This is a genomic window from Reinekea sp. (assembly GCF_046710285.1).
Classification (GTDB): Bacteria; Pseudomonadota; Gammaproteobacteria; order Pseudomonadales; family Natronospirillaceae; genus Reinekea.
Genome location: NZ_JBKEGY010000007.1, coordinates 113,715 through 161,862, shown reverse-complemented (window position 1 = coordinate 161,862; position 48,148 = coordinate 113,715). Strand labels below are relative to the sequence as shown.

The 48,148-nt window shown below is 43.1% G+C and carries 40 protein-coding genes, 2 tRNA genes and 1 pseudogene; 31 read left to right on the top strand and 12 right to left on the bottom strand.

Annotated elements, in window-relative coordinates:
• Positions 1 to 881, bottom strand: an 881-nt coding sequence (locus tag ACI882_RS07440; RefSeq protein WP_411748458.1) for a LysR family transcriptional regulator, incomplete at its 3' end; no start/stop codon positions are given.
• Between the two features lie 122 nt (positions 882 to 1,003).
• Between ACI882_RS07440 and leuC the strand changes: the two genes are divergently transcribed.
• From leuC to ACI882_RS07360, 16 genes are all read left to right on the top strand, one after another.
• Positions 1,004 to 2,422, top strand: a complete 1,419-nt coding sequence (leuC, locus tag ACI882_RS07435; protein ID WP_411745124.1) for a 3-isopropylmalate dehydratase large subunit — start codon at positions 1,004 to 1,006, stop codon at positions 2,420 to 2,422.
• A gap of 11 nt (positions 2,423 to 2,433) precedes the next feature.
• Positions 2,434 to 3,081: a 3-isopropylmalate dehydratase small subunit gene (gene leuD / locus ACI882_RS07430; RefSeq protein WP_411745116.1), complete on the top strand. Its 648-nt coding sequence runs from the start codon at positions 2,434 to 2,436 to the stop codon at positions 3,079 to 3,081.
• A gap of 9 nt (positions 3,082 to 3,090) precedes the next feature.
• Entirely contained in the window at positions 3,091 to 4,164 is a 1,074-nt protein-coding gene (gene leuB / locus ACI882_RS07425; RefSeq protein ID WP_411745115.1) for a 3-isopropylmalate dehydrogenase, read from the top strand.
• A gap of 26 nt (positions 4,165 to 4,190) precedes the next feature.
• Positions 4,191 to 5,306 carry an aspartate-semialdehyde dehydrogenase gene (asd, locus tag ACI882_RS07420; RefSeq protein WP_411745114.1) on the top strand — a complete coding sequence of 372 codons (1,116 nt, stop codon included), beginning with the start codon at positions 4,191 to 4,193 and terminating at the stop codon, positions 5,304 to 5,306.
• A 380-nt stretch (positions 5,307 to 5,686) separates the two neighbouring features.
• On the top strand, positions 5,687 to 8,386 hold the full coding sequence (locus tag ACI882_RS07415) for a FimV/HubP family polar landmark protein (protein WP_411746937.1): 2,700 nt from the start codon (positions 5,687 to 5,689) through the stop codon (positions 8,384 to 8,386).
• A 62-nt stretch (positions 8,387 to 8,448) separates the two neighbouring features.
• Positions 8,449 to 9,309 carry a tRNA pseudouridine(38-40) synthase TruA gene (gene truA / locus ACI882_RS07410; RefSeq protein WP_411744128.1) on the top strand — a complete coding sequence of 287 codons (861 nt, stop codon included), beginning with the start codon at positions 8,449 to 8,451 and terminating at the stop codon, positions 9,307 to 9,309.
• 15 nt (positions 9,310 to 9,324) lie between these two features.
• Positions 9,325 to 9,948, top strand: coding sequence for a phosphoribosylanthranilate isomerase (locus ACI882_RS07405; protein WP_411744127.1), 624 nt, complete (start codon positions 9,325 to 9,327; stop codon positions 9,946 to 9,948).
• Between the two features lie 87 nt (positions 9,949 to 10,035).
• Positions 10,036 to 10,899, top strand: a complete 864-nt coding sequence (gene accD / locus ACI882_RS07400; protein ID WP_411744126.1) for an acetyl-CoA carboxylase, carboxyltransferase subunit beta — start codon at positions 10,036 to 10,038, stop codon at positions 10,897 to 10,899.
• Positions 10,883 to 12,103 (top strand): bifunctional folylpolyglutamate synthase/dihydrofolate synthase, encoded by a 1,221-nt coding sequence (locus ACI882_RS07395; protein WP_411744125.1) that lies wholly within the window; start codon positions 10,883 to 10,885, stop codon positions 12,101 to 12,103. Before accD ends, ACI882_RS07395 begins: the two co-directional genes overlap by 17 nt.
• 1 nt (position 12,104) lies before the next feature.
• Positions 12,105 to 12,623: an SPOR domain-containing protein gene (locus ACI882_RS07390; protein ID WP_411744124.1), complete on the top strand. Its 519-nt coding sequence runs from the start codon at positions 12,105 to 12,107 to the stop codon at positions 12,621 to 12,623.
• Positions 12,624 to 12,718: 95 nt separating this feature from the next.
• Positions 12,719 to 13,213: a CvpA family protein gene (locus ACI882_RS07385; protein ID WP_411744123.1), complete on the top strand. Its 495-nt coding sequence runs from the start codon at positions 12,719 to 12,721 to the stop codon at positions 13,211 to 13,213.
• The gene (purF, locus tag ACI882_RS07380) at positions 13,214 to 14,749 is read left to right on the top strand and encodes an amidophosphoribosyltransferase (protein WP_411744122.1); all 1,536 of its coding nucleotides are present in this window, start codon (positions 13,214 to 13,216) and stop codon (positions 14,747 to 14,749) included.
• A 97-nt stretch (positions 14,750 to 14,846) separates the two neighbouring features.
• Positions 14,847 to 15,773, top strand: coding sequence for an AAA family ATPase (locus ACI882_RS07375; protein WP_411744121.1), 927 nt, complete (start codon positions 14,847 to 14,849; stop codon positions 15,771 to 15,773).
• Positions 15,774 to 15,776: 3 nt separating this feature from the next.
• Positions 15,777 to 16,745 (top strand): DUF58 domain-containing protein, encoded by a 969-nt coding sequence (locus ACI882_RS07370; RefSeq protein ID WP_411744120.1) that lies wholly within the window; start codon positions 15,777 to 15,779, stop codon positions 16,743 to 16,745.
• Positions 16,738 to 18,738, top strand: a complete 2,001-nt coding sequence (locus ACI882_RS07365) for a transglutaminaseTgpA domain-containing protein (RefSeq protein ID WP_411744119.1) — start codon at positions 16,738 to 16,740, stop codon at positions 18,736 to 18,738. Before ACI882_RS07370 ends, ACI882_RS07365 begins: the two co-directional genes overlap by 8 nt.
• Before the next feature lie 79 nt (positions 18,739 to 18,817).
• Positions 18,818 to 20,419 carry a diguanylate cyclase gene (locus tag ACI882_RS07360; protein WP_411744118.1) on the top strand — a complete coding sequence of 534 codons (1,602 nt, stop codon included), beginning with the start codon at positions 18,818 to 18,820 and terminating at the stop codon, positions 20,417 to 20,419.
• Here the strand turns inward: ACI882_RS07360 and ACI882_RS07355 are convergent.
• A complete protein-coding gene (locus ACI882_RS07355) occupies positions 20,416 to 21,333 on the bottom strand; it encodes a DegV family protein (RefSeq protein ID WP_411744117.1) in 918 nt (305 codons plus the stop codon). The genes ACI882_RS07360 and ACI882_RS07355 overlap by 4 nt on opposite strands.
• Positions 21,334 to 21,765: 432 nt before the next feature.
• On the opposite strand from ACI882_RS07355, the gene ACI882_RS07350 reads away from it, so the two are divergent.
• The 4 genes from ACI882_RS07350 to ACI882_RS07335 all read left to right on the top strand — a co-directional run bounded on the left by ACI882_RS07350 (position 21,766) and on the right by ACI882_RS07335 (position 25,872).
• Positions 21,766 to 23,220 (top strand): glyceraldehyde-3-phosphate dehydrogenase, encoded by a 1,455-nt coding sequence (locus ACI882_RS07350; RefSeq protein ID WP_411744116.1) that lies wholly within the window; start codon positions 21,766 to 21,768, stop codon positions 23,218 to 23,220.
• 94 nt (positions 23,221 to 23,314) lie between these two features.
• On the top strand, positions 23,315 to 24,811 hold the full coding sequence (gene gltX, locus ACI882_RS07345; RefSeq protein WP_411744115.1) for a glutamate--tRNA ligase: 1,497 nt from the start codon (positions 23,315 to 23,317) through the stop codon (positions 24,809 to 24,811).
• An 85-nt stretch (positions 24,812 to 24,896) separates the two neighbouring features.
• Positions 24,897 to 24,972, top strand: a tRNA-Ala gene (locus ACI882_RS07340).
• A 408-nt stretch (positions 24,973 to 25,380) separates the two neighbouring features.
• Entirely contained in the window at positions 25,381 to 25,872 is a 492-nt protein-coding gene (locus ACI882_RS07335; protein WP_411744114.1) for a hypothetical protein, read from the top strand.
• 71 nt (positions 25,873 to 25,943) lie between these two features.
• Here ACI882_RS07335 and ACI882_RS07330 read toward each other — a convergent pair.
• Positions 25,944 to 26,558: pseudogene (locus ACI882_RS07330) on the bottom strand (EAL domain-containing protein); the annotation flags it as partial.
• 12 nt (positions 26,559 to 26,570) lie between these two features.
• A complete protein-coding gene (locus tag ACI882_RS07325; protein ID WP_411746759.1) occupies positions 26,571 to 28,364 on the bottom strand; it encodes a diguanylate cyclase in 1,794 nt (597 codons plus the stop codon).
• Positions 28,365 to 28,667: 303 nt separating this feature from the next.
• Here ACI882_RS07325 and yqfB point away from each other — a divergent pair, with 303 nt between their 5' ends.
• The 11 genes from yqfB (at position 28,668) to ACI882_RS07270 (ending at position 40,179) form a co-directional block, all read left to right on the top strand.
• A complete protein-coding gene (gene yqfB / locus ACI882_RS07320) occupies positions 28,668 to 28,991 on the top strand; it encodes a N(4)-acetylcytidine aminohydrolase (RefSeq protein WP_411745313.1) in 324 nt (107 codons plus the stop codon).
• Positions 28,992 to 29,228: 237 nt separating this feature from the next.
• Positions 29,229 to 30,167 carry an aspartate carbamoyltransferase gene (pyrB, locus tag ACI882_RS07315; protein ID WP_411745314.1) on the top strand — a complete coding sequence of 313 codons (939 nt, stop codon included), beginning with the start codon at positions 29,229 to 29,231 and terminating at the stop codon, positions 30,165 to 30,167.
• Positions 30,160 to 30,612 (top strand): aspartate carbamoyltransferase regulatory subunit, encoded by a 453-nt coding sequence (gene pyrI, locus ACI882_RS07310; RefSeq protein WP_411745315.1) that lies wholly within the window; start codon positions 30,160 to 30,162, stop codon positions 30,610 to 30,612. Before pyrB ends, pyrI begins: the two co-directional genes overlap by 8 nt.
• Positions 30,613 to 30,721: 109 nt before the next feature.
• Positions 30,722 to 31,738, top strand: a complete 1,017-nt coding sequence (gene pheS / locus ACI882_RS07305) for a phenylalanine--tRNA ligase subunit alpha (RefSeq protein WP_411745316.1) — start codon at positions 30,722 to 30,724, stop codon at positions 31,736 to 31,738.
• 21 nt (positions 31,739 to 31,759) lie between these two features.
• A complete protein-coding gene (pheT, locus tag ACI882_RS07300) occupies positions 31,760 to 34,135 on the top strand; it encodes a phenylalanine--tRNA ligase subunit beta (protein ID WP_411745317.1) in 2,376 nt (791 codons plus the stop codon).
• Positions 34,136 to 34,166: 31 nt separating this feature from the next.
• Positions 34,167 to 34,469 (top strand): integration host factor subunit alpha, encoded by a 303-nt coding sequence (gene ihfA, locus ACI882_RS07295; RefSeq protein WP_215999099.1) that lies wholly within the window; start codon positions 34,167 to 34,169, stop codon positions 34,467 to 34,469.
• On the top strand, positions 34,447 to 34,809 hold the full coding sequence (locus tag ACI882_RS07290; protein WP_411745318.1) for a MerR family transcriptional regulator: 363 nt from the start codon (positions 34,447 to 34,449) through the stop codon (positions 34,807 to 34,809). Before ihfA ends, ACI882_RS07290 begins: the two co-directional genes overlap by 23 nt.
• 51 nt (positions 34,810 to 34,860) lie before the next feature.
• Positions 34,861 to 34,937: transfer RNA gene (locus ACI882_RS07285), tRNA-Pro, on the top strand.
• Positions 34,938 to 35,327: 390 nt separating this feature from the next.
• Complete coding sequence (locus ACI882_RS07280) at positions 35,328 to 35,783, top strand: GbsR/MarR family transcriptional regulator (RefSeq protein WP_411746847.1); 456 nt, start codon at positions 35,328 to 35,330, stop codon at positions 35,781 to 35,783.
• Between the two features lie 47 nt (positions 35,784 to 35,830).
• The gene (locus ACI882_RS07275; RefSeq protein WP_411746848.1) at positions 35,831 to 37,045 is read left to right on the top strand and encodes an efflux RND transporter periplasmic adaptor subunit; all 1,215 of its coding nucleotides are present in this window, start codon (positions 35,831 to 35,833) and stop codon (positions 37,043 to 37,045) included.
• 2 nt (positions 37,046 to 37,047) lie between these two features.
• Positions 37,048 to 40,179 carry an efflux RND transporter permease subunit gene (locus ACI882_RS07270; protein WP_411745212.1) on the top strand — a complete coding sequence of 1,044 codons (3,132 nt, stop codon included), beginning with the start codon at positions 37,048 to 37,050 and terminating at the stop codon, positions 40,177 to 40,179.
• A gap of 48 nt (positions 40,180 to 40,227) precedes the next feature.
• Here the strand turns inward: ACI882_RS07270 and ACI882_RS07265 are convergent, their stop codons facing one another.
• The 8 genes from ACI882_RS07265 to ACI882_RS07230 form a co-directional block, all read right to left on the bottom strand.
• Positions 40,228 to 41,295: a TRAP transporter substrate-binding protein gene (locus tag ACI882_RS07265; protein ID WP_411745211.1), complete on the bottom strand. Its 1,068-nt coding sequence runs from the start codon at positions 41,293 to 41,295 to the stop codon at positions 40,228 to 40,230.
• A gap of 10 nt (positions 41,296 to 41,305) precedes the next feature.
• Positions 41,306 to 42,367, bottom strand: coding sequence for a TRAP transporter substrate-binding protein (locus tag ACI882_RS07260; RefSeq protein WP_411745210.1), 1,062 nt, complete (start codon positions 42,365 to 42,367; stop codon positions 41,306 to 41,308).
• A 214-nt stretch (positions 42,368 to 42,581) separates the two neighbouring features.
• Complete coding sequence (locus tag ACI882_RS07255) at positions 42,582 to 43,031, bottom strand: YHS domain-containing (seleno)protein (RefSeq protein ID WP_411745209.1); 450 nt, start codon at positions 43,029 to 43,031, stop codon at positions 42,582 to 42,584.
• Complete coding sequence (locus tag ACI882_RS07250; protein ID WP_411745208.1) at positions 43,012 to 43,542, bottom strand: hypothetical protein; 531 nt, start codon at positions 43,540 to 43,542, stop codon at positions 43,012 to 43,014. The genes ACI882_RS07255 and ACI882_RS07250 overlap by 20 nt, the downstream gene beginning before the upstream one ends.
• A complete protein-coding gene (locus ACI882_RS07245; RefSeq protein ID WP_411745207.1) occupies positions 43,526 to 45,280 on the bottom strand; it encodes a lysophospholipid acyltransferase family protein in 1,755 nt (584 codons plus the stop codon). Before ACI882_RS07245 ends, ACI882_RS07250 begins: the two co-directional genes overlap by 17 nt.
• A gap of 1 nt (position 45,281) precedes the next feature.
• A complete protein-coding gene (locus ACI882_RS07240; RefSeq protein WP_411746849.1) occupies positions 45,282 to 46,397 on the bottom strand; it encodes a D-alanine--D-alanine ligase in 1,116 nt (371 codons plus the stop codon).
• 67 nt (positions 46,398 to 46,464) lie between these two features.
• Positions 46,465 to 46,695, bottom strand: a complete 231-nt coding sequence (locus tag ACI882_RS07235) for a TIGR02647 family protein (protein WP_411743670.1) — start codon at positions 46,693 to 46,695, stop codon at positions 46,465 to 46,467.
• Positions 46,696 to 46,895: 200 nt separating this feature from the next.
• Complete coding sequence (locus ACI882_RS07230) at positions 46,896 to 48,008, bottom strand: phosphoserine transaminase (RefSeq protein WP_411743671.1); 1,113 nt, start codon at positions 48,006 to 48,008, stop codon at positions 46,896 to 46,898.
• Positions 48,009 to 48,148 lie beyond the last annotated feature (140 nt).

Here is a 48,148-nt window from a genome sequence, read left to right as displayed (position 1 = left end):
TTATTTTGCTTACTGGCTGATTCAGCGATTTCCATTAAATGGCGAACCCCGCGACTAGGCGTGCGCTTACGGTGTGAAATAATCCCTAAGTTGCGAGTTAACTGCACTCTATCAACCTCCAAGGTATATAGATCATCATCAATTAAGCTCGTCGGCAGCAGGCTCCAGCCTAAGCTGTGCTTTACGAGCTCTTTAATGGTTTCTAAATAGTTAACCGTTAACACCCGGTTTAAGGGGATATGGTGGTTTTGAAACGTTTGCTCAATAATTTGAAAAGTGGTGGTGAATTTATCGGGTAAGATCGCTCTGACCGAGGCTAACTGGTTAAGTCGCAGCTTACCTTGCTTTTGAGCCAGAGGGTGGTCTTTAGCAACCACGAAATGCAGCTTATCACTCCACAGCGTTCTCCCAATTAATGCTCTATTTAGCGGGCTGGGGATGGTAGTAAGCGCTAGCTCAATCTCTCTTTTAAGCAGTGCATCAATAGCTTGTTCTGACTCCATAAAACGTACATCAAGTAATGCATCGGGGTTTGCTGTTGAAAAAGTCTTCAAAATAGGCCCTAAATAATGCAAACCGATGTGGTGGCTGCAGGCCATGCAAAGCTCCTTAACTTTGTCTTCGTTTAGCTGAACAACGGTTTGTTGAGCATCTCGAATGTCGTTGACGATGCGAGTAGCGCGTATCTTTAGCAGTTCACCCGCTTCGGTCAAATAGACATCACGACCGATCCTATCGAAAAGGGCGGTGGCCAATTGTTGTTCCAAATTGCTAACGCGCTTTGAAATGGCTGGCTGGGTCAAAAAGAGCTTCTCACCTGCGCGACTAAAAGACCCTGTTTCGGCGACCGCTAAAAACGCTTCTAAACTGTGTAAATCCAATGTGTATTCCTTTTTGGAATGGAATTCATAAAAATAATAAATTTGTATTATTCATTGGGTTGAATACAATCGCAAGTCTAGAATTTCAGTTTCAAATTTGAATCACGACACAGGATAAACCGATCATGGCGAAGACGCTTTACGACAAATTGTGGGATGCCCACATCGTTACCGAAAGAGAAGACGGCACAGCGCTTATTTATATTGATCGCCAGCTGTTACACGAAGTCACCTCGCCGCAGGCATTTGAAGGTTTACGTCTAGCAGGCCGTCAACCTTGGCGCTTAGACACCAATTTAGCCACGCCAGACCATAACGTGCCAACAACCAGCAATGAACGTTTGTCGGGAATTGAAGGCATTGCAGACGAAATTTCGCGTATTCAGGTGAAAACCTTAGGTGAAAACTGCGACAGCTTCGGTATTCGTGAATTTGATATGAACGATATAAATCAGGGTATCGTGCACGTTGTAGGACCAGAGCAGGGCGCTACACTGCCAGGTATGACCATTGTGTGTGGAGATTCACATACCTCTACTCACGGTGCAATGGGCGCATTAGCCTTTGGTATCGGAACCTCTGAGGTAGAACATGTTTTAGCAACTCAGTGTCTGATTCAACGTAAAATGAAAAACATGCGCGTGCGCGTTGAAGGCAAGGTCAAGCCGGGCGTCACTGCAAAAGATATTGTTTTATACATTATTGGTAAAATTGGGACCGCCGGTGGCAACGGCTCGGCTATAGAGTTTGCTGGTAGTGCCATTGCTGAGCTTTCCATGGAAGGCCGCATGACGGTTTGCAATATGGCCATTGAAGCGGGTGCTCGTGCGGGTATGGTTGCTGTCGACCAAACCACGATCGACTATTTTAAAGGTCGTCCTTTTGCGCCAACCGGTGACACTTGGGATCAAGCCGTAGCTGCATGGCGCGATTTAGTCACTGATGAAGGCGCAGTGTTTGATCAAGATGTTGAGCTTCGAGCAGAAGACATTGAGCCACAAGTCACTTGGGGCACTTCGCCAGAAATGGTTTTAGGCGTTAATGATGCCGTACCAGATCCAGCAAAAGCAAAAAATGAGCAAGATAAAACCTCTATTGAACGTGCGTTGCATTATATGGGCCTAAAGCCTTCGCAAAAAATCGCTGATATTCAGTTAGACCGAGTCTTTATTGGTTCGTGCACTAACTCACGCATCGAAGACTTGCGGGCCGCTGCTGAAGTGGCCAAAGGCAAAAAAGTTGCATCAAGTTTAATTCAAGCGTTAGTCGTGCCGGGCAGTGGCCTAGTTAAGCAACAAGCCGAAGCAGAAGGTCTAGATGTTATTTTCACCGAAGCCGGTTTTGAATGGCGTGAGCCAGGTTGTTCAATGTGCTTAGCCATGAATGCCGATAAACTAGGACAAGGTGAGCATTGCGCTTCTACTTCAAACCGAAACTTCGAAGGCCGTCAGGGCTTTGGTGGCCGTACTCACTTGGTGAGTCCAGCGATGGCCGCTGCAGCCGCCATTGCAGGTCATTTCGTTGACGTTAGTAGCCTATAAGGAGCAAGAATATGAAAGCATTAACCGTAGTAACGGGTGTTGTTGCCCCGATGGATAGAGCGAACGTCGATACTGACATGATCATTCCAAAGCAGTTTCTAAAATCTATTAAACGCAGTGGTTTTGGCCCTAATTTATTTGATGAACTTCGTTATTTAGATGAAGGGCAGCCGGGTAGAGACAACAGTAAACGTCCGCTAAACCCTGACTTTCCGTTAAACCACGCACGTTATCAAGGGGCTAATATTTTATTAAGCCGCGCTAACTTTGGCTGTGGCTCTAGCCGTGAACATGCACCTTGGGCGCTTGAAGATTATGGCTTTCGAGTGGTTATCGCCAGCAGTTTTGCAGATATTTTCTACAATAACTGCTTTAAAAACGGTGTGTTACCCATTGTAATAGACGAAGCTCAAATTGATAGTTGGTTTAAAGAAATGGCCGATAACGAAGGCTTTTCGCTCACGGTCGATTTAGAAAAACAGACGGTGACAGATGCTCAGGGCAATTTAGTTGAGTTTGAAGTTAATGAGTTCCGCAAATTCTGTTTAATGAATGGTTTGGATGATATTGGCTTAACCTTAAAAGACGCCGATGCGATAAAAGCATTCGAAGCAAAACGACTACAGCAAGCACCGTGGGTGTTTGGTCACATAATTTAAGAGAATTTTATGTCTAAAAATGTATTGATATTGCCAGGTGATGGCATTGGTCCAGAAATTGTAGCGCAAGCCGAGCGTGTACTTGCTGCCGTAAATGAAAAATTTAATTTAGGTATTGAAACGACTAAGGGTTTGATTGGTGGCAGTGCTATCGACGCAACGGGCGGTCCTTTCCCTGATGAAACGATGGTAAAAGCAAAGGCGGCAGACGCGATATTGCTGGGTGCTGTGGGTGGCCCGAAGTGGGATTCACTCGACATGGCTATTCGCCCTGAAAAAGGTTTATTGGCGATTCGTTCTCAGCTGAACTTGTTTGCAAACTTGCGCCCTGCAATTTTGTATCCACAGTTGGCTGATGCGAGTTCGTTAAAGCCTGAATTGGTTTCTGGCCTAGATTTACTGATTGTTCGCGAGCTGACAGGCGGTATCTATTTTGGTCAGCCTCGGGGTATTCGTGTCAATGACGCTGGTGAGCGCGAAGGCTTTAATACCTATATTTACAGTGAGACTGAAATTCGTCGTATAGCGCATCAAGCATTTCAAGCCGCGCAGAAACGTGGCAAAAAATTATGTTCTGTTGATAAAGCCAACGTTCTCGAAGCAACGGTATTGTGGCGTGAAATTATGACGGAAGTGGGTAAAGAATACCCAGAAGTTGAATTGAGCCACATGTACGTTGATAACGCCGCCATGCAGCTAGTTCGTGCACCCAAACAGTTTGATGTCATGGTGACCGGCAATATGTTTGGCGATATTTTATCGGACTGTGCCGCTATGTTAACGGGCTCAATTGGTATGTTGCCTTCTGCCTCGCTCGATCAAAATGGCAAAGGTATGTATGAGCCAATACACGGTTCAGCGCCTGATATTACGGGTAAAGGCATCGCTAACCCGCTAGCGACTATATTGTCGGTTTCTATGATGTTGCGTTATTCGCTTAATAGCGCCGAAGCAGCCGATTGTATAGAAAAAGCGGTAGGAAAAGTGCTAGATCAAGGTCTAAGAACGGCAGATATTGTTTCCGATGGTTGCCAGCAAATATCGACTCAGGCAATGGGTGATGCGGTTCTAGCGGCACTGTAATTTAATAAAGCTATAGGTAAAGAATTATGAGTTTAACAGTAGGGTTTGTAGGTTGGCGTGGCATGGTTGGGTCTGTTCTCATGCAACGCATGCAAGAAGAAAATGATTTTAATGGCATCGAGCCGATTTTTTTCACCACCAGTCAAGTTGGCCAAGCAGCGCCAAACTTTGGTCAAGGATCCTCGTTATTGCATGACGCGATGGATTTAGGTGCATTATCTGACTGTGATGTTGTCATTACATGTCAGGGCGGAGACTATACTGGCGCGGTATATCAGCCATTACGTGATAAAGGCTGGCAGGGCTATTGGATCGATGCAGCCTCGACTCTGCGTATGACAGAAGAAGCCACTATTGTGTTAGATCCTGTTAATCGAGCCAATATTGATCAGGCGCTTAGCCAAGGAGGTAAAACTTTTGTTGGTGGTAACTGTACAGTCAGTTTAATGCTCTTAGGGCTTCATGGCTTGTTTGCAGAAGACTTAGTTGAATGGGTATCGCCTATGACGTATCAAGCAGCGTCAGGCTCTGGTGCACGCCACATGCGTGAACTTATTGCTCAGATGGGTGTGATACACAATGTTGCAACGCCATATCTTGATGATCCAGCAAGCGCTATTTTAGAACTCGACAAGACCGTTGCCGACTTTATTCGCTCTGAAAATTATCCGAGTGATCAGTTTGGAGTGCCTTTAGCTGGCAGTTTAATTCCTTGGATCGATAAAGCCGTAGCAAATGGACAAAGCAAAGAAGAGTGGAAAGCACAGGTTGAGGCGAACAAAATACTGGGTAATTCAACCGCAATACCTATTGATGGTTTATGCGTGCGAGTCGGTGCAATGCGTTGTCATTCGCAGGCGATGACAATTAAATTGAAAAAAGATGTCTCATTAAGCAGTGTTGAATCAATTATAGATAACGCTAATGAATGGGTAAGCTTAGTTCCAAACGAGCGTGAAGTGACTATGACAGATCTCTCTCCGGCAGCCGTAACAGGCACCATGAATATTCCTGTTGGGCGTGTTCGTAAGTTATCGATGGGCGATCAATACCTCGGAGCTTTTACCGTAGGGGATCAATTGTTATGGGGTGCTGCAGAGCCTTTACGACGAATGTTGGCTATTTTAAAGAAAGATTTGTAAAAAAATCTGAAAAAATTTTAGCCGTGACAGTTTAAAGTGAAATCGAAGTCAAAAATGCTGATTTTTCTTTGTATTTCATAAACTTGACTAGAGAGACGACCGCATTTGGTCGTCTTTTTGTATGGGTCGACACAAAAAAAGCTCAGAAATAAGACTTGTGTTCCAACCCTTGTATTGCTAAAAGTCCTTTTATACATAATACTTAGGCGTAGTTTTGAATGTTCTTTCTACGTTCTATTTGCATACATTTGAACAACGGATCGATTAGTGAGAACCAGTTCTCATTTATCAATATATTGTTCTACAAAAGAGAGATTCCTCTTCAATAATTGCTTTTCAGGCTTCCGTTTGGGAAGGGTTGAAGAAAGGGAAAAAGGATTATGGTGAAAAAACAGGCGCTGGCAGTACTCATATTAATAATGTCTTTTGCAGGATCAAGCTTCGGCTTAGGACTGGGTGACATTAAAGTTAATTCGAACCTGAATGATCCACTCGAGGCTGAAATAAAAATTATTCAGCTTCAAGGTCTTACTTCAGGTGAAATTCTTCCTACGTTAGCGAGTAACGATGATTTCCGTCGTGCCGGTGTCGAACGGAATTTCTTTTTATCGAATATTCAATTCAGAGTGAAAGAAACCGCTTCGGGTGATGTCTTTGTCACCATGACAACGAAACAAGTTGTCCGCGAACCTTTCCTTAATTTTCTAGTAGAAGTGAATTGGCCCGGTGGCCGTCTTCTCAAAGAATACACCATCTTATTAGATCCGCCTGTTTTTGATACTGGATTGGCCGTTGATGCATTGGTTGTAGAAGGGTTAACTAGCAACACCGATATCGTAACAACGACAGTCATAGAAAATACAGTAACCCAAGATACAGTAACAGTCGCACAGCCGGTTCAACCGCGTGACGATAACTTACCCGCTGGCGAATATCGCGTTAAGCGTAATGATACCTTGTGGGAAATTGCCATGAAGGTGCCTGGTCGTTCAGGCTATTCTCCTCAACAGGTTATGTTGGCGATTCAAGATCTAAATTCAGAAGCGTTTTTGAATAGCAACATCAACCGCGTGAAAGCTGGCAGTGTCTTAACATTACCAGATGCTTCGCAAATGGCTTTACGCAGTGCACAAGAAGCTGTTGATGAAGTTAGAGCTCAAAATGCGGGTGCTGCACCCAACTTACGTGCTCCAACTGCTGCTAATGAAGCTCAATTATCTGCAACGGATACAACTGGATCTGCGCTTGAAGGAGCAGGTGAAGTTAAAAATCCAGATGGCTATCTTGAGTTATCAGCTGACAGCAATGATGGTGTTAGTGGTGCAGGTGAAACCACTGATGACGTTCAACAATTGCTTGGTCAGTTATCTGTAGCTGAAGAGCTCAATGACCAGTACATACGTGAACGTGATGATTTAGAGTCAAAAGTGACCGAGCTTCAAGCTCAGATTGAGATCATGGAGCGGTTACTTGATGTTCAAAACTCAGGTATTGCCGAGGTTCAGCAAGCATTAGAGCAAACGGCAGATGCACAAGCTGCTGCAGATGCCGAAATAGCAGCAGAAGCGGAAACAGCGCCAGTTGAAACTCCCGTAGAGTCAGCTCCCGCTGTTGAATCAACGCCAGTTAAAGCAACTCCGCCTATGCCCGTTAAGCAAGACTTCATGTGGTACGTGAATGAGTACACCGGCCTGGTTTCGAACTGGGTAATGAAAAGCACAACGAATATGGCAATAGTGGGTGGTGGTTTGTTACTACTGTTGTTAATCCCATTCTATATTCGTAGCAAGCGCTCAGGCAGTGATAAAGTGTTAAGCGAGCTAAATCAGGAAGTTGAATCTTTTGAAGTTGACAACGACGATATTAGCTCTGATCTAGACGAAGATTTACTTTCTGACATTGAAGATGATTTTGATGAAGTCATCGAAGATGAAGCCGAGCAGATTGATGCCGTGATGGAGGCCGAAATGTATATGGCTTACCAGAAATATGATCAAGCTGAAGAGAAATTAAAAGAAGCTTTTGCTGATTATCCAGGTCGTGCAGATATTGGCTTGAAACTAATGGAAGTATTTGCAGAAACTGGCAATGTAGCCGGCTTTAACGATATCGAAAGCCGTATCGAGTTAACTGCAGCACAGCAAGATGAAGCTGAATCATTACGTGCAAAGTTGCCAATTGATCAACTCGACGACGACAGCAGTGATCTGATGATGTCAGGTGACGACGATTTTGATCTCGATTTAGGTGATTCATTTACTGGAAACACAAACGCAAGCTTAGAATCTGACCTAGATTTCAACTTAGATTCTGAAGATGAAAGCAGTGAGCCGTTACTGTCAGCCAGTGCTGAAACAGATGATTTATCATTTGATTTAGACTTAGATGAAGACCATGCCGAGCTTAGCCTCGATTCAGAAGAGCCTACATCTGAGCCTGAAGAGCTATCAACTGATCTCGATTTCAGTCTAGATCTAGGTGATTTAGATGTCGATCTATCGGATGAGTCAGATGATGGCTTCGACTTCTCAATCGAAGAAGAAGTAAGTCCTACGGCTGAAACGCCTGCTCAAGAAGAATCTACCGATCTCGACTTTAGCTTAGATTTAACGGATGAAGTTAGCACGGTTGATGAGCCTGCTTTTGAGTTGAACTTGGATGAAGACGATTCGCTCGAGGACTTAGAATCTGAACTTTCGTTGGACGATGAGCTGGATTCCCTTGAGGTTGAGAGTTCGCTTGATGTAGCTCCTGAAGAACTTGAAACTGGCGGGCTAGATTTAACTGACGATCTAGAGGATGATTCATTTGATATTGATCTATCTGGTGATGCACCGGTAGAAGCAGAAGCGGATCCACTGCAACAGCTTGCAGATTCTCTTGATAGCGATGCTGACTTAGATGAAGACGAGTTTGACTTCCTTTCGGGTAGTGATGAAATAAGTACTAAGTTGGACTTAGCTCGAGCTTATATCGAAATGGAAGATAAGGAAGGCGCGCGCGATATACTTGATGAAGTACTTCAAGAAGGGACCGCAGAGCAAAAATCTCAAGCAGAAGCATTGATCCAGCAAATGTAATAGCCTTTGTTTGTGGTTAAATAGTAAAATAGGCCGTTCTTATTAGAGCGGCTTTTTATTGCATGAATGAAATTTTTCCATTTGATGATCCAACTAAAAACCTTCGTATCGTCATGGCAGTTGAATATGTAGGCCGAACTTATCATGGCTGGCAAATTCAACGATCGGGCGTACCAACTGTTCAAGCAACACTCGAAAAAGCCCTCTCAAAAGTTGCTAACCAACCTGTAAGTACCATAGTTGCCGGCCGAACAGATGCCGGTGTCCACGCAACAAATCAAATATTCCATTTCGACACATCTGCACAGCGCAGCCTTTATGGCTGGACCATGGGCGTTAATGGTGCCTTGCCGAATGATATAAGTATTAAATGGGCGTATGAAGTTGATCAGCATTTCCATGCTCGGTTTTCAGCTAAAGAGCGCGCCTATCGATTTATTATTCATAATAATTGGATAAAAAGTGCGGCGCTCGATGGGTTGGTGACCTGGGAGCAACACGCTCTTGATGTGAGTCTTATGCAACAAGCGGCTAATTTATTGTTAGGGACTCATGATTTCAGTTCATTTCGGGCGGCTGAGTGCCAAGCGCACTCGCCGGTTAAAACGTTACGAGAATTAACGATTAAACGTTACGGTGAGTTCATTGTCATACAGACCCGTGCAGATGGTTTTTTACATCATATGGTGCGCAATTTAGTGGGCGTGTTATTGCCAATTGGCCGCGGCCGAAAACCTGTTGAATATGCCCAACACGTATTAGCTGCTCAAAATCGCAATAAAGGTGGTGTTACTGCTAAAGGGGATGGGTTATATTTTGTCCGTGCTCAGTATAATCAAGAAGGTTTACCCTGTGAAGCAGCAGGTCCTGTCTTTATTCAACCGTTAATAGACAATGATGGCCAAGAATTTTCACCAATTTAAGGATTGAAAACAGAGATGAGAACCCGAATTAAAATGTGCGGCATGACCCGAGCTGAAGATATTCAAGCAGCGGCAGCACTCGGGGTGGATGCAATTGGTATGGTATTTTATCCGCCGAGCCCGAGAGCAATAAGTGTTGAACATGCCGCTCAGCTTGCGCAAACTTGCCCTGTCTTAGTAGACAAAGTCGCCCTGTTTGTTAACCCTGAGCCAAGCTTGGTGCGCGAAGTCATATCTGCAACAAAAGCGACCCTTCTGCAGTTTCACGGCGATGAAACCCCGGAGTTTTGCCAACAGTTTGGCCAGCCTTATATCAAAGCATTGCGAGTAGCTAATAAAGAAGATTTAATCGTGGGTTTAGATATACATCAGCACGCGCCAGCCATTTTACTGGACGCCTACGTAGAAGGAACGCCCGGTGGTACTGGGCAGAAATTCGATTGGTCGATGATTCCGCCTGGGGTTCAAGAGCGCTTGTTCTTAGCCGGTGGCTTGAGTCCGAGCAACGTTGCGGATGCAATTAAACAGGTAATGCCTTATGTTGTAGATGTTAGTGGTGGTATTGAAGCCAGTAAAGGCATAAAGTCTGCGCAATTGATGGCCGAATTCGTAGCCGCGGTCCGTGAAATTTCCTCATAACTGTGTCTTTGAGTAGGTGATTAAAAAGCAACGCTGTTTGCGTCATAATAGCGGTTATATTCATAAATTTAGTAGAGTGGGGTTACCATGAGTAGTTGGTTGGAAAAAATCGTACCGTCAATCGTTAGGTCCGATTCGAAAAACCGGGCTAACGTCCCTGAAGGTCTTTGGAAAAAGTGCCCTAAATGTGCGGCCGTCCTATACAGACCTGAACTTGAAAAGAATATGGATGTCTGCCCTAAATGCGACCACCACATGCGTATCGGTGCTCGTCGGCGTATAGATTTGTTTCTTGATCAAGATGGCCGGGTTGAGTTTGCAAAAGACATACGTCCAGTTGATCGACTAAAGTTTAAAGATGGCAAGCGCTATAAAGATCGTTTGGTCGCAGCGCAAAAACAAACAGGTGAAAATGACGCATTTGTGGCGATGGAAGGCGCTGTTGAAGGTCAACCGGTTGTTGTTGGCGCTTTCGATTTCAACTTCATGGGCGGTTCAATGGGCTCTGTGGTTGGTGAAAAGTTCGTTCAAGCAGCTAACCTAGCCATGGCAAAAAACATTCCTTACGTTTGTTTCGCTACCTCTGGCGGTGCTCGTATGCAAGAAGCATTATTTTCATTGATGCAAATGGCTAAAACCAGTGCAGCACTTGAAAAGATGCGCTTGCAAGGCGTCCCATATATCTCAGTTATGATTGACCCTTGTTTTGGTGGCGTTTCGGCTTCGTTGGCGTTGCTGGGTGATCTTAATATTGCCGAACCTTATGCATTGATTGGCTTTGCTGGACCAAGAGTTATTGAGCAGACCGTGCGTGAGCAGCTACCTGAAGGTTTCCAGCGAAGTGAGTTTCTATTGGAGAAAGGCGCAATCGACATGATTATTCGTCGCCAAGAGTTGCGTTCGAAGTTAGCTGGCATCCTGAAAAAGTTAATGCATGCTCCCGTCAGTTAATTCATCACTTGATGAATGGTTGGCTTATATTGAGTCAATCCATCCTACAGAAATAGAATTAGGGCTTCAGCGGCTTACAATGGTCGCTGATCGCTTGCTCCAACGCCAAACCAAACCCCCAATTATATTTACCGTTGCCGGTACCAATGGCAAAGGCACGACTACGGCTGCCTTAAGCGCCTTAGCCTGTGAAGCGGGGTTTAAGACAGGCTGGTATTCATCGCCACATTTATTTGTATTTAATGAACGCATCCGTATTAATGGCGTTGCTGTTAATGATCAACAACTTGTTGATGCGTTTGCTGCAATTGAACGTGTGCGGGGTGATATCAGCTTGTCCTACTTTGAATACACCACGCTTGCTGCGATTTGGCTATTTATTGCTGAGCAAGTCGATGTGTGGGTTTTGGAGGTAGGGCTAGGGGGCCGATTAGATGCAGTCAATGTGTTTGATGCGGATGTCGCCGTCGTTACCACTATCGGTATAGATCATGAATCTTTCCTTGGTAGTGATATAGACGTTATTGGCTATGAGAAAGCAGGTATTTGTCGGGCTAATAAGCCAGTCATATTAGGCTCTGACGCAATGCCGCAAGGCTTATTTAACGAAATAGAGCGCCGAGGTGCTCATCTGCATCGCTTCAATGATCACCATGGCGTTAAATCTCGGGTGTTATTTTGGCACGATGGTCAATTGAGCACGGAAGGCATTTCGATACCGCATGATAATGCAGCAACGGCGCTACAGGCATTTGCACTGTCTGGAATTAATATTAGCACAGTGAACGCTCAGCGAGCGTTGATGAGCATACGTATGCCAGGCCGCATGCAAACGGTAATTTGGCAGGGTCACGAATGCATTGTCGATGTTGGCCATAACCCACATGCGGGTGCTTACATTGCAAAGCAGCTTGGTGGTAAAAAAGTAAATGTTTTGTTGGGTATGCTTGCCGATAAAGATGTTGCTGGTTTTGTTGCGGCGCTCGCGCCTGTAGCGCATCAAATCAACAGTGTTAGCTTAGAGGTTCCCAGGGGCCTTTCTGCTGCCGATCTAGCACAGCGAGCTGATTACCCAATCAATGTGCAATTTCGAAACATGTCAGAGGCGATTCGTGCACTGACGCAATCAATGCCCGATATTCCCTTGTTTATTGGTGGCTCTTTCTATACCGTTTGCGACGCTTTGACTGTTTTGGAGAATTGAGTTGGATCGTGCATTGCAACAAAGGCTGGTAGGTATTTTAGTATTAACTGCGGTGATTTTGTTGATAGCCCCAGTATTATTTGATGCTGAGGGACGAATTCCTGAAAAAATCACTAATATACCGCCTCAGCCAAAAGCGCCTGACCTTTCTCATATTTCTTTTGAAGTACCGGTGACAGACAGTCTCATTGAGCCTGAGCCTGCCGAAACCATTATTGAAAACCCTAACGGTTTTGTTGAACCTAGTGTACCTGCTGTTATTAAAACGCAGCCTAAAACTGGCATCTGGAGCGTTCAAGTAGCAAGTTTTAAAGATTCTGAAAAAGCTTTAAAACTTATTTCAATGCTTAAAGAAGCCGACTATGAAGTTTATAGCCGAGAAAAAACCTTATCAGATGGCACTTTGTTTACCCAAGTATTTGTTGGTCCTGAAGCAAAAAAGGAACAGGCTGAAACGAAGAAGTCAGACATCAAAGCCGCGTATAACTTGCAGGGTTTGGTAGTTAAATTCTCGGAATAGATAGCTAAAATTGACCAAGTGGTCCAAAGACCATTAAGCATTCACAAAACTTATTTCTCTGTTAGAATGCCCGCGATTTCCACAGTGAGTGACCTATGACCTTTATTGACTGGACCATTATTGCTGTATTAGTGATTTCCGCGCTAATCAGCATCAAACGAGGCTTTACCAAAGAAGCGATGTCGCTCGTTTCTTGGTTAGCGGCACTTTTTGTCGCGCGTTTATTTAGTGCGAACCTGGCATCGTTAATGGGCTCAATGATCGAAAATGAAGCCTATCGTTATACCGCAGCCTTCGCTATTTTATTCTTAGTCACGCTAATAGTAGGCTCTTTAGTGAATCACCTTCTTAGTGAATTTATTCGAATGACGGGTTTAACCGGCACAGACCGCTCATTAGGTGTGGTTTTCGGTGTGCTGAGAGGTTTGGTTATTGTTGTCGCTATTTTGGCCATGGGTCGATTATTTGCGATTGATCAGTTTTGGCAAGATTCGGTGCTCGTGCCGTATTTCGAGCCTGTTATCCGTTGGACAGGTGATTCTATACACAAAGCATCCGGTGCAATATTGTCGGTTGGGGGAGATAATTAAATGTGCGGTATCGTTGGGATTTTTGGAAGTTCTCCTGTTAATCAACAGCTCTATGATGCATTGACGGTGTTACAACACCGGGGCCAAGATGCCGCTGGTATCGTAACCGAACAAAACGGTAAGTTTTTTTTACGTAAAAGTAATGGTTTGGTTCGAGATGTTTTTCATACCCGTCACATGCAATCTTTGCGGGGCAATATTGGTATTGGCCACGTACGTTACCCGACGGCAGGCACCAGCAGTACCGCTGAAAGCCAACCGTTTTATGTTAACTCTCCTTATGGCATCGTATTGGCGCATAACGGTAATTTGACCAATGCGGTTGAATTAAATAAGTCGTTGTACCAATCAGACTTACGTCACGTTAACACCACCTCAGATTCAGAAGTTTTACTCAATGTATTTGCTCACGAGCTTCAGGTGCAGAGTAAGCTTAAGCCCACTGCGGATGATATCTTCACTGCGGTTCGTGGTGTGCATGCTCGTTGTCGTGGGGCCTATGGAGTTGTTGCACTAATTTCTGGGTATGGCTTGGTTGCGTTTCGAGATCCGCACGGTATTCGTCCATTAGTTTACGGCAAACGAGTTGTTGAAGATGGCTCAACAGAATATATGGTCGCATCGGAAAGCGTTGCGCTGGATGTTCAAGGCTATGAAATTATTGATGATGTTCAGCCTGGTGAAGCTATTTTCATCGATAAAGAAGGGCAGTTACATTCTCAACAGTGCGCTGAAAATACGGTAAAAACCCCGTGTATTTTTGAGTATGTTTATTTTGCACGACCAGATTCAATCATAGATGGTATTTCAGTTTATAAAGCCCGTTTACGAATGGGTGATGTTTTGGGTGATAAAATATTACGTGAACGCCCGAACCACGATATTGATGTTGTGATTCCGATTCCTGATACCAGTCGAACTTCTGCATTGCAGTTGGCAAACCGAATTGGTGTGAATTACCGTGAAGGCTTTATGAAGAACCGCTATATTGGCCGTACCTTCATTATGCCCGGCCAAACGCAACGAAAAAAATCAGTTCGCCAAAAATTAAATGCTATTGGGTTAGAGTTTAAAGGTAAAAATGTACTGTTAGTTGATGATTCAATCGTACGTGGTACAACCTGTAACGAAATTATTGAGATGGCTCGTGATGCTGGAGCTAAAAAGGTATATTTCGCCTCTGCAGCGCCTGAAGTAATTTATCCGAACGTTTATGGAATTGATATGCCTGCAGCAGAAGAGTTAATTGCGCATGGGCGTACTAATGAGCAAATTCGTAAATCTATAGGTGCAGACTGGCTGGTCTATCAAGATCTTGATGATTTAAAAGAAGCGACGCGTATCCACAAAGATGACGAGCAAGACTTTGATTGTTCGGTGTTTAACGGTTGTTATGTCACGGGTGATGTCGATGAAGCCTATCTTCAAGCGCTGGAATCTGCCCGAAACGATTCAAATAAAGCCTCAAATTCAGTTTCCGATTCATCAATGATAGATTTACACAATGATGGTGACGACGACAACGACGAAAGCTAGTTTCAGTCGTTTAATGTCCCTGTTTTGAAAAGACTCCGCTCAGGGGTCTTTTTTTTGCTATAAATTAACAGTAGTGTTCACTTATTAAGGGTTATTCATGTCGCAGGCGGCCGGAACGTCAAATCAATTAATAGAACAAGCAAGTCGCATTATTGCCGGTAAATCTGAGCAAATTAAGCTCATTTGGGTTTCATTGTTATGTAACGGACATGTATTGTTAGAAGACTTACCGGGTGTAGGGAAAACCACCTTAGCGCAAACCTTGGCAACTTTGCTCGGCTTAAGTTATCAGCGGGTGCAGTTTACCGCAGACTTATTGCCCTCAGATGTGATTGGTGCGCAAATTTATGACCGAGAACAACAATCTTTTTACTTTCATAAAGGGCCGGTGTTTACGCAATTGTTATTGGCTGATGAACTGAACCGAGCAACACCTAAAGCACAATCAGCACTTCTTGAGGCTATGGAAGAGCGACAGGTTAGTGTTGACGGCGATAGTAAGCCATTACCGAGTCCATTTTTCGTGATCGCTACGCAAAACCCGCAAAGTCAATCGGGTACCTACCCGCTACCAGAGTCTCAGTTAGACCGATTCTTTGTACGTATTAGTTTGGGTTACCCAGATGAGTCCGTAGAAAAAGAGCTGCTTAAAGGAAGTATTGGACGGCATAAATTACAAGAGTTACTGCCAATAATAACCTCAGAGCAATGGCCTTTGTTACAAAAAGAAGTTATACAAGTGAGCACCAGTGATGCCGTATTAAATTATATTATGCGTTTAGTAAAGCGAACACGTGATGGAGAAATTTGTGCACTGGGTTTGTCTCCGCGAGCCTCTCAAAGCTTAGCCATGGCGGCCAAAGCCTATGCTTTGATCAGCAATCGCGATTATGTTATTCCAGATGATGTTCAAGCGGTTTTCCCAGCCGTAGCAGGGCATCGTTTAAAAGCCTGTAAGGCACAAAACAGTGAGCTGTTAGTGCAGCGTGTGCTGGATTCTGTCGCTGTGATTGAAGGCGCTTAGAGTTTGTTTAGTGGCGTGCGTCAGAGTTTCAAAAAAAAGCTTGATAGCTGGATTAAAGCCCGACTTCCCGAGCAGGTATCCGTTACTTTAAATCAATCCCGAATATTTATTGTACCAACATTTCAAGGACTAATGTTGTTAGTCGTTGCGATTGGACTTTTGTTACTGGCGATTAATTTTGAAACACCATTAAATTATGGTTTTGCATTTTGGTTAATCGCAATGCTGTTTGTGTCTGTTCATTTAACGTATCGCAATATGACCGGCCTGACTATTACCGCTTTACCGGGCAGCTTAGTTGGCCCGCGAGAAACCTGTGGCATTCCTATTAGGCTCACCTCTAAGTCAAAACGTCATCGTGGCACCATAGAGTTAATTCATCCCGAATGGGGTGTGGTTCATGCTAACTTGCAACAGGGCGAAGGTCATTGCGTGTTACCTGTTACTGCCAAGCAAAGAGGGCCCATTAAGTTACCGCGGTTCCGTATTGAAAGCCGTTTCCCATTTGGCTTAGTGGTCGCTTGGTCGCATCTTCAATTGTCATCTTGTGGGTGGGCTTACCCTGAATCAATAGAAGGTCGAAGGCAGATATTTGGTGGCACTAAAGATGACGACAATGCTAGCCTTAACGATCATTTCTTAATTGCCGGCAGTGAAGACTTCCATCAATTGCGAGAGTACAGTCCAGGCGATGCGATTAGCCGGCTTCATTGGCCTTCGTTTTCGAAAGATCAATTGGTCGTTAAAACTTTTTCAGATTACCAGCAAACAGATGAATGGCTGGACTGGAACCAATTCCCTCATCTGGAGAATGAAAATAAGCTCAGTGCGCTAGCAAGTCTTGCTGAAAATTACTATGCTCAACAACGTGTTTATGGGCTTAGATTGCCTAGCTGTGAAGTACCCATGGGGCAGGGTGGCACACATTTGCAACAGGTAAGGCAAGCATTAGCGGAGTTTGGCTATGAGTAATCAAACCTATATCCCTCCAGCAGAGCGAGCGCTCACGCGACAAGGGCTGCAGCTGTTGTTTGGCGTGCAATTTCTCACCGTTTTACCTTTCATGTCTGACTTGCCTAAATGGCTATTGTTGGTACTCGCTCTTGTCGTGGTTTGGCGCTGGCAAGTGTTGCGCGGGCAGATGCAGCGCCCGCCTAAGTTATTAGTAATATTTGCGATTGTCGCTGGTATTGCATCCTTGTTTTTATCTGGATTAGATCAATATTCATTAGATACCGCTGTTGCAGTTTGTTTGCTAGGTTACTTGCTGAAATCTCTTGAGGTATTGCGTAAGCGTGATGGGATATTTCAAATATATTTAGGCTATTTTTTAGCCGGTGTCTACTTTTTATATCACAGCAGCCCATTGTCTGCTTTGTTGGTCATTACATTGTTATTTGCCAATACTCTTGCATTGCAGGCGGTGACTAATACGACTGGATTTTCATGGCGCTATGCCATGACGCAAACCAGCGTCTTAATTATAGGTGCAATTCCGATAATGATCATGGGTTACTTGTTTTTTCCTCGTATCCCGCCATTGTGGAGCATTCCAAATAATGAGCGCGGTGCCATGACAGGGATGACGGATGAAATCTCACCAGGCTCCATTGCAGAATTAGCGCGAAGCCAAAAACCTGCTTTTCGTGTTGCCTTTAATGGTGAGCTGCCTCCTCGCTCTCAATGGTATTGGCGCGGCAATACATTAAGTGATTTCGATGGCAACACTTGGCGTGCGAAATATCGTGCGGGGCAGTGGTTACCTGCTTCAAAGGGATCTGCTCGTTTACCAACCGCGGTCAGTGAAACATGGCAATATTCGATAATTATTGAACCAAGCCGTCAGCAATGGCTTTACTTTATGGATTGGCCAATCAGCGCTAATGTTGCAGGTGGCGTATTGTTGCCTGATGCAAGGTACGCTTTAACGACACCATTGACTCAGGCAATTCAATATAGAGCCTCAAGTGCAATAGATATCCGTTGGGCAGAAATGAGCGAAGCCGCGCTAAAGGAATTTTTAGTTTTACCACGTCGAGGCAACGAAGCGTTGCGAGACTGGGCGCTTGAATTTCGTCAAAGTCGTGCTAATGATGTTCAGTTTGTGAGCGATTTAGCCCAGTATATTCAAAGCAACCCTTATTTTTATACCCTGACGCCACCTCGTTATGAATCCAAAGATAGCCTCGCTGATTTTTGGTTAAGTGGGCAACGAGGTTTTTGCAGTCATTATGCCAGCGCAACTGCGTATATTTTGCGCGCGGCGGGCATACCTGCTCGGTTAGTGGGCGGGTATTTAGGCGGAGTTTATAGTGAATCGGCAAATTATATTCAAGTGCGACAAATGGAAGCCCATGTTTGGGTTGAGGTTTGGGTGAATAATGGCTGGCAACGCTTTGACCCAACGGCTGCGGTTGCGCCCAATCGAATCGAGCAGTCACTCGATGATTTATTTGCGCAAGATCAGTCTGCGGAACTCTCCATGTTTACCCGAGTTCGAAATCAGTTAGGGTTTTTTAAGTCAGCTTCACTCTGGTGGGACTCAGTTCAATATCAGTGGCAGATAAAGGTGATAGACTACAAAAGCACCAGTGCAATCGGTTGGTTTGAAGCTCGGTTTGGGCGGTTAACTCCGCTTAAGGCTGCTATAGCAGGGTTGAGTTTTATGGCTATCGTTACGTTCATTATCGCATTGTCAATTGGCTTATTGCGTATTCCTAAGCGGCTAGAAGAGCCTTACCGAAGTTTAAAGCAAGTTGAAAAATTGCTTGAACTTATGGAGCCACAAGAGACAATTCGTCAATATTTTGGCCGAATGACAATGAAATACCCTGATTTGCCCGTATTGCTGAGTATGGCGAGTTTATTTGAGCGATACTTATATAGTTCGTCGACAGAAGATGAAACAATGTTGCGTAAGTCAGTAAGTACTCTAAAGTTACAAAAGCAAACGCAGCGAACATAAAAAACTAAATCGACTAGCCTTAAAGTTACAGTCGAACATGGCAAGTTAGAAAACGAAATTATATGCCATCTGAGGTCAAATGAGCGAAAAAGCAGAACAGCTAGCAAAATTGAAGAAACACTTTGGACGCAGAGTACATGAGCAGGCTCGTGCAATTGTTAATGGTTGGTCTGTGCTTCAAGAAGTTCATTGGAATGAAACTTGGTTTCAGGAATTTCTAAGTCTGTCTTTAAAGTTACAAAAAGTGTCTGCTCGCTATGAATTTAAAGAGTTGACGCTTGCTTCGGGGAAACTAATTGAAGTTCTCGAGCAATGCAATAGCACTCAAGCCCCTAAAACTGATAAGTTAGTCTTACTCAATGGCTATGTGACCGATATTGCGCAAGCCTGTTCCCGAGCGAACGATAACGTACCTGTTGAGGAAATGTCAGCAGGTCGAAAGCCCGTCTACCTGTGTTTTTCTGATCAATTACAAGCCAGTGTTCTTAAAGAGCAATTGAGCGTTTTTGGTATTCCTGTTTTTTGCTACGACACCGCCGCTGAATTGGATCGTTCGATTCATTATCGCATTCCTGCTGCTATTATTGCCGATACACAATTTGAACAACAAGGTATTGCCTTAGTAGCCAAGATTCAAAAAGAAATGCGCCAAACAATTCCAGTGTTATTCTACGCTCAAGATGAGCCCAGTATCATGGATAGGCTTGAAGTGGTGAGAGCAAATGGCGTAGCGTTCTATACTGGGCAATTAGATTTCGGGTTGTTAGTCGAAGAGTTAATGGGTATTTATGCCTTGCGCAGCGAAGTCCACTTTAAAGTATTGGTTGTCGATGATTCCAGATCGCAGGCGCTGTATGCGGAAAAAACACTGAACCAAGCAGGTATTTTTACCCAAGCCGTCATTGATCCATTAGAAGTGTTAGACGCAATTGAGCAATTTGCACCGGATGCTATTTTAATGGACATGTATATGCCCGGTTGTACGGGGCCTGAAATTGCACAAGTTATTCGACAGCAATCTAAATACGATGCCATTCCTATTTTATATCTATCTGCAGAATCTGATATCGAAAAGCAATTGGATGCGGTTGGATTAGGTGGGGATGACTTCTTAACAAAGCCAGTGCCAAAAGAGGTGCTTATTTCGACAGTTCGTAACCGTTGTCGACGGCATAGAGGTTTGCGCGATCAAATGATTCGTGACGGTTTGACTGGCTTGTTTGACCATAATCATATTTTAGAAGTTCTAAGTAATGAGTTAAACCAAGCAAAAACCAATGATCAACCCTTCTGTTTCGCGATGATCGACTTAGACAGGTTTAAATCAGTTAATGATATTTATGGGCACTCAATGGGTGATCGTGTTATTCGAGCGCTTGCACTTTATATGCGGCAGCGGTTTCGAATAACCGATACAGTGGGGCGTTATGGCGGTGAGGAGTTTGCATTGGTGCTACCTAATACCAATGCGGAGAATGCTCTAAAATTGCTTGAGGAAGTTCGCCGGGGGTTTGAGCAATTAGTTCATCAAGACGGCCAGCATCAGATACGTGTGACTTTCAGTTGCGGTATTGCTCAGTTACAGGCCGATGATGACGGCTCAACTTTATCACAACGTGCAGACCAAGCGCTGTATAAGGCCAAGGATGCAGGGCGCAACCGTGTGGAAGTTGCGCGTTAGTCTTCCCAATCGTATGGTTCGACAGCGAACCCAACAGAAAGTGTACCTGGCCCTAAATTAACACCACCCGATAGCGACATGGGTGTGGTGATTAATTGGTATTTACGCGCTTTAATGGCTAACTTCAATTCGTTAAACCCAGGCAAAGTATTTAAGTCCTTTGGATCGCCTGCATAGCTAATACAAACAAAAGGTGACAGTAAGCCTTGGTCAACTTTTTTTAGCGTATGTCGAAATAGTTTCTCCGCGGCTTGGTGAAAGCCTTTCACTTTTGTTACTGGGAAGGTTTTATCATCTAATGCCAGAACGATAGGGCTAATATTCAACGCCCGACCAATAATAGCACCCAACCAGCTAATGCTGTTGTCGCCTTTCTTGCGACTTCGTTCGCGTAAATAAATAACATTTGCCGGAACTTGGTAGGCATGAACTTTGGAGCTAAGTGCATCTATCATTCGGCGTAATTTAGTACCACTGACGCCTTTGTCTATGAGGGCTAAGGTATGTGCTGCCAGTACGCCCTGACCGGTGAAAATAGTTCGACTGTCTTGTACTCGGATACTGATGTCGCGATCGGCATATCGCTTAGCTAATGTGGATGCAGCTTCTACAGCATGTTCATAAGTTGGGCTGCGTACACGGTTGACCGTTTGAACGACAAGATCTGTATTGCCATTGGCAATGGTTTGCTCAAGAATGCGAACAATATCTTTCGTTGAAGTTGGTTGAGATTCGCTGTCATGATCTTTATCTAAAATGCCACCTTTATACATACTGATGGTTTGTTCGTGATCGCGAAAGTCTTGCAATATATTTTTATCATAAATGATTGTGGCAGGAAGTAGTTGGACATTCTTTTTTTCAATTAAGGCTTTGGGTAAATCGCAGGCCGAATCAACGATGAGTGTGGTCATACCGTTCTCTACTCTTTTATTATTATCATTAACATCATAGGGGATTTTCAAGCTAAAACAATGTTGGCGCACCTATTCAAACCCATAGGACTAGTTTTGCAGGAAATTCTAATAAAGATCACACTAATACTAACAATTAATCTAATATTTTTGCCTCATACTTTAGATGCTATTTCGGTATAAGTTTCCGTAAATTAGTTACATTTTAGTTTGTTTTGAGCTGATTTGATAATGAAACGGCTGTTTTGTTGTAATTAAATACCATTAAAGTTGTGTTGTTTTAAATCGCTATTTAAATGGCAGTTTTTTGCTGACAAAATTACTTATAACCTCGTAAGCCCTTCTATATAGTGGCGACCACATACGCCTATCGGCATAAAATTTAAGACAATACCCCTAAACTCTGTCATTTATCGCTTACGAGGAAATACCGTGAACAAGGCCGCTATTGATCAAACCCTATTACGCTGGCAAGAAAAGGAAGCTCTCGCAGAATCAATGATCCCGATCATTGGTCGTTTGTATCGCAACAATAACGTAATAACATCGATTTATGGTCGCCAGGTCATTAACCAATCCACCATGGGCCTATTAAAAACACATCGGTTTGTTAAGCAGTTAGACGGACATGAGTTGTCGTTAAATGAATCGTTGGCGGTACTTGAGCTGTTAAGTGAAATGAACTTAGGTGAAGCTCATATCGATGTAGGCAAGTTGGCGCTGAAACATAAGCAGCAGCCCATGGGTACACCATTACGAAGTTTTTTAAAGGAAGAGCTTGCTGAAATCACGGATAAGTTTGACGCTAATCGTCGTTACCAGACTGAGCCAAAAGATGTAGTGTTATATGGCTTTGGGCGCATTGGTCGCTTATTAGCACGTATTCTTATCGGTAAAGCGGGAGGCTCTCAGTTACGTTTGCGGGCCATCGTGGTACGTCAAGGCGGGGCAGAAAATGACCTAGTTAAACGTGCTAGTTTACTTCGTCGAGATTCCGTACACGGCAGTTTTGAAGGCACCATTAAGGTTGATGAAGAAAACAGCTCTTTGATTGTAAACGGAACGGCTATTCAGGTTATCTACGCGAGCTCACCAAAAGAAATAGACTACACACAATACGGTATTCACAATGCGCTTATTGTTGATAATACGGGTATATGGCGAGATGAAGCAGGCCTTTCTCAGCATTTAGCTTGCAAAGGTGCTGGCAAAGTATTGCTGACGGCTCCAGGTAAGGGTGATATTAAAAACGTGGTTTATGGTATAAACCACACGGACGTTGCAGACGATGAGAAAATTGTGTCAGCAGCCTCTTGTACCACTAACGCTATTACGCCAGTTTTAAAAGTACTTGATGATAAATATGGTATTGAGCACGGCCATGTAGAAACCGTTCACTCTTACACCAATGACCAGAACCTAATTGATAATTACCACAAAGGTGGTCGTCGTGGTCGCAGTGCGGCGTTAAACATGGTTATCACTGAAACCGGTGCAGCCAAAGCAGTAGAAAAAGCGTTACCTGGGCTTAAGGGCAAGTTGACGGGTAACTCTATTCGAGTGCCAACGCCAAACGTTTCATTAGCTATTTTGAACCTTACGCTTAAAAAAGATACCGACTTAACTGAACTCAACGATTACTTGCGTGAAAAGTCGCTCTATTCTGATCTCGCTAAGCAGATTGACTTTACTAATTCCCCTGAAGCGGTTTCGAGTGATTTTGTTGGTAACCGTAAGACGGGTATTGTTGACAGCACAGCAAGTATTGTCGATGGCAAGCGCATTGTCCTTTACGTTTGGTATGACAACGAAGCAGGCTACAGCGCTCAGGTAGTGCGTTTAATCTCGCAAATGGCGGGTGAACACTACACTCACTACCCTAAGTAAGCTTTTCGATGCAGGTGCGTCTATTGGTTCTCATTCGACGCGTCTGCCGCTATAATGCCGCTCCTTAATCAATTGTTAGAAGAGATTGGCATCAATGACCAAAATTCGTACTCGTATTGCGCCATCACCTACAGGTGATCCCCACGTAGGCACCGCCTATATTGCCTTGTTCAACAAAGTATTTGCGCAAAGCCAAGGTGGCGAATTTATTCTACGTATTGAAGATACTGACCAAGCTCGTTCTACATCTGAATCTGAACAAGCTATTTTAGACAGCCTAAAGTGGTTAGGACTAAACTGGTCTGAAGGTCCTGACATTGGTGGTGAGTACGGTCCTTATCGTCAATCTGATCGCAAAGACATTTATCAAAAATACACGCAACAGCTTGTCGATGAAGGCCATGCTTTTCCGTGTTTTTGTACGTCAGAACGTTTAGATGAGCTACGCGAAGAACAGCGAGTTGCGGGTGCCGATATTGGCTACGATGGACATTGTATGCATTTAGATGCCGCAGAAGTCCAGGCGAAGCTGGCCGCTAATGAAAGCCACGTCATCCGGATGAAGGTACCGGAAGAGGGTGTTTGCGAAATTAACGACCTGCTACGTGGTAAAGTTGAAATTGAGTGGAAGCAAATCGACATGCAAGTGTTGATGAAATCTGATGGTTTACCAACCTACCATTTAGCCAGCGTTGTCGATGATCACCTCATGGAGATCAGTCACATTATGCGTGGCGAAGAGTGGATTTCATCTACACCTAAACAAATAGCGCTGTACCAGTATTTTAATTGGCAGCCGCCTGTTTATGCTCACTTACCTTTATTGCGAAATGCCGATAAATCAAAGTTAAGCAAGCGTAAAAATCCGACTTCTATTACTTATTATCGTGAATTAGGTATTTTACCTGAAGCCTTAGTTAACTTCTTAGGCATGATGGGTTGGACTCAACCCGATGGTGCAGAAGTGTTCACGGTTGATGACATGGCAGCTACCTTTGATATTTCTCGTATTTCACTAGGCGGCCCTGTCTTTGACCAAGAAAAACTAAATTGGTTAAACGGTAAGTACCTGCGAGAAATGCATACGCCTGAGCAGCTATTACAGAAGCTGGTGGCGTGGAAGTTCAACGCTGAGTTTGCAACGCAATTGATGCCCTTAGCGCAAACCAGAGCCGATACCTTGGGTGACATTGCGCCTTTGTTAAGTTTCTTTTTTGCTGGCAACCCTGCTATCACGGAAGCAAGTTTTGATGGTTTCAAGTTAGAAGGTGATGAACTAAAGCGAGTACTTCAATTAATTCTGTGGAAGCTCGAAACGCAGCGACACTGGGGAAAAGACAATATCTTTGCAGATGTGAAAGCGGTAGCTGAACACTGTGAATTAAAGTTTAAAGATGTGAACGCACCGTTGTTTGTGGCCATTACTGGTTCTACGGCGTCTGTATCGGTTATGGACGCTATGGCAATTTTAGGACCAGACATGACACGTGGCCGAATTCGACATGCACTGACCATTTTAGGTGGCCTAGGTAAGAAAAAACTAAAGTCATTAGAAAAGGAGTTTCGTCAAATAGCGACCTTCCTAGATTAACCAAGGGTACTAAGCCTTTGAATTAATTAGGAAAACAGTTGACAGGACAGGCGGCGCTGATTAATATGCCGCCTATCCAGATTGAGGGGCTATAGCTCAGCTGGGAGAGCGCCTGCATGGCATGCAGGAGGTCTGCGGTTCGATCCCGCATAGCTCCACCATATTTTAAAAGCACGTATTTATACGTGCTTTTTTATGCCCAAAGGAAAGTCCTTAGCGGGTTCGTTCGGAATGCCGCACCACCCGCATAGCTCCACCATATTTAAGAAGCACGTATTCATACGTGCTTTTTTTTATGCCTTTAATAAAGTTAAGTAACAAGTCACGCCAAGGTGGCTAATTGGTTTTGGACGGTCGCTCAAGTGCGTCCATGCAACGCTAAACTTCGGCATCCATGCCTCAGATTCCCACCCAAAACCAATTAGCCACCTTAGCTCAATAGGTGCGGCACCTAATGTTTTAAACACGCAGCCCGAAGCCAAAAACCGCACCTAGTCTTTTGACCTTACTTGCAGCTTCCTCAGCACTACCTATAATATAATTGCAATGTCAGTAACGAGAGGATAGCTATGCTATTTCACTACACGAGATCAAGAAAGCGCCAAGCGGCTACCTTAGCTTTTAATATTTTATTAATACCTATTCTGTTGTACGTTCTGACGGTCGTGGCAAAAGATCAGGCAGGGTTTTACGAGGTTTATGCGACAGTTAAGTTTGGCGCCTTTGCTATTGGGCTGGTCTTATTTACAGTAATGCTCTGGTTTTTGTTGAGTAAAGATAAGTTTGAGATTTATGTTACCAGAGATGAGTTTCATAGTTTACATCCAAGCATGGAGGAGTGGTGCTTTACAGTTAGCCCGCAAGATATTGAAAGTATCAACAATCACTACAGCTCAGGAAGTCAAATGACTCGCATAGATATGCTTATGAAAGATGGAAACAGATATCAGATATGCCCGAATTATAATTACTCTAAAACGAAGCTTTTTAGTGCTCTTAAGCAAGCAAACCCTTCGATTGAGATACCGGAAAACGCGCATACCTTTAAAAAAGGCAATTAGCTTAATTAGATTAGTCTATTTAGATTTTAGCTGATGGGAATCAAACTGTCACACCTTGCCATTCGAAGTTGTTAGTCGTGATGTTTCTTTTTCGCATTTAAAACGGTCGACTGGATCAAGGCTTCAAGTGGGATGGGTTTCCCTAAAGCATAACCTTGCGCATAGTCCACGCCGATCTCGGTGATCTTTTCTAGTATTTCTTCACTTTCTACGAATTCAGCAATGGTTTTCATGCCCATTACATGGCCTATGCCGTTAATTGATGTTACAAATTCCAAATCGATAGGGTTCTCTATTATGTTCTTGACGAATATCCCATCTATTTTTAAAAAGTCGACTGGAATTCTTTTTAAATAAGCAAATGAAGATAAACCTGTTCCAAAATCATCTAACGCAAACCTAAAACCTTTCTGTTTTAATTCATAGATAAATTTGAGTGCTATGTTGAAATTTGAAATAGCCGCTGTTTCAGTTATCTCAAAACATATTTTTTCGGCAGGAATATCACTGCAGTCTAAACATTTGATAATGGTTTCAACTAACGCCTCACTGGTTAAGGATTTCCCAGACAAATTGATAGAGACAAAATTTATACTGGCTAGAAATATTGGAGATTCTGACAATATTCTAAAACTATTTTTTATCACCCAAAGGTCTATTTGGTCGATAATGTCATATCGTTCAGCAGCAGGTAGAAATTAACCCGGCGCAATAATATTTGAATTAGTATCTTTCATGCGCAATAAAAGTTCATAGTGATGTTTAGTTTGATTTTCTATGGCAGCAATAGGCTGTGCATAAAGTAAGAATCTATCTTCTTTTAATGCGCTGTATATTTTAGTAACCCATTGCATCTCATCACGACGCTCGGTCATTTCTGAATCATCTACGTGGTGAATATGAATTCTATTTCTACCTGCATCTTTTGCAAGGTAACATGCCGCATCTGCTTGGATGAACAATTCAGAGATTGTTTGAGTAGGTGAGGTGATTGGGACCAAGCCGATACATATTTGAATGCGAAATATATTATCTTCCCAAACAAATTGAAAATCATTAACTGCATTTAGAATAACGTTAGCAACTTGAGATGCCTGGTCAAGGGTGCAGTCTAGCATTAGAATCGCGAACTCGTCCCCGCCGATCCGTGCCAATGTATCATCGTTTCGAATGGAACTTTTTAGGACTTCACTAATTTGCCTTAAAAGTTCATCCCCTGCAGCGTGGCCACAGGTATCATTGATGACTTTAAATTGATCGAGGTCTAAGAAAAACATCGCATGTTGAGTATCTAAAATATTGGTTTCTAACAAGGATTCAGCTAGTCTCCTTTCAAATTCTAATCGATTATATAAGTCTGTTAGCGAATCATGACTTGCTTGGTGGCTAAGCTCGCCTTCTTTTTGGCGTCGATCAGTAATGTCTATAAAAGTGACAACCGCTCCCGTTACCTGATTATTTTCAATAATAGGGTGCGCCCAATATTCAGCGGGGAAACTGGCGCCGTTGGGTCTATAAAGCATTTCGGTATCAACGTGATACAGCTTACTATCTCTCATTGAATGGTTAATTGGGCAGTTTAATTGAGAGTTGCTTGCACCATTCTTATGCGGATGATGGATAAGATTGTGCATGTTCTTGCCAATCAATTGCCTCTGATCAGAAAACCCTAAAATTCGTATGCAGGCCGTATTGCAGAAGGTGCAATTCCCCTCTAAATCGATTCCATAAATGGCTTCAGCTGTCGTATCTAGAATAGTTCTATTTCGTTGTTCATTTTCTGCGAGGTTTCGCAAAAACAATAAACTAGTCAACGCGTCGCTAATACGTCTACTAATTTCTTTGAATAGTTGTATTTCATTGTCGTTCCAAACCTTTTGATAAGTGCATTGGTGAACACCTAGCATCCACGGTTCACCGGTTTTAGGGAACAGTGCTATATGAATTTGAGTGAGTACGCCGAATTCATCTATCGTTTCTCTTGGCGAGTTTGGCGAGTCATAATCAAAATAGACAGCATCTTTTATTTCAAGTGCGTGGCGAAAAAGTTGCGCTGCCTCAATTGTCATAGGAATTTCATTGTTTTTTTCCATCGCACCAGGAAAATCAGGGTTTGTAACTTCCATAGGTACTTTCCATGAGGCCGCATTAGGATCGCATGGGTACAATAACCAAGCTCTATCAGTTTTTAAAATGTGTTGTACTTCAGAAAGCACATTGAACAGTAGGTCTTCTACACTTTCAGATTTGTTAATGGCCCGATTAATCGTCTCCATATTTTCAAGATACTCAATATGCAGTTCTTTTTTCGAGTAGATATGGCCCGCGATGGTAGCGCCCGTCAAAATAGCCATGACACTTATAACTGAGATGAGTGCATAGGCTTCGAATATAAAGCCAAAGCAAATCAGGGAAACTGAAACTGAAACCCCTAAGGCAAGCCTAAATTTCATTAAGGAAAGGCTAGCTTTCATTGGGTGCTTCGCTGACATGGAGTTTCCTGTCTATATTTAATTGGCTGCGCTAACAAATTAGAACTTAAATAGATTTATTAACTATTAACTATTAACTATTAACTATTAACTATAGACCTTAGACAGCACTTATCGAGTACAAAACACCTTTAAAAGTAATAAAACACTCGGTTTGTGAACTGAGTTCGTGATTTACTGGGGGCTTGTAAGCTTAATGCACTAAAATACCTATCGGTACCGTTTTTATCTATGTGATTATCTTTAGTGACCATTTAACATGCATTGATGTAATTTATTCCCTTTAAAAGTGAGCTAGAATTTATGTTAGGCAACCTCTCTAAAATTACTTTTTTTGAATTTCTTATGCCTTTAATACTCTCTGGCAACAAAACCATCACTATTCGAGATAAGTCAGAAAGTCACTATATTGCAGGGTCGCAGGTTGAGGTGTTTACCTTGGAAACGGGCGAAAAGGTATGTGATATTGATATCGAGTCAGTTGCGCCTATAAAGTATGCCGATATCAATGAGTTTCATGCGCAGCAGGAGTTTCTCGAACTGCAGGAGCTTAAAGATTTAATTAGGGAGATTTATCCGAATGCCGAGGAATTATTTGTTATTGCTTTCAAGTTAACAAAGGGCTGACAGTCGGGTTTTACTGCATAATTTTTGTGAGTAAGGCTTTTGTATAGCACAAGCTTTTCTCATTAAGCTGGTAGATTCACTATATCTCAGTTATTGGAGCCTAAAACGCTTAAAAACAAGCATCGACAACCTGAGTGTTAACATCACGAACATCAAAAAGCTCTATTTTGAATTCGATCCTTCTAGTCAGTTGGCGAAAGTTTGATATAATGCCGCAAATTCGACTAGAGCCCCATCATGGCCAATCCCTTATATCGGAAAAATATCGTTTCAATCTCTGATCTTTCCAAGTCTAACCTCGAATTAATTGTCCAATTAGCCAACATTTTCAAACAGCAAGGTACATCACCCTATTTGGCCAATAAACTCATAGCGAGTTGCTTTTTTGAGGCATCTACACGTACTCGTTTGTCTTTTGAGGCAGCGGTGCAGCGCTTAGGTGGTAGCTTGATTGGTTTTTCTGATGGCTCGAATACTTCGATGAAGAAAGGCGAGACGCTAACCGACAGTATTCACATGATCTCTTCTTATGCCGATGCGATCATAATGCGCCATCCTAAAGAAGGTTCGGCACGTTTAGCCTCTGAAGTCTCTACCGTGCCCATTATTAATGGTGGAGATGGCGCTAACCAGCACCCATCGCAAACCTTGCTCGACCTTTTTACTATATCTGAGTGTCAAGGCACGCTAGAGGGGCTTACTATCGCCTTTGTTGGTGATCTAAAGTATGGCCGAACTGTGCACTCGTTGGCCCAAGCACTGTCTAACTTTAACCCGACTTTCATATTTGTTGCGCCAGAAGTCCTCACCATGCCTACTTATATTTTAGAAGGTTTGGAAGAGCAGAACGTAACGGTGAAAACGGTTGAATCGCTTGAGCAGGCAGTTGAAGAGGTTGATATTTTATATATGACACGCGTTCAAAAAGAGCGATTTGACCCGACTGAGTACATGCATATTGCCTCACAATATGTCTTAACCAAGAAAATGCTTCGACATGCTAAGCCAAATATGCGTATTTTACACCCATTGCCGCGAGTCGATGAAATTCATCCTGATGTCGATAGTACTAAGCATGCTTACTACTTTGAACAAGCAGAGAATGGCGTATATGCGCGTGAAGCTTTATTAGCCTTGGTTATGAACGAGAACATTAAGGAGATTGATCATGCGTGAAACAATGGCGGTTGAGGCGATCACCACGGGTACCGTTATTGATCATATTCCGGCTGGGCAAGGTCTTAATATTTTGTCGCGTATTCAAAAACGTAATCCAAATGCGCGGTTGACGGTAGGGTTGAATCTGCCCTCAAAAGGCAGTGTGTTGAAGGATATTGTGAAGGTTGAAGGTTGGTTGTTTTCAGAGAACGATGCAGCTGAAATGGCTTTATATGCGCCTTCGGCAACGGTAAACATTATTACCGATTATAAAGTGGAGAAAAAGTTTCAAATAGGCTTGCCTGAGCAGTTTGTCGGCATTTTTGATTGCCCTAACTCAAATTGTATTTCAAATTCCGAACCTGCCGCTACGCGATTTAAGGTAAAGCAGGTCCACGAGCAAATAGCGCTGCGTTGTCATTACTGTGAACGCAGCTTTGCTGACTCGCTTTTCAAACACTAAATTACTGATTTACCAGTGTTTTTAGACGATAAGCTGTTGCTTATTTCATCATCATCTTTATAGTTAATGGCTTTTTAAATCGACCTAGCCATGGGAGAATCACCGGTTCATGGACACCTTGAACAAGCTACACACAGATGCATTAGAAGCTGTTAGCGCAGCCAGCAATGCACAAGAATTAGACGACCTCCGAGTTAAATTCTTGGGGAAGAAGGGCGAAATCACTTCTTTGCTTAAAACATTGGGTAAGTTGACTGCAGAAGAACGACCTGCAGCCGGTGCCAAAATCAATGAAGTCAAAGAAGCCGTTTCAAACGCGATAAATGATCGTAAAGCTAACATTGATCAAGAAGCCCTAGCCGAAAAGCTAGCGGGTGAGAAAATCGATGTAACTGCCCCTGGTCGTCGTCAGTCTTTTGGTGGCTTACACCCAGTAACCATGACTTCTCGTCGAATGGAGTCTTTCTTCACGAATATTGGCTATGAGATCGCAACGGGCCCAGAGATCGAAGACGACTATCATAACTTTGAAGCGTTAAATATACCGTCTCATCACCCGGCGCGGGCGATGCACGATACCTTCTACTTTGATGCCCAAACTTTATTAAGAACCCACACCTCTCCAGTGCAAGTACGTACAATGGAAGCGGGCAAGCCGCCGTTCCGTATTATTTGCCCTGGCCGTGTGTACCGTTGTGATTCTGACTTAACGCATAGCCCTATGTTCCATCAAATGGAAGGTTTGATGATCGACGAAAAAGTGAGCTTTGCAGATTTAAAAGGCACCATTGAAGAGTTTTTACGGGTGTTTTTTGAAAAAGAGCTTCCTGTCAGGTTCCGACCATCCTATTTCCCGTTTACTGAGCCCAGCGCAGAAGTCGATATTGCTTGTGTTATGTGTAATGGCGAAGGTTGTCGTGTTTGTAGCCAGACCGGTTGGATAGAGATTTTAGGGTGCGGCATGGTGCATCCAGATGTTTTAAGAGCTTCAGGAGTTGACCCTGAAAAATACCAAGGTTTTGCTTTTGGTATGGGCGTTGAACGTATGGCAATGCTACGTTACGGCGTAAACGATTTAAGATTGTTCTTTGAGAACGATTTAAAATTCTTGGGTCAATTTAACTGAAACGGTAAAGGAACAAAGTAAATGAAATTCAGTGAAAAGTGGTTGCGTCAGTGGGTTAATCCAACCAGTACCGCTCAGGAAATGATGGATCAAATCACTATGGCTGGCCTTGAAGTTGATGGCTTTGAACCGGTCGCAGAAGCATTTTCTGGTGTTGTTGTTGGTGAAGTTTTATCGGCTAAGCAACACCCGAATGCAGACAAGTTACAAGTATGTGAAGTTAGTAATGGAAGTGAAACCGTACAAGTTGTGTGTGGAGCGCCAAATGCGCGCGCAGGTTTAAAAGTTGCCTTTGCACAAGTCGGCGCGGTATTGCCAGGTGATTTTAAAATAAAGAAAGCCAAGCTTCGTCAAGAAGAAAGCAACGGTATGTTGTGCAGTGAAAAAGAGCTGGGCTTATCAGAGAGTCATGAAGGTATTATGGAGTTGGCTGTTGATGCGCCGCTTGGAACAGACCTTCGTGATTATCTTGATCTAGACGATATTGCCATTGATGTTGATTTAACGCCAAACCGTGCCGATTGCTTAAGTATTGAAGGCATGGCGCGCGAAGTCAGTGTACTAAATAACATCGCAATGACACCGCCGAATATTGAACCGATCGCGGCAGCTCATGATGAAACTTTCGAAGTAGAGCTACAAGATACTATAGGTTGCCCACGTTATGTTGGTCGTGTATTAAACGACGTTAATGTCAATGCAGCTACACCATTGTGGATGGTCGAACAATTACGCCGCAGTGGTATTCGTTCAATTGATCCGGTTGTTGATGTCACCAACTTTGTAATGTTAGAGCTTGGCCAGCCTATGCATGGCTTCGATCTTGATCAATTAAAAGGCAAGATCATTGTACGTAAGGCCGTTGAAGGCGAAACACTGGTCTTGCTAGACGGGCAAAAAATTAAATTAACGCCGAGTATTTTGGTCATTGCTGATGAATCTGGCCCGCTAGCCATGGCAGGCATCATGGGCGGCGAAAACACGGGTGTTTCAAGTAACACCTCGCGAGTTTTCTTAGAGAGTGCGTTTTTTGCTCCAATCGAAATTGCAGGTAAAGCACGCTCAAATGGCTTGCACACCGATTCAAGTCACCGTTTTGAGCGTGGCGTTGATTTTGCCGGTCAAGAGCGAGCGGTTGAACGAGCAACGGCATTATTGGTCGATATATGTGGCGCTAAGCCTGGACCGCTTGTTTTACGTGAAGATACAAATCAAGTACCCGTTGCGGCCGAAATAGAATTGTTCAGCGAGACTGTGACAAGCAGTCTAGGGATGGCGCTAGAAGATAAAATCATTAAGCAGATACTGTTAGGCCTAGGCTTTGAACTATTGAGTGAAAAAGCAGGGTACTGGAAAGTTAAAGCGCCCACTTGGCGCTTTGATATGGCTATCCAAGCTGACTTAATTGAAGAATTAGCGCGAATTTATGGTTACAACAATCTTCCTGTAACCGCGCCCTTGGCGGCAATGAAGCCACAAGGCAAAAAAGAGCAAGCAATAGATTCTGCCTTCTTAGTCGACCGAATGGTGTCACTTGGCTATCAAGAAGCGATAACCTACAGCTTTGTTGAGCCTGAGTTGCAAAATGCAATGTTCCCAAAACTTGAAGGCATTGCTTTAGCGAACCCAATTTCTGCAGATATGTCTGTCATGCGGGTATCGTTGTGGCCAGGGCTGTTAAAGGCCGCGCAGCACAATATGAACCGTCAGGCAGACCGTATTCGCTTAATAGAAACGGGCCAGCGCTTCATTCAAGAAGAAAAAGGTTTAGAGCAAATCAATATGTTGTCGGGCGTTGTTTCAGGTACTCGATTAGCGAAAGGCTGGTACGAAAATGGCGAATTAGTCGATTTTTACGATGTAAAGGGCGATCTTGAACAAATGTTAGCTGGCATTAAAGGTGTTCAGTTTGATTTTGTCCCAGGTAAACACAGCGCTTTACACCCAGGGCAGTGCGCTCGAATTGAACGAAACGGCAAATTAGTTGGTTTTTTAGGTGCGTTACACCCTACATTGGCTAAGAAAATTGGCTTGAAGCAAACTGTATTCTTGTTTGAATTACGCTTAGATAGAACACTTATGGCAGAGCTTCCAAGTTTTACACCACTGTCCAAATTCCCAACGACCACACGTGATTTAGCCGTTGTTGTTGATGAAGAAACACCGGTAGATGAGGTCTTGAGCAGCGTAAGAGAAATGGCGGGTGAAGACTTAATAAGCCTAAACTTGTTTGATATTTATCGCGGCAAAGGTATTGATTCTAAACGAAAAAGTCTAGCGATGGGCTTGACGTGGCAACATCCTTCACGCACTCTTACAGACGAAGAGATTAATCGATTCATGGAATCGGTCATAAACACCCTGCAGACGAGACTAGATGCGGTTCTAAGGGGATAAAAATAAGAAAAGTAAGCTAAGGAGCCCTTAAATGGCGCTGACGAAAGCTGAAATGGCAGAACGGTTATATGACGAATTAGGTCTTAATAAGCGGGAAGCTAAAGAAATGGTCGAGATTTTCTTTGAAGAAATACGAGAAAGTCTCGTCAATAATGAGCAGGTGAAGTTATCAGGCTTTGGTAACTTCGACCTACGGGATAAGCGGCAACGCCCTGGAAGGAACCCTAAAACCGGTGAAGAAATCCCCATTTCTGCTCGCCGAGTGGTAACTTTTCGGCCTGGCCAAAAATTAAAAGTGACTGTCGAAGCTTATGCTGGAACCGAGCCAGAATGATGAACTCCCGGTAATACCGGGGAAGCGTTATTTTACCATTGGTGAAGTAAGTGAACTGTGTGCTGTAAAGCCACATGTTTTACGCTATTGGGAACAAGAATTTCCTCAGCTTAGCCCTGTAAAGCGCCGAGGTAATCGTCGTTATTATCAGCGTGAAGACGTTGTTCTTATTCGCCAAATACGCCATCTCTTGTATGAAGATGGCTATACCATTGGTGGTGCCCGGCAAAAACTATCTGAGCCAGAAGACGCAGAAGCTGTTCAACAGCAGCATCAAGCCCTCATTCGTGAAATGATCGATGAGCTTGAAGCCGTCTTAGAGCTATTGAGAATGAACTAGCTCGCAATAAAACCTTTTACTTTTCAACAAGTTACATTAGAATTCTGATATCGGGTATTAGCGCAGTCTGGTAGCGCACCGTTCTGGGGGAGCGGTGGTCGTCGGTTCAAATCCGGCATACCCGACCAAAATATCCCTTTAAAATCAGCAGCTTAGAGCTGCTTTTTTTGTGCCTGCGAAAAGCCATTTATAGTATTTTTAAAAAGATCACTGCTATCCCATAGATTTGAGGCGGCCTATTGCTTGGAATTCGGGTGTTTGAAACATGGATGTTTCGATCAAGCCCCCATGGATGGGTTTATGGCGACCGAAATTTCAAGCGATGGGCCGCTGAACGCCGCGTAAACTGTGAGGTATATATGGTACAGCAGTAATAAAATATTTAAAAATACAGTAGCTTTACTATATGGAGCCTCGATGCTTCAAGTTTAAAACACTCAAAACCTGACTTCTGGCTAATTGTAGATAATCGTGATCTGTTTATAATATTCATTCTATATTGAACGAACTAGATGCCAATGGAAGTAAATGAAGCTGAAACTCGATTTATTGAATTGATGGGAGTCGTTTCTCAACGAAATGGCAGTCCACGCATTTCTGGGCGCATCTTCGGGCTACTGATTTTGACTGGTTCGAGCATGTCTCTTCAAGATATTACTTCTGTACTAAAAATCAGCAAAGCTAGCGCAAGCACAAATACCCGACTTTTGAGTAACCAAGGCGTAATTCGTTTGACGACTTTGCCTGGGGAACGTCAGGATTATTATGAATTAGTGCCTAATCCATTAATAAAAATGACCGAAAAAGCAAGTTTAGAAATGTCTGACATCGCAGGGCAGGTGCGTGAGGCAAAGTCATATTTCCAAGAAGAACAAGCAGATGTTATTCATCGATTAGCCCAATTAGAAAGTTTTTATACAATATCGGCCAATGTATTAGCAGATATTTCATCCAAATTAGACAAGCTGAACTAATCTAGATGTTTGGCTGTAAAAGTTGATTTAACTAGGAGTTTAGAAGTATGAGTCATACCCCTGAGAGTGGTCCAAATAAACCGGACTGGGCAAAAACAAAGCGGGAACTTAAACGAGAGGCGAACCCTACGCAACCCAGCAAAGTGAAATGGCTTGTATTAGGCGGTATTTTAATCATAGGGGTTGTGGTTATTGCGGTCTTTATGCGTCAAGAGCCTGTTGAGAATACTACAGCGGAACCAGTAGCAGTTGAAATAAACACGGCCAAATACGTCTCTACCAAGGAGCTCACTACGGTAGGTTTAGAGTTGTTACAAAAGCGAATTAAAGTAACCGGAACTATTCAACCGCTTCAGGTAGCACAAATACCTTCACTTATTTCAGCACAAGTAGACTCTGTAGGGTATAGAGTAGGTGACACTGTCAGTAAAGGGCAAGTTGTCGTTACGATGGATACAGAAAGCCTAGAAATTCAAAAAGAGCAACAACTCAGTGCGACCTACGCTACTGAAACACAGCTGAAACTGGCAGAAAGCCAGTTAAAAAGAACATCAGAACTCGCTGGACAAGGCATTGCAACTTCATCCTTATTAGAGGAGGTGCAATCTAATGTTGAAGCGATGAAAGCAAATTTAAATAGCCAGCAAGCGCAAATAAAGTCAGTTGATTATTCACTTCGCAATGCCGTCATCAGAGCGCCACTTTCAGGTGTGGTATCAGCACGAAATGTTGACCCCGGGCAGTTCATTGGCGTGGGTTCACCTTTGTTGGAGATAGTTGACTTATCTGTGATGGAACTGAAAGTGAATGTTTCGACCGCAAATAACGGCCTAATTCGTAAAGGGATGCCAGTGGAGGTTTCTTTAGAAGGGTTAGAGAACCAAGTTTTTAATGGTGTTATTTCAAGAATTAGCCCAGTAGCCTCTGTCGGTACAAGAACAATTCCTGTTTATATTGTCATTGAGAATCCAGACAAAAAATTACGGGGTGGAATGTTTGCAATTGGTCAAATTTCACTAGCTGAAAAACCACAAGCACTCGCAATTGAAAGTACGGCGTTGCAAACAGATGAAGATAACCGGCATTTTGTTTTTAAAGTTGTCGATAACAAAGCAGTTAAGCAATTTGTAGAACTTGGTGATATTTGGGGCGCAAGTCGCCGACAAGAAATTACCTCTGGTCTTCAGGTGGGTGATCAGTATGTCAATGTGCAACTGACTGGTCTTGAAGAAAATGACGAACTTCAGCTCATTGGAAACTAGCCATGTTTATAACTAAAGTTAGTATTAATAACCCTGTATTCGCGACCATGGTGATGGTGGCCATTCTCGTCTTTGGTATTTTTTCGTATCAACGATTACCCGTAGAAAGTTTACCTGACATTGATTTACCCGTTGTTGTTGTCGTGGTGAGTTACCCAGGGGCATCTCCGGAAGCTGTTGAAAGCGAAATTATTAAGCCGATTGAAAACTCGGTTAATACTCTAAGTGGCCTAGATAGTATTCAATCAACCGCCCGACCTAATCAGGCGATGATATTAATGCTGTTCGATATGGATATCGATTCGAATGTTGCCGCGCAAGATGTTCGCGATAAAATGTCGACTTTGAAGGCGTTTCTACCTGCTGCCGCTAATGAGCCACTTATTTTACGATTCGATCCAGGTGAGCTACCAGTGGTCTCGTTGGCCGTTAGCTCTGACACGGTTCCTATCCGTGAATTAACCACGCTGACAGAAAAAACGATCGTTAAGCAGCTATCGATTTTGCCCGGAGTTGGAAGTGCAACGGCAGTGGGTGGTGTTACGCGTCAAATGAACTTTGAAATAAATCCAGATAAGCTCGTTGCCTATAATCTTAGTTTAAGTCAGGTAGCGAACGCCTTGCGGCAATCGAACCAAAATTTCCCAGCAGGAGATTTGAACAGTGCGTTTAGCGTCCAAACTTTACAGATTGACGGAGAAATAAAAGACCCAACTGAGTTTTTAGATGAAATTATTACTTACAAGGGTGGGCAGCCGGTTTATCTTCGAGATATCGCAACATTCGAGGATGGTATAGAAGATGTGGTGTCATTGGCTATGCTTAATGGTGAACGTGCATTAGCAGTTGATATCGTAAAGGTGCAAGGTGCCAATACTGTTGAAGTGGCTGCTCGAATCGAAAAGAAGATTGCCGATTTAATGGCGAATGATCTACCCAATGGTGTGAAAATTGATATCGTCCAAAATAATGCTACCGAAGTTGAAAATTCGTTTAAATCTGTAATGAATATGTTGATCGAAGGCGCGGGTCTTACGGTTCTCATTGTATTTTTGTTTCTAAACTCTTGGCGTTCTACAGTTATCACAGGGCTTACATTGCCTATTTCTATCATTGGTACCATGGTGGTGCTCAATTTCCTTGGCTTTACCCTGAATATGATGACGCTACTGGCTTTATCGCTTGCGGTTGGTCTTCTAATTGATGATGCCATTGTGGTACGTGAAAATATCATGCGTCATTTACACATGGGTAAAGGGCACAGGCAGGCGGCGGAAGAAGGGACTAAAGAAATTGGTCTTGCTGTTCTAGCAACCACCTTATCTATTGTCGCGGTTTTCTTACCTGTTGCCTTTATGGATGGAATTTTAGGGAGATTTTTCCTGCAATTCGGTGTAACCGTTTCAGTTGCGGTGCTAATTTCAATGTTCGTAGCCTTTACCCTAGACCCAATGATGTCGAGCGTTTGGTATGATCCCTCTGCTGACCCGAATGCGAAACGTGGTTGGTTGAGTAAGCTTGTTAATCAGTTTGATCGCTTGTTTGAAGGGCTCGCGCGACTATATGCGAAGCTATTGCGCTGGAGCTTACGTCATCGGATGCTAACCCTACTGATCGCCTTTATGTCGCTTGTGGGTAGCTTTTCATTATTCCCAAAGGTAGGCGTAGAGTTTGCGCCAGTTGTCGATACAGGGCAGTTTCAAATAGATATCAAAGCGCCAGATAACGCATCAATTGATTACACCGCTATAAAAATTAGACAAGTGCATGAGCTAGTGATGCAGGTTCCTGAAGCCGTGAGTACTTATGCAACAGTAAACAGTGGCGCGACCAGTAATGGGCAAAACGCGGCCACTGTACTGGTCACTCTTGTCCCAATGTTGGAGCGCGAAAAGAGTGCGGTTGAAATATCGAATGAAGTTCGTGTTGCGTTATCTTCTATACCTGGAGCTGAATTTAAAGTGGGTGCGGCAAATGGTTTTGGCGGTGTTGCCGCTCCGGTGCAGATAAACTTAAGCGGTGACGAATTTTCTACGCTTGAATTGATCAGTGAATCCTTAATCGAAAAGCTTAAGGGTATCGAAGGTTTAGCTGATATTGAATCTAGTTATGCTGCGGCGCAACCTATTTTAGGTATCACGATTAACACAGATGCCGCTAATGATTTAGGTGTAAACCTTGCACAAGTAGGCTCGACATTAAGAACCATGATTAATGGTGAAAATGTAACTGAATGGACCAGCCCAGATGGTGATACCTTTAACGTGGCTATTCGTTTAGAAGGTTGGGCTCGTGATGATATTGAAACCTTGAAAAAGCTGCCTATTCCACAAAGTGGTATTACCGGTAGCAATGAAACCGTAACCTTAGACCAAGTAGTTACAATTAAAGAAACAAAAGGCCCTGCGCAAATTAGCCGAACAAACTTATCACGACAAGTTGTCGTTAGTGCAAACCTAGATGGCGTAGGATTAGGGACTGTAAACCCTCAGATTCAAGAAGTTCTTGCTTCTCTTGGGTTACCAGAAGGTTATCGTGCTCAAATGGGCGGTGATACTGAACAACTCATAGAAACTGTCGTCGCAGCGGGTATGGCGCTGCTCCTTGCCATTATTTGTATATACTTGGTATTGGCTTCACAGTTCGGAAGTTTCTTGCAGCCTGTTGCTATCATGATGGCCCTTCCTTTAGCGCTAATCGGAGTGATTCTTGGTTTGTTGGTGGGTGGTAGTACGTTAAATCTATACTCTATCATCGGTTTTATCATGCTCATGGGGCTGGTAGTAAAGAATGCGATTTTGTTAGTTGATAACGCCAATCAACAACGTAAAGGAGGCCTGCACTTATACGACGCATTACTAGAGGCGGGTAAAATTCGCTTTAGGCCCATTATCATGACGACCTTAGCGATGATATTTGGTATGTTGCCGATGGCTCTGAATCTACATGGTGGCAGTGGGCAAAATGCGCCAATGGCTCATGCGGTCATTGGTGGTTTGATAAGTTCAACCTTACTAACCTTAGTGGTAGTTCCCGTTGCTTTAACCTATATCGATACAATGTCGAACTTCTTTATTCGGTTATTTTCAAAGCAAAGACCGCACGATGAAAGATCCGAAATCGTAGCCTCTTAGCGGTATTACCAAAAGAGCGGGCTAAGTGAATACTTGGCCCGCTCTTGATTAGTTTCGATTACCTCTCGCGTTCATGTTGCCTGTATAGGCACGTTCAGATATATCAATCCACTCTCGAGCAATTTTTAAATAATCGCTTTGACTCGCGATGATCTTTGCAGCAAGTGGATCGGAATTTGCTTTCTCTATCAAGAGAGCTGCATTCGCGTTACGTAGTTTTGTCATGACATCACTTGGAAATTCTCGTATCTCTACCTTATTTGCTAATTCACTCATACGCTGCCAATTTATAGCACTTTCGTGTTGAGTCTGTATCCACATGTCGTAGGCTGATAACCGCATTGCAACCTTTAGAATTTCTCTTAAATCAACAGGCAGTGAATCTAACACTTGGCGATTGACTAAAAACTGAAGTTCAGTTGCTGGTTCATGCCAACCCGTATAATAGTACTTTGCGATTTCGGGGAAACCCATTTGTAAGTCTAGCGAAGGGCCAACCCATTCGAGTGCATCGATTTTCTTTGACTTTAATGCATCGTAAAGTTCCCCACTAGGTATGTTTATGGTCTCAACACCTAGCTTTGAAATGACTTCACCTGCAAATCCTGGGATACGCATTTTTAAACCGTTAAGGTCTTCTACGCTGTTGATTTCTATATTAAACCAACCGCCCATCTGTTGGCCTGTATTGCCACCGGGGAATGAATAAAGGTTATGCGGAGCATAAACCTCTTCCATTAGATCCATACCATCGCCTTGGTAAAACCATGCATATTGTTCTGCTGCGATCATGCCAAAAGGCATAGTTGAAAAATAGAGTGTGTTAGGTATCTCATCTTTCCAGTAATAAGAAGCCGAGTGGCCTAAGTCATACTCTCCTGATTTAACCAAATTAAATACGCCTAATGGTTGACCGTGTACATCGGCAGAGTCAATTGTAATTATGAGCCGACCATTTGACATAGATTTTGCTAAATCAGCCATCCGTTTTGTTGCTTCACCAAATATAGGAAAGTTGGGCCCCCATGTTTCGGCAAGCCTTAATGTTGTGGTCTCGGAGTAAACACTGGTTGTGCATGCTAATGTAGTTATGAGTAAAAAAATAAATTTGTTCATGATTGATCCCTTATTTACCAATTGATTCTAAGTAGCTGAAATCCGACAGCATGGTCCATTCTCGAATCATCGATTGATAAGACAATTGGGATTGAATGATTTTCTTTGCTAATGGGTCAGAGTTAGAAAACTCTTCTAATTTTTTGGAATTCGCGAGCTTTAAAGCACTAATAACGCTGTCAGGAAAGTCTTTTACTCGAATGACGGGGAATTCTTTCCGCATGTTGTTCCATTTTTCGGCGCTTAAATGCGTGGCATGTATATAAGTATCGTAAGCAGAGGTTCGCATAGCAGCATATAAAATGGCTTTTAAATCGGCAGGTAATATTTCCAATGCTTTTTCATTCAATAAAAACTGCGTTTCAGTAGCGGGTTCATGCCAGCCGGTATAATAAAACTGAGCTGATAGATGAAGGTTGAGATCGAAATCAAGTGCCGGTCCCACATATTCGACAGCTTGAATTTCTCCACTATTCATAGCGTCAAGCAACTCGGTTGCTGGTACATTGACAGGAATAGCTCCGAGTTCAGCTAGCACTTCACCTGCAAAGCCAGGAATACGCATTCTTAGACCATCAAAGCTGGAAACGTCCTTAATCCGTTTTTGAAACCAACCACCCATCTGAGCGCCAGTATTTCCACCAGGTACAGAAATGAGCCCCAATGAATTATAAACCTCGTCCATAAGCTCCTGACCCCCACCAAAGTAAAACCAACTATATTGTTCTAAGGGCAGCATTCCGAATGGCATCGTGGAGAAATATAAGGTGTTGGGGTAATTACCCTTCCAATAGTACGATGCTGAATGACCCATATCGTATTCAGCTGACTTCACCATTTCAATAATATTTAACGGTTGGCCATGCTCATCTGCACTGATAATATCTATAGTTAATCGTCCATTGGACATGGCATTAACCATGGCCGCCACACGTTTTGGGCTATCGGAGAATACGGGGAAGTTTTCACCCCATGAGGTTACCAGTTTTAATGTGTATGTTTCTTCAGAATAGGAGTTGGGGATCATCAGGCACAGAAATGTGACTAATGCGAATTTAGTAATAAAGTTCATTTTGCGTAGCCTTTGTTTTATATTTATTATTTTTTAAACGTACGAGGCTTCCTTTTAAACTTTATCTATTTATTACTACTCTCCTTTTTCGTACCTTTATGGCGTTAGACTAACATAGTTCTAACGCCGAATTTTGTGAATAATATGTATTATGTATTGTACTTTAGTCTAGTATAAAACCTAGTGTTAGACTTATGGATGGCACAAAGCTTAGCTATTGGGCTAATAGGTTTGGCCAGTTACTTTCAGCATTATCAATATAATTATCTCGGTTATTTAACCATTTCTCTTGTATTTTTTTATTGTAATTTAGATACAGTTTGTCGTTATGAATGGTGAATTGAGTGGGATCGATTCCTGCTGTTGAATTATTAGCAACAGCATAAGCGCAATAGCCACCGAATTGGGGTGCAAAGTTATTTGGGGATGCAATAAATAAAGTTCTATTCGTTGCATTTTTAAATAGCCAAGTAGCACCTTGCCATTGATATGCGTATTTCTTTGAACCTTTGACTGGCGCATTTTCTATGAAGTAGGCAACACTGTCATAACCTTTAATTGCCAAGTTGTTATTCCAAGGCGTATATATTTTATCAGCTGCGAAGCTAACGCCAACGCTTAAAAGTAAGCTGCTTATCCAAATTTTAAGCCATTGTTTTTTCATTTTTATGCTCTCTTAGTGATCGTTCGAAACTTGCAGTGCAGGGCGCTAAGCCTATATGCTCAGGAATCGTGAGTCCTTGTAACTTGCCCAGTAATGCCGCGTAAGCGATGTGATGAATTGAATGGTTAATGAGGTATAAAAGCTCACGTTTATTGTTTGAAGGGAGTACACTTGAATGAACACTATCGAGCTTTACCTCGGAAGTTACTGTTAAAGCGTTATCTTCGATTGAATACCTTAGCAACCATTCAATAAGTATTTCTATTTGAGTTAAAGATTTAGCAGGCATGGTTTCTACATCACTGCCTCGATCCCTATAGTTGTAGTCAATATTCTTCAATGCTTGGCCTTGCATCACTGCTCGGTAATGGTCCAAAATATGTCGAATATGTTTGCCAATACTAGATTGTGAATGGGCAATAACTGCGTTATAAACAGAATCATCGCATAGGTTGACCAGCTCTCTTATTTGTATGAGAACATTGATGTTAGCTTCAATAAGTGGCTTCATGGTCTATCCAATGTTGTTTGAATTTTGCTGCGCCATTCTTGGTAAGGTAGCGATTGAGGTAGCGTTCAGGCATTTGTTGAAGGTCAACCATAATTAATCCGTCAAGTGAGTCGTTAAATCCTTTGTTGATTGAGAACCCAACGAACTTCCCATTAAGTGCAATATAATGTCGGAGTAATACCGGGATAGACTTCCCTGGTTCGCATTGGCCGACCAGTTTGTTGAACACAGATATATCTCGAATTGCCGAGAGCATAGAAGGTGTCCATATTTTGTTCTTTACTTTTAAAGGGGCAATGGGTTTAACATTTTCCAGGAATTTTTGCTCAGCACGAAATCCTTCCATCATGGCGTCAGAAATAAACGCACGAGCCATGTCAGAGTGGTCAGACGAAATGCTGACGCAACCGAATAATCGGGAATATTTTGGATTATTTGCAACAAAGCTGCCGATACCTCGCCAAAGTAGGTCGAGTGCATAGGGGTGTCTTTGGTACGCTTGAGTTACAAAAGATCGGCCAACCTCTAATGCATTGCCAAACTTGGCCATGTAATTTTGGTCAAACTTGTAGAGGCTTCTGCTGTAGAGCGCAGTCACACCTCGCTGTGCAATAATTTTATCGGTTTCGCCTAGGCGGTACCCACCAACGATGGCGTTGTTTTTTTCGTCCCATACAAATAAATGTAAATAGTATTTATCGTACTGGTCGGTATCGAATTGCTTTCCTGTCCCTTCACCCGCGGCACGAAAAGTTATTTCTCTTGCTTCAGCCAGTGCAGAAAATACCGAGCCTAGTGCATGAAAAGGCGCACAGTAAACGTTGAATTCGCCCTTATTTAAAACTTTGTATTGCTCTAAGTTAGCGATATCAATTAGTAAAGCATCTCGGTTTAACAAGCCAGTTTCCGAGACTAAGATCTCTAAAGGTCTGTGAGCTTTAGTGGAGCTAGGGGCTAGAAAGTAGGTTGACATTCGCAGTAAGTGCGTTAGGGCAGTAGCTGTTTTTGCTTTTTCAGCCTCTTTGTGACTGATGTGTGTTCCGACGGTCATGGTTAAACTCATACCCGTTTTGTTGGTCAATTGTCGGGGCAACAGTACGGTTCGGAGTCGTCTATGAATTAGCCCCGCAAGATAAAAGTAATTTGGATTTTTGCCATGAATAAAGACAGGTAAACAGCTAGCCTTATGTTTTAGAGCAAGACGACCGACCATATAATTCCATTGGCGGTCTTGAACAGTTAAATTACGCCATTTATTTGCGCTAACTTGCCCCGCAGGGAAAACAAGTAGAACGCCGCCTTGCGCGAGGTGCTCATCAGCTGCGCGTACACCGGATGTATTTCGATGTGCCGTTTTTTTACCTAGGACATCCACACCTAAAAAATTCTCTGAAAGTTCTGGTATCCCAGATAACATCTGATTGGTTAGAACTTTCGTATCAGGTCTAACCGAGAGCAAAGCGCGAGTAAGGGCGACACCTTCAAGCCCACCTAGCGGGTGGTTTGCCACAACAATAGTCGCACCGGTTTCTGGTAGTTCGTTAACGAGCGGCTGGCCTTTTAAAACGACTTTTGTTTCTAATGCTTTCAATGTGTAATCTAAGAACGCCTCTGCTGATAAACTACGCTGGCAAGCATCGTATGCTTTAATAAGTGGCGTTAAACCTAATAAACGCTCTAACGCTGAATTGACGAAGCCGTGCTTTAACGACAACCGAAATGGGTTGTAGAGCTCCATATTAGTCAGTCTCCGGGTATTTAAGGGTCAACTGTTTTTCAATTTTCCAACGTTGTACTAGTTCCTTGATCGTGGGCGTTTTATAGCCCAGCTTTCTATTTTGTGCGCCAAACTTGAAGAGTGTGCGGTATTGAAACATAAGAGATCGAATCGCTTCAAAAAAAGAGGTGTTTGCATCCCAAATATGAAGGGACTCAGAGCTGGCGGTGTTGATTTCAACTATTTGTAGGTGTTTACCTAGTTCAAAAGTTTCAATATTTTTGAATTTAATATCGAGCCGACCATAATGGAAGTTTGGAATGTCCTTCATTAAATGATCTATTTTTTGAGAAAGATCATTGGTTATGTGATGAGATGCATTTTTAAAGATAGCACCACGGCAATGGCTTGCCGAAAAAACCAATTTGTATGCTTCTCCCGCACTAATAACTTTTTTCCAATTATGTTGATGGCGTGACTCATATAAATGAATTAACTCTCCTGCTCGAGGATCGTTGCTTACTAGTTCTTCAAGTGTACTTAAGCCATCGCCCATTACATAAGGGGTGTATTTTAATGCGAGCGAAATAATTTGACCGTTCGTGGAGTTAGGTTCTCGGATATAAAAAAGCCCAGCCTCGGGTTCGTAATCAGCTAACTTTTGTATCATGCAGCTTGCGTCTAGAGGATAGTGGGCAAGAGTCTTTTCTAATTGCGGGCGGTTTTGGATCAGTTTGACTCCAGAGCCTCGACAGCCAATATCTGGCTTACATACAATAGGGTAATCGAGTTGTTGCTTATTCATTAGAGTTTCTATTTGAAGTGCTTGGCGGGCTAATGCTTGGTTTGTGATTTTGTGTGTAAACCAAGGTAGGATATAGCGGTTTATCGTTTCACCTGCTTGGGCTAGGAGTTCGCTTTTGGGCACGCCTACCATACCCGATAACGGTAAATTAGGGTTCGCAACCAAGGGTAGAGTAATAGAGCGATAACGAAGGGATAAGAAAAGCCATTGAATAGTGACTGGCAAATACATTGCCCAAGTTGGCCAAAATTCGAAAAAGGATGTGTTTTTTTTCCCTAAATCTAGGGGAGGCATACCTTCACTGACGTAAGGTTGATTTGTAGCTGACGGCATATAGGGCCTATCTCATTAATAGTTATTAAATGAGTAGACCCAATTAAAAGATCAAAGTTCCAAAAAATTATTTTAACGCAGAATTAAGAAGCTTGATATGGTTCAAAATTTCGATGCCGGCATCGGTTAAGTAGCCACCATCTGGGGAATCGGTAAAGCCTTTGCTGTGAAGTCGTGCAGCGGCATCGCGAACGGATTGTTCGGCATCATTGTGTATTTTTAAACCGTTCATAATTGAATCTGAAGGAAACTGTAGCAATAAGTTTATTTCATCGAGCTTTTCTGGGCTAAGTGACATAAATATACCTTCGTAGTTATTAGTTTTTTTGTACCTACTAGAGCATAGTCCAAAAGTATTTCAAAAGCTTGATTCAGATCTAATTCGCCACCTAAATTAGGGTTGTTTTAAGTAAATATTTACTTTAAGTGCCTGATAATATGGAGATTTCTATAGAGATTAACGAGTTAGGCGCCTTTATTCAGCGCCTAGTCAGAATATTATTGAACTTGATGATAAGCCCACTCTAGCCAGGGTAACATAGCCTCAATATCAGTTTGCTCAACGGTAGCCCCCGCCCAAATGCGCAAACCAGCAGGCGCATCTTTGTAGGCGCCAATATCAAAACCAGCGCCTTCGTCTGCGATCAACTTAACCATCTGTTTTACTTTTTCTGGCTCAAGGTCCACTGTAAAACAAACACTGGTATTGGACCGTATAGCTTTATCTTTTGTTAGAAAGTGGAGCCAAGGTGTTTTTTCTACAAAGGCTTCTATAGCGGCCAAATTTGCTTCCGACTTCTCAATTGCCTTTTGGGTGCCGCCAATAGACTCGATCCAAGCAAGGGCATCTAAATAGTCCGCTACGCAGAGCATCGATGGTGTATTGATCGTCTCGCCACGGAATATACCTTCAATCAGTTTGCCTTTAGATGTAAGGCGGAATAATTTTGGTAGTGGCCAAGGTGGGGAGTAGCTTTCTAAACGTTCAACGGCACGCGGCGATAAAATTAACATGCCGTGCGCGCCTTCACTGCCTAACACTTTTTGCCAAGAAAAAGTCACGACATCGAGTTTTTCCCAAGGCATCTCCATAGCGAAAACCGCCGAGGTTGCATCACAAATAGTAAGGCCTGCCCGATTGTCATCTATCCAATTGCCATTGGGCACTTTGGCTCCTGAGGTGGTGCCATTCCAAGTGAAGATAACATCGTTATCAAAGTTAGCCTGGTTTAGGTCGGGCAGTTCACCATAGTCAGCAACAAAAGTACGAACATTATCGAGTTTCAACTGAGTGGTAATGTCTGTTATCCAACCTTGGCCGAACGACTCCCAGCTAAAGACATCGACAGCGCGCTGACCCAACAAACCCCACATGGCAATTTCCATCGCACCCGTATCTGAGCCAGGTACTATGCCAATACGATAGCCTTCAGGTAAACCTAGTAATTCAGCTGTTTGTGAGCAAACCTTAGCTAAGGCCATTTTGCCAAGGGTAGATCGGTGTGATCTACCTAGGGTAGAAATATCGAGAGCATTAACATCGTAGCCTGGTCGCTTACTGCAAGGTCCAGACGAAAAGTTGGGGTTTTTAGGCTTTATACTTGGCTTCATAGGGTTCTTTAGGTCCAAATGTAGTGGGATTTGGGTGTTATACGCACGCGTTAATAAGGCAAACTATGGTACGACAAAGTCTGAATGCGAACACTAAATAATGTTGAGTTTTTGTGACATATAGTGTTGCCAGTACAGCA

Excerpts from the sequence above, each read along its gene's own strand:
- pheT (WP_411745317.1), top strand. The coding sequence starts at position 31,760 with ATGAAATTCAGTGAAAAGTGGTTGCGTCAGTGGGTTAATCCAACCAGT.
- ACI882_RS07280 (WP_411746847.1), top strand. The coding sequence starts at position 35,328 with ATGGAAGTAAATGAAGCTGAAACTCGATTTATTGAATTGATGGGAGTC.
- ACI882_RS07245 (WP_411745207.1), bottom strand. The coding sequence starts at position 45,280 with ATGGAGCTCTACAACCCATTTCGGTTGTCGTTAAAGCACGGCTTCGTC.
- ACI882_RS07265 (WP_411745211.1), bottom strand. The coding sequence starts at position 41,295 with ATGAACAAATTTATTTTTTTACTCATAACTACATTAGCATGCACAACC.
- ihfA (WP_215999099.1), top strand. The coding sequence starts at position 34,167 with ATGGCGCTGACGAAAGCTGAAATGGCAGAACGGTTATATGACGAATTA.
- ACI882_RS07290 (WP_411745318.1), top strand. The coding sequence starts at position 34,447 with ATGCTGGAACCGAGCCAGAATGATGAACTCCCGGTAATACCGGGGAAG.
- pyrI (WP_411745315.1), top strand. The coding sequence starts at position 30,160 with ATGCGTGAAACAATGGCGGTTGAGGCGATCACCACGGGTACCGTTATT.
- truA (WP_411744128.1), top strand. The coding sequence starts at position 8,449 with ATGAATGAAATTTTTCCATTTGATGATCCAACTAAAAACCTTCGTATC.
- ACI882_RS07415 (WP_411746937.1), top strand. The coding sequence starts at position 5,687 with ATGGTGAAAAAACAGGCGCTGGCAGTACTCATATTAATAATGTCTTTT.
- ACI882_RS07405 (WP_411744127.1), top strand. The coding sequence starts at position 9,325 with ATGAGAACCCGAATTAAAATGTGCGGCATGACCCGAGCTGAAGATATT.
- ACI882_RS07260 (WP_411745210.1), bottom strand. The coding sequence starts at position 42,367 with ATGAACTTTATTACTAAATTCGCATTAGTCACATTTCTGTGCCTGATG.
- leuB (WP_411745115.1), top strand. The coding sequence starts at position 3,091 with ATGTCTAAAAATGTATTGATATTGCCAGGTGATGGCATTGGTCCAGAA.
- ACI882_RS07355 (WP_411744117.1), bottom strand. The coding sequence starts at position 21,333 with ATGACCACACTCATCGTTGATTCGGCCTGCGATTTACCCAAAGCCTTA.
- ACI882_RS07385 (WP_411744123.1), top strand. The coding sequence starts at position 12,719 with ATGACCTTTATTGACTGGACCATTATTGCTGTATTAGTGATTTCCGCG.
- yqfB (WP_411745313.1), top strand. The coding sequence starts at position 28,668 with ATGTTAGGCAACCTCTCTAAAATTACTTTTTTTGAATTTCTTATGCCT.
- ACI882_RS07375 (WP_411744121.1), top strand. The coding sequence starts at position 14,847 with ATGTCGCAGGCGGCCGGAACGTCAAATCAATTAATAGAACAAGCAAGT.
- ACI882_RS07365 (WP_411744119.1), top strand. The coding sequence starts at position 16,738 with ATGAGTAATCAAACCTATATCCCTCCAGCAGAGCGAGCGCTCACGCGA.
- ACI882_RS07335 (WP_411744114.1), top strand. The coding sequence starts at position 25,381 with ATGCTATTTCACTACACGAGATCAAGAAAGCGCCAAGCGGCTACCTTA.
- ACI882_RS07240 (WP_411746849.1), bottom strand. The coding sequence starts at position 46,397 with ATGCCGTCAGCTACAAATCAACCTTACGTCAGTGAAGGTATGCCTCCC.
- ACI882_RS07235 (WP_411743670.1), bottom strand. The coding sequence starts at position 46,695 with ATGTCACTTAGCCCAGAAAAGCTCGATGAAATAAACTTATTGCTACAG.
- asd (WP_411745114.1), top strand. The coding sequence starts at position 4,191 with ATGAGTTTAACAGTAGGGTTTGTAGGTTGGCGTGGCATGGTTGGGTCT.
- ACI882_RS07250 (WP_411745208.1), bottom strand. The coding sequence starts at position 43,542 with ATGAAGCCACTTATTGAAGCTAACATCAATGTTCTCATACAAATAAGA.
- ACI882_RS07255 (WP_411745209.1), bottom strand. The coding sequence starts at position 43,031 with ATGAAAAAACAATGGCTTAAAATTTGGATAAGCAGCTTACTTTTAAGC.
- ACI882_RS07325 (WP_411746759.1), bottom strand. The coding sequence starts at position 28,364 with ATGTCAGCGAAGCACCCAATGAAAGCTAGCCTTTCCTTAATGAAATTT.
- ACI882_RS07395 (WP_411744125.1), top strand. The coding sequence starts at position 10,883 with ATGCTCCCGTCAGTTAATTCATCACTTGATGAATGGTTGGCTTATATT.
- pyrB (WP_411745314.1), top strand. The coding sequence starts at position 29,229 with ATGGCCAATCCCTTATATCGGAAAAATATCGTTTCAATCTCTGATCTT.
- ACI882_RS07270 (WP_411745212.1), top strand. The coding sequence starts at position 37,048 with ATGTTTATAACTAAAGTTAGTATTAATAACCCTGTATTCGCGACCATG.
- purF (WP_411744122.1), top strand. The coding sequence starts at position 13,214 with ATGTGCGGTATCGTTGGGATTTTTGGAAGTTCTCCTGTTAATCAACAG.
- accD (WP_411744126.1), top strand. The coding sequence starts at position 10,036 with ATGAGTAGTTGGTTGGAAAAAATCGTACCGTCAATCGTTAGGTCCGAT.
- gltX (WP_411744115.1), top strand. The coding sequence starts at position 23,315 with ATGACCAAAATTCGTACTCGTATTGCGCCATCACCTACAGGTGATCCC.
- ACI882_RS07275 (WP_411746848.1), top strand. The coding sequence starts at position 35,831 with ATGAGTCATACCCCTGAGAGTGGTCCAAATAAACCGGACTGGGCAAAA.
- ACI882_RS07230 (WP_411743671.1), bottom strand. The coding sequence starts at position 48,008 with ATGAAGCCAAGTATAAAGCCTAAAAACCCCAACTTTTCGTCTGGACCT.
- pheS (WP_411745316.1), top strand. The coding sequence starts at position 30,722 with ATGGACACCTTGAACAAGCTACACACAGATGCATTAGAAGCTGTTAGC.
- leuD (WP_411745116.1), top strand. The coding sequence starts at position 2,434 with ATGAAAGCATTAACCGTAGTAACGGGTGTTGTTGCCCCGATGGATAGA.
- ACI882_RS07360 (WP_411744118.1), top strand. The coding sequence starts at position 18,818 with ATGAGCGAAAAAGCAGAACAGCTAGCAAAATTGAAGAAACACTTTGGA.